This window comes from Flavobacterium hydatis, assembly GCF_000737695.1.
In the GTDB taxonomy this organism is placed as follows: Bacteria; Bacteroidota; Bacteroidia; order Flavobacteriales; family Flavobacteriaceae; genus Flavobacterium; species Flavobacterium hydatis.
The window spans coordinates 1-57,671 of sequence record NZ_JPRM01000055.1 but is presented as its reverse complement, the minus strand read 5'-3'; the positions used below and the strand labels follow the sequence as shown (position 1 = coordinate 57,671).

Genomic DNA, 57,671 nt, shown 5'->3' with positions numbered 1-57,671 from the left:
ACAATAGTGGATCACAAAATGTATTACAAAAAGTAGGATTTGAGCGATTAGATAACATAATAAGAGATGATGAAGAAATCGCTTATTTTATAACTAAAAGACCTCTAATCTAATTTTAAAAACTACTTACAAACTAGTAAATAGATATTTTTCGTAGAATACTAGTAGAACATTTTAAGTTTTTTAGCAGCATTTTTTGATGTATAGCCAGCATAATATCCCTATTGATTTGAATCGTAGGGCTATTTTTGTCGCTTATTGGTATTTGAGAAACAGTAAAATAAAAATACTTCTCTAAATTAGTTTTTAGATAAGCAAACAATTTAGGCTGTTCACTATCAAATTCAAGAATCAAAGAGCGCTCATTAATTGCCAGAACATCCAAAACTTTAGTATTAACCAATACACATAACAAATATTCTTTGGCCTCCGCATAATCTGTAAAATCATTTTCACAATCGATGGTATCAAATGAAAAATGATATAGTTGCTTTTTGTGTATGGAGTCCTTTATTTTTGCCATGAGTGATTTGGTCAAATTGTTCTTTCGAAAGTAATAAAACATGATTCTCTTTAAGGTCAATTAAATGACATAAACAGAACATTAAAAAACTAAAATAAATAGTCGTTTATATTAAATTTTCTTTCGGATTTAACTATGCTTAAAATTAAATCTACTTTTTTAAAGCCTCATGCTTTTTATATCAAGAAGTGTTTCATTTTAAAATTTGGAACGCCTTTAGCTAATATGCAACTCCTCATCAGGAATCATTAATTTTCCCCAATCGTTTAACATCCATAGAATATTCACTAGCTTCTCCCCAAGTTCCGTGAGTGAATACTCTACTCTTGGAGGAAGTTCATTAAACGAAACCTTAGTTAAAATACCATCCTGCTCCATTTCTTTTAATTGTTGGTTCAAAACTCTTCTATCAACCTTGCCAATACCTCTCAAAAATTCACTTGGACGCTTTTTACCTTCATTTATTTGCCAAACAATAGGAATTTTCCATTTTCCGCTAATAGAGTTAACTGCTACTTCTAATGGACAAATTTTACTTTCTATGCTTCTCTCCTTTGTTTTCATAATAGTGACTTTTTTATCCCCATGTGACAATAATATGCGTTATTGCACATATGAACTTTGTTTTAAACCTTTGTAAAATTAATAAACATTTTAGCAAAGCAAATGAGAAACTGTGCTAATACATCTTTATTTAAACAATAAACAAAATAAGTATGACAGAAATAAAACGAAAAGGCTCACGCTCAACAAAAGACATACCCAAAGATATTTTAGAGAAATTAAATAAAGGAGAAATCGAAACTGCCAATTTAGTCGAATGGCTCGCAATAGACCAAAAACTATTACTTAAGAACTTTCTTGAGCAAAATAACCGATTAAATTATTTAGAGCCAATCATTGCTACTATCGATACATTAAAGAAACAAACTGTCAATACTATTAATGAAGCTATTGGAACAAGTCTTTTTAAATTAGCCAAATCCGAAGGTGATATCGAGCTGTTTGCAATACTTTCAAAACATACTTCAGATTTAATTAGATGTTGGGCAACCTATACAATAGGAAAAAACACTGAAAGATCTATTGATGAAATGTTAGAAGAAATTCAGTTTTTTGCAGCCGATAAACATTTTGGTGTCAGAGAGATTTCCTGGCTAGCTGTAAGACAAACGATAGCCAGAAATCTAAATGAAAGTCTAACAATCTTGTCTAAATGGACAAAACACGCTGACGAAAACGTTAGACGATTTGCTAGTGAAGCCACAAGACCAAGAGGAGTTTGGTGTGAACATATCGAAGAATTAAAGCAAAATCCTAAATTAGGTTTAATCATCTTGGAATCTCTAAAATCGGATAAATCAAAATATGTACAAGATAGTGTTGGCAACTGGCTGAATGATGCTAGCAAAACCAATCCCGAATTTGTAATTGCTATTTGCGAAAATTGGAAAAACATTAGCCCCACAAAAGAAACTGCATACATAATAAAAAAAGCACTTCGTACTATTGAAAAGTGATCTATGCCGGAAAAGTATTCAGTCTCAGTTTCGGTTTTCAGTCTTAGTTTCTTAGTCCCTCAGAACCTTTGTCCCTTTGCAGCTATGAACCTTTGAACCTTTGTCCCTTTGCCTCTTTGAACCTTTAAAAAAAACACCTACATTAGCATTAAACAAACCAAGTAATTTACAAATAATGCTAGACGTTATCAAAAAACTAAAATTTAAGGACAAAGGAACGGTCCTTAATGCCCCAAAAGCAATAGAAGAAGAGTTTATTCAGCTTGGTATGAAAACATCTTTTGATAAAGAGATAAAAAGCACAAACACACTAATTTTCATCAATAATAACGAAGAATTTTTAAGTTACCTTAAAAATGATTTAGAAAACATCGAGTCCGATAGTGTGTTATGGTTTGCTTATCCTAAAGGAACTTCTAAGATTAAAACCGATATTAATAGAGATACCATTCATGTAACTGGCAAAGAATTTGGATTAAAGACTGTGACTGCGATTTCTATAGATGAAACTTGGAGCGCATTACGATTTAGACCCATCGAAAAGGTTGGTACGTAATATTTCTTATTCCTAAAATTTAATATCTCTACAATGTCACATCCATATATATTACATCTATCAAAAGATACTGCATTTCAAAAAGTACTTGTAAACGCAGAACATCGCGAACTTAAAACAAATACTAATCTTGCTCAGTTTTTATATACTTCAATCATTAATCAGCAATTATCAGCTAAAGTTGGTGATGTCTTTTTAAAACGTTTTCTGGATATATACAACGGATTAGAACCTAATTCATCTCAAATTCTTGAAACTCCAGATGAAACATTACAAGCAATAGGTTTATCAAAACCAAAAGTGAGCTATATAAAAAATGTAGCACAATTTGATGCTGATTTCGGGTTAGAATACAACAAATTTATCGAAATGACTGATCAGGAAATTATCGATTTAGTAACTTCTATAAAAGGTATTGGCAAATGGTCTGCACAAAACTTACTCATGTTTGCCTTAGGGCGTGAAGATGTTTTTTCGGCCGACGATTTAATAATTCGTAATAAAATGGCAATCTTGTTTAATCTAGATAAAACCGATAAGAAAAAATTTAACGAAGACATTATTCGTCTCTCGAAACCTTGGAGTCCATACAGAACATTTGCATGCCTGCATTTGTGGAGATGGAAAGAATTTTGAGTTCCAAAGGCTTTAAGAGGCAGAGGTGCAAAGGTTCTGAGGTGCTAAGAAACTGAGACTGAAAACTGAGACTGAAAACTGAGACTGAAAACTTTGCGAACCTAGCGTAAACCTTTGTGTTCTTTGCGGTTAATTTTCCATACCCCAAGCAAATTAAAACCTTTGCAGTTATTCTTTAACTCTATTTATCTAATTGAAAATAAGGGGCTAAAAGATCTTCAAAATTATACAATCCAATTGCTTTGTTTTCTATGTTTTCGGTAACAAAAATAACACCTGTTCCAAATGCTTCTCTTGATATCGATTCATGAATAAGCCGTACAGTTTGGTAAGGAAACCCAAATATTACTTCATGCTTTCCTACGATACCTCCTGCTCTAACCGAATTTATACTTTCTTTCTCTATATCTAAAGCTTCAGCAATTTTTATAGCCGTACCCGATGTTCCTTCTTTTAATTTAAAATGTTCTTCATTAACCTCAATATCTACCCAAGGAGCAATTTTCTTCAAAAATTTAGCAGCAAATAACAAATAGTTAACTCCCAGAGTAATATTAGGAGACCAAAACACAGTTGTTTTAATCGCTAATTCCTTTAATAATTTCAGCTCTTTATCTTTATAATGTGATATTGCCGATATAATCTTAATTCCTCTTTGCGCAGCAGCTTCGCCATAAGTATGAATCCCTAAACTCGAAGAAAAATCAATTATAACATCGACAGGATGTTTGTCCAGAAGCTCTTTAATAGTTGTTTTGGAACTAGAATAAATTAATCCCGGTTCATCTGAAGGAACACCAAAAAATTCAGGTACTGATCGATGTTCTAAAACTGTACTTTGTCTTAATACCCATTCTAAACAAAAATTTTTATTCTCAAGTAGTACTGAAGCAACCGACTTTCCTGTTTTTCCAAATCCTATTAGTCCTATTTTCATAATTTTAAATTTAAATGGTTTTCAGCTTATTTTTATTTCTATTTTTTTTAATTTTAGAATGTAAACAAGCTGATAATTAATACTATTTAAGTAAAAATAGGTTAAAAAAAATAAAACGGTTTTATACCCTGCCTTTATTATATTATAAGATGTCAATGTGTTAAGTAATATATTACAATTATAAAATCTCATTAACCTCGCTAATAAAAACATTAATTATGGAAACTAAAGATGGAAAGCTAGCAATCTATGCTATTACAAGAGCAGAGTGGCGAAATTGGCTAAAAGAAAATAGTCAAGCCGAAAAATCTGTTTGGTTGATACTATATCACAAAAAAAGTACTACTCAAAGTGTTAATCTCAACGATGCTACCGAGGAAGCATTATGTTATGGTTGGATAGACAGTTTATGTAAAAAACGGGACACCGAAAGTTTTTATTTGACCTTCTCTCCTCGAAACCCCAAAAAAAGTAAATGGAGCAAACCTAACAGAGAACGAGCGGAACGAATGATAGAACAAGGTTTAATGACCGAACATGGCCAGAAGCTAATTGATATTGCAAAAAGTAATGGCAAATGGGATGAAGCTATATAGGATTTAAACAGTACAACTTTAGCAAAAAAAAACCTGCTCAATATAATGAACAGGTTTTAGTCTATTTTAAAAAAAGTAAATGCTTTAATTATTGTATTTCAAAAATTACTGGAGCTGTTCTAGATACAGAATAATTTCCTCCTCCTACAAGTCTAGTTTTAATCTCAGAGATAGTAACTTGGTCTCCTCTACCTGCTTTTGAAAGTGCAGCTTTACATTGTGCATTTAATTTATCCCCAGAAACTACAACTGTAGCTTGTCCAGGAATTTTAAAATTAAATCCAACAACATCTAACCCTACTTCAAAATCAAAGTCTACCAATTTAGCTCCAATTGTAACCACTTCCAGATTCGATTTAGGTCCTTTTACAATACCCATCTCTCCTCTAATAGTTCCAACTGGTGCAGGAATACCTTTAATTCTGAAAGTTTTCTTATCAGAAACTGTAGAACCATTTGGTAAAGTACCAGTAACCGTAATTGTAGTTTCTGTTCCTGTACCTGGGCTCATATTATATTTACCTGGTTTACCTGCAGAAGATAATCCTGGAGCACTTGCTACAACTTTATTATCAGCAACTCCAGCAAATGATACCGAAATTGGGTTAACCACTCCTCTATAAACTACATTCATTTTATCAGCAGATATTGTTGCTGAATTTGGTTTAGGTACTACAACATATTTACCATCAAATTTAAGAGGAATTGTTTTTCCGTCTTCTAAGAAAGTAAATTGTCCATTAATACTTTGTTCTCCTACTCCGCCAGCAGTTATCGAAATAATTGCCTGACCATTGCTATCAATTTTACCAGGACCAGAGAATGAAGTTGGTTTTGTATTTTCGTCATAACGACCTAAAACAACTTTACCTGTAACTGTTTCTCCCTGAAAGTATGCATTTTTATCAAGAACTACAATTGCTTTATAATTGTTATAAGATGTAGTCGCAATTGCAGCTTTTCCTAAAGCAGCACTATAAACATCTGATTCTGCTTTTTGAACATCATTTTGCCAAGCAGATAATTTTGCAACTGATGCAACTGCAGGGAAACCTTTAAAATGATATGCTAAAAATTTATCTTTTAAACCTTCTTTGTTTTTAACATCCGAAATATCAAATTTACTATCAATCTCTGCTACAATTGCTTTGTACTTTTTGTCGCTTAGTAAAGCTTTCATATTGGTTTTATACTGATTGATTTTTGCTATAATTTCGTTTCCTTTTGCAGTATATCCTTCTCCAGTAAACCAATTATCAGTATTATCACCTTTCTCCATTTCTTCATAAGGTAATTTTCCTGTTGCTGCATCTTTATCAAATCCTTTTACAACATCAGCCTTTAGTGTACTTATATAGTTATAAAAATCTTTGGATATAGCCTCAACTTTATGAGCTGTTTGAGCTGCCGCTGCAAATTCTCCCTTTGCTTCTTCCGCCTTACTATCTAATGAAGCCAACATTTCTGCATTACTTTCATTAGATGATGCATTGGCACTTTCAAATTTTTCATTCATCAAGCCAAAAGCCGATAATACTTCTTTTGACATATTCATTGCTAACATCGCGATAAAAACCAGATACATTAGGTTTATCATCTTCTGCCTAGGGGTTAATTTTCCTCCTGCCATATTTTCTAAATAATTAGTTCTTAATTAATAATTGCTTTTAACTAATTATCCTTTGTTTCCCATAGCTGTAAGCATACCACCATATACATTATTTAAAGAAGCAATATTTGCAGTCATAGATTGCATTTGCTCTTTTAATTTAGTTGCATTTTCAGCGATTTCTTTATTAGCTTCTGCATTTCTTGTAGCACTTTCTAATTGAACTTTATATAAACTATTTAATGATTCCATCTGAGAAGCAGCTGTAAATAACTCTTCACTGTATTTTTTTGTAGAAGCAATTGAGTCAATTGTTGGAGAGATACTTTTTGCAGCAGATTCAAAATTCTTGATGCTGTTACCTAAACTTGACATTAACTCTCCGTCAATTTTAGCTTCTTTAAGCATTGTATCTAATTTTTGAGATAATAAACCTTGTGTTTCCGTTGGAGTTTCAACTTTAGCAATTTTTCGTTCATTTCTAGCTTTACCATCGGCTAATTCTGGATATACAATTGTCCAATCCAAATCCTTTTCAACAGGTTCAAAAGCGGAAAGAGCAAAGATTAATGCCTCTGTTACTAATCCGATTGAAAGCATCAAAGTTCCTGTTAACGGTCCGATTTCAAAGTGGGTAATTTTGAATAAAGCACCAATAATTACTACTGCTGCTCCCATACCATAAGCGAAATTCATTACTTTTTTACTTAATAATGCCATAATTTTTTTGTTTTAAATTTTATTCTAGTTTTTAAATAAAGTTGTTTTCTGCTATAATTTCTACTTTAATAAAATCAATTATTCTTCTATAGGTCCTATAAATTTCCACATAAAACAACATAAATTTTACTAAAAGAAAACATGCAAATGTCCCTATAAAACATTATTTTCTATAAACACCAAAAGCCTTTAAATAAACAGATTAAGACATATTTTGTTTACAAAGTGTTTTAACAATATAATCCGATATATAATCTTACAAATTAATACTATATGAGTAAATATGCATGGGATTAGGATAATAGACTATCTTTTAAATCCTATAATGGCTACAAATATGATTTCTTGAAAATTTATCTTTATTAAATAAACTCATTAGAGTACCGTAATTGTTAATAATATAACAATTGTTTGTTCCTAAAGTACTGAATTTCAGAAAAATGCGTTACTTTTATATTGTATAAACCCTTAAAATTGAACCACTTACTATCAAGTACAAGTAGTTTTACAAATACCACGATTAATTTTACATATAAGTATGATATTGTTTTTTTGAAGTAAAAGTATAATCGATGCTTTTTGCTTTGATACAATTATATGTAGAAGTCTATAAAAATTTAAGGAATGAAAATTTAATTTATTCTAAGAATTAAATTTAAAAGCAATTCAACAAAGTCATTCCGCTTTCACCATTATAATTATTACCTATATATAGCTCACCAGTCTGCTCATGACATGTTATAACAATTTTGTTTTTATTAACCTATCTAAATAATAAACATTCTCATTGCAAAACCTAAGCATTAATTATTATAACTGTCGACTTTATTTATATCCCCAGATTTACATAACTTAAAACAAAAGAAAATGAAACTAGAACTTTTTAAACTAAACCTACTAGAAAATGATGTTTTTCAGCTAATTGAAAAGTATCTTTCGGAAAATCAATTTATAACTCCGCCCATAATATACCTAGAAGGCGGGCATTATGACCCACGTTATGAGATTAGCGATTTCTCCTTAAACTCTCTTACACATGTTCTTAATATTTCTAACAATCTAATTGTAAAACACAAAGGGAATATTAAGATTGTTATCGGAATTTTAATAGATAATTTAGGACTTGCTTGTAGTGAAACTAGTTGTGAGATTACTGATAAAAACCTCTCTGATAAAAACATTGACACATTGCCTATTGAAATCGAAAAAGTATTAGATAGCTATATAATTGTTAAGAAAGAGAAAATCATAATATCGAATGAAAGAAATTGCAAGAATAAAACTATTTCGTTTTTGAAAAAAAACACAAAAACAAATCATGATTCTATTAGTATAGAGAACAAAAATGATATTTTATCGATACTATATCACGCTCGAGACAATCAATACATTCAGTTGGCAGAAATAAAAAATGATGTGGTATGGATTGCAAAATGTCCGTCGATTATGGCGCAACATTACACAAATATTACTGATAAAATTTTAAAACGTTTTAGTGATGCTACTGACATAACTATTATTGACTTTTCTGAAAGTGATGATATGAATAAGGTTACCAGAGGTGTAGAAGTTGCTTTTGATATGTACATCCCAACAATTCTTAATACCGAAAGAGTAAACATCCACAATGTTTTTATGACGGATTATGGAGATAACCAATACACGATAGCGAATACTTTTTCTAAATCTCATCTTCTAAATACTTAGATTATGGAGACTATTAAATCACAATTAATCTACATGGATTATAATGCTACTACGCCTTGCGATAGAGATGTAGTCGATGAAATGTTTCCTTATTTTACAGAAATGTATGGCAATGCTGCAAGTGTACATTATGATTTAGGATGGTATAGTAAAACTGCCGTAGATAATGCCAGAAAGCAAATTGCTAAATTGATAAATGCAGATCCTCTCGAAATTATATTTACATCTGGTGCCACTGAGGGAAACAATCTGGCAATTAGAGGTGTTTATGAAGCTTGCAAAGCAAAAGGAAATCATTTTATTACTTGCAAAACAGAACATAAAGCAACCTTAGATACTTTAGAATATTTACAAAGCACAGGTGCAAAAGTGACTTTTCTTGATGTAGATCATAACGGTATGATTGATCTGGATGAATTAGAAAACAAAATAACTGAAGAAACTATTTTAGTAAGCTTAATGTATGCTAACAATGAAACTGGAGTAATCCACCCTATTGCAGAAATTGGAGAATTATGCCGAAAGAACAAAATATTGTTTATGTGTGATGCAACTCAAGCTGTTGGTAAAGTGCCAATTAATGTTAAGAATGGTCCAATAGATATTTTAACTTTCTCATCTCATAAAATGTATGGTCCTAAAGGTGTTGGTGCTGTTTATATAAAAGATGGTAGTAAAACAGGTATAATGCCGCAAATAACGGGTGGTGGGCATGAAAACGGAATGAGAAGCGGAACACTAAATGTTCCTGCAATTGTAGGCTTTGGCAAAGCTGCAGAGAATGCAATGAAGGAACTAGAACTAAATACAGACTTAAAAATAGTGGCACTCCGGAACCGTTTGGAAGATTTTTTGATAGGTTTAGAAGAAGTTAAACTAAATGGAGAAAATGTAAACAGACTCCCTCATGTTACAAATATTTCCTTTTTTAATACTGATGGAAAGCGTTTATTAAAATCATTAAATAAATTCTTAGCAGTAAGTTCAGGTTCTGCATGTTCATCGGCATCGCTAGATACAAGTCATGTTTTAAAAGCGATGGGAATCGATAATGAAACGGCTCAATCTACAATACGGTTTTCAATAGGGAAATATACAACCAAAGACGATATTGATTTTGCAATTAATAAAGTTGAAGAAATTTTAAACTCCTTACGTCCTGTAAAATTGAACTAAGTAAACTGGCGATATTGAAGTAAATAATAAGTGTTATAAAAAAAATAAGGAAGCCGAAGCTTCCTTAATCTTGAAAAGAACTTATTTAAAAAATTACTTGTCTTTATGGAAAAGACAAATGAAAAATCTAAAGCAAATATCCCCTTATTCTGAAAGTAATTAAGCCTCAAAACGTCATTTAACTCACATAATAAGACAAAAAGTAATTTAAAAATTATGATTCTAGTTTATAATGCACATCAGACTGCTCTCTTAAAGTTGCAGCGCTTCTCTCTGGTGTGATATCTCGTTGAGATTCGCCTAACATTTCGTAACCTACCATAAATTTCTTTACTGATGCTGATCGTAATAAAGGTGGGTAAAAATGCATGTGGAAATGCCATTCTGGATGCTCATTACCATCTGTAGGAGCCTGATGGATTCCGGATGAGTAAGGAAAAGATGTTTTAAAAAGATTATCGTATTTTGTTGTTAACTGTTTTAAAATTTTAGAAAAAGCAGTATCTTCTTCATCCGTAAAATCAGTTATTCTACCAAAATGTCTTTTGCTTATAATCATCGTTTCATAAGGCCATATTGCCCAAAACGGAACCAAAGCTACAAAGTGGTCGTTTTCGATAACGATGCGTTCATCTTTTCTTAGTTCGGCCTGAAGATAATCTTGTAAAAGAGTAGCCTTATATTTATCAAAATAATTCTTTAAACTATTTTGAGTTTTTTCAACTTGTGTTGGTAACGAGGATTGTGCCCAAATTTGTCCGTGAGGATGTGGATTGCTACATCCCATTACACTTCCTTTATTTTCAAAAATCTGAACGTGGTTTATATATTTAATAGCACCTAAATCAGCATATTCTCTTTGCCATGTTTTTACGATATTTTTAATATCCTTTACTTCCATTTCTGGTAATGTAAGATCATGTCTTGGCGAAAAACAAACAACTCGTGAGATTCCTCTTTCTGGTTTAGCTAGAAAAAAGGTGTATTTAATATCTTCTTCATAAATGATTTCATCCTGTTTCATGGCAGCAAAATCATTTTCGAAAACAAAACTGTCTTCGTATCTGGGATTGCTCATCCCGTTAGCCCTTACGTTATCTGGACACAAATAACAAGTTGGGTCATATTTAGGTAAAGGTTCGGTAGTAACTAACTCATTTTGTCCCTGCCACGGACGTTTTGCTCTATGAGGTGAAACCAAAACCCATTCGTTAAGTAATGGATTATAACGTCTGTGTGGGTCTTCGCTAATATTAAAATTTCTCATTTAATTCTATAAGTTGTAAAGTGATGTTCCATTCGCTATTTTTACGTCGTAAAATTTTAATTCAATCCCAAATATATCTAAATAAAGGGACGAAAACTTATTTTTTACTTCATTTTCTTCTCCTTTTTTAATTAAATTAATAGTACAGCCTCCAAAACCGCCACCCATCAATCGAGAACCTATTATAGAATCATCCTCTTTTGCAATAGCAACAAGCATATCTAGTTCTGGACAACTCACTTCATATTCTTTAGACAAGCCATCATGAGTTTCAAAAAGTAATTGTCCTAAAAGCTCAATATTACCTTTATCAAGAGCATTACAAGCCTGTGCAACACGACTAATCTCTTTTATAACATAGTGCACTCTTTTAAAAACAGTTGCATCCATTTTATCCTGAATGCTTAATAACTGATCTTCTGTACAATCTCTAAAGCTTTTTACTTCAGGGAAATAATTTTTAATTATCGATAAACCCGTCCCGCATTCTTCACGACGCGTATTATATTCTGATGTAAATAAGGAATGTTTTACATTGCTATCAAATAAAACTAAAACATAATCGCTAAAATTAGCATCATGATATTCAAACTCCAATGTTTTACAATCTAATTTGATTACTTTATTTTCCAAGCCATGTACACTGGAGAACTGATCCATTATACCGCAATTAATCCCAACCCAATGCTCCGCTTTTTGTCCTAATAAAGCAATATCAACTTTATTAATAGTAAGATTAAAAAGTGCTGCAATCCCAAAAAGCATCCCACATTCTAATGCTGCCGAAGAAGACAATCCAGAACCAACTGGAATATTACTGCTAAAAACACAATTAAATCCCTCAAAAGAAAAACCATTATCCTGAAGTTGTTTTATAACTCCTAGGATATAATTTGTCCATACGACATTACTTAATTGAATCTCTTTTGTTAAATCAACTTCAAACTCGTCATTCAAATCTATTGCAAAAATTCTTGATTTTTTAGAATTGTTTTTTTCAAAAGCAAAACAAATAATCTTATCTATAGCAGCAGGCAAAACATAACCATCATTATAATCAATATGTTCGCCAATAATATTAATTCTTCCTGGCGAAAGGACAACTTTTTGTGGTTCGTTACCAAATTTTTCTTTAAAAAAAAGGGTCGTGTTTTGTATTAAAATATCATTCATTATTATTTACTAATTAAATAGTTGATGGGTTAACTTATTCAAACTTTTCAAATATTTACAAAATCCAACAAAAAGAAACTTATAAGGTAAAGAAAAACAACTTTTATTAAATTATTTGCAATTATACAGAAATTCAAAAATAAATACTAAAATAAAATAATCCTACTAGTACCTACTAGTTTTAAAAACATCTAGATTTAATTTACTAAAATTAGAACTTTGTCTAAATAATGTTTATTAATAATTTCATCATATCAATACCTCGTTACATCAATAAACACAGACATAATACCTTAGATTATCTAAAAAATAAATCCATAAAAAAACCATTTTTCTAAAAATGGCTTTAAGTTAATTTCATTCTTTTTAGCTACAAACTGGTATAGTTTTGTACTATTTTTTTTAGTCATACATCAAAATACCAATCTGGTCGTTGTTTTTCTTCACGCCAAAATAAGGCACCTTGCCCCCATACATCACCATTACTATTTTGTAATTGCCAGACTATAGTATCATGAATAGTAAAACTGTTTTCGAACTTATCGACTCGTTCTCCTTTATAATTATATACAATACCCTCAATTGCTACTTTATTAAATAGCAAATCACGCTCATGTCTGTTTTCTATAGCAGCACTAAATCTGGATGGTATGGATAAGATTTCTTCTTTCGAATATTTAAAACAAGATAAAGCATATTTATTTGCGTAAATAAAATAAGAATCAACATTGGCATTTTGTGCCAATATACTATAAGGTGCATTTTCATGTAACCATTGGTAACGGTCTGAAATATTGGGCGGAGATGGAAGTTTTTTTCCATTTAAAGCTAAAAAACAATCGTCAATTTGTTTCAGCAGAATGTGTTCATTTTTTAAAGACATAGTATTTTTTTTATAGGTTCTTAAGACGGGGATTACTTCCTAACAATTGCATAGAATCGATAGTAATTTCTATAAGCAAAGATTGAGGCGGTTTATTTTTTATCATCATACTATCTAACAGATCATCTAGATTAGATAAATCGGTATTTAATATTTCGGCATTCCAACCACATGCCCTCGCAATACTGCAATAATCAAGAGATTTTAATCGGGCATGATAACGCTCATTATCAACATCTGGCATAATTTTGCCCAATCCTTGTTCGACAATTCCTAATGTTTCATTATTTAATAAAAATAAAACCAAACCAAGATCATGAACCTCTCCCATGCTACCAGAAAATAGGCGAAAGCAGCCATCTCCTGTAAATAAAAAAACAGAGCGATCAGGACTAGCTAGTTTTGCCCCCACAGCAACACCAAATGCGCCACCCATAGCCGAGCCTCGATAAAGTGAATAAAATTGAATATTATTATTAGGACGTTGAGTTACATATTGGCGGTCTTTATAGGCTTGACAGACATCATCAATCCCTATAGAGCGTGCAGGCCACCAATTATCAAGCCTTTGATATAAAGTGACCATATCTACATAATTATCACGGGCAAAGGCAAATGGCAGATTATTTAAATCTTTTGGTGCAGACTCAAATGGGAGGTTCTCGAAAGGCAAAAAATGAGCAGCGTCAATTATTTTTTGAATTACTAAATCTAAAGGAGCATAAACATGATCATATTTACTTTCTACAATATGTTCTAAACTATTATCAACCAGTCCGTATGCATCGGGAATATTGCCAATAAAAAAGGTATGAGCAACAGGGAATTTATTAAAATTAACCGTGTATTCATCTGGACATGCACCAAGTATCATTAAAACATCATTTTTATTCAGAGAGTTTATTAATGATAAGGCTTTATCATTTCCGCCAAACGATACATATCCGTAACCATAAGGATTATCACGATTTACAGCATTTGCGCCATTAATGCTCCAAATAACTGCTGGGCATAAAAGTTTACTTAACTCAGATGTATAATGTATTGCATCTGGATAACGTGCCATCTCTTCGCCTACAAGTAGCACTAATCGTTTACCTTTTATTGTTGCCTTAAAACTAGTTATAAAACTATCTAAGTTTGTATTCTTAAAAACATTTGACTGATTCAGATATGGAGATTTGCACTCTGTATAAGTACTATTCAATCCTTCGTTATCAAGAACTAAAACAACTGGTTTAAAACGATCTAATTGACTTTTTGCATGAGCTAAAGTTTCTTTTAATGTAGCTTGACTATTTAATATAAAAACAGAATCTGGCAATTCGGCTTTTAATTGCTCCACAATATTGCTACCATATTGTGTGGAGTCCTGCAAAGGAGAAAAACCTACTGTACTATTCCCTGAAACAGGTACAATATATACAGCTGGAATATCATGTAATTTTGCATCGCTCAGGCCACAACTAATAAGTTTTGTAGCAGCTCCTGTGGTTGCCACTGTTGCTGCTATCCTACCTGTACTTAAATAATAACCCAACGGAACAAAACCTGCGCTATACTCCCCAAAAGTTAAAAACTCTGTTGCATTAAAAGAGTCTCTTTTATAAGGATTGAGGTATTTAAGAAAATGAATAACACCACCGCCAGTAACACCGGTATATAGTGATATTCCCCAACTTTCGAGAGTATTTACTATTAACTGATTGCTATCCATATAGTTTTGAAACTTTTAATTATTAAATAATAATAAAAAGCTTATTGAATAAAGTAACTCTAAGTATCTTTTTAATTAAGAGTTTATAATACCCAATTAAGCATCACAAACTTTTCAATGCAACAAACAACCTAATTGTATTAATATGATAATTCGTTTCATAATGATAAGATTTGGGTCTTATAAAGATATAAACAAATTCCCGTATAAGAACAAGTAAATCATCACAAACAAAACAACAATTACCTGAATTACAACATCTTAAATTAAAATAAAATAATTTTAAAGTTTGCATAATTATTATAGTCTGAAAATAAATAATTGCAAAAAATACCTACTCAAGAAATTGATTTTATATATCACAATTATTCATTTCTTTATTTAATATCTTTATAATTCATTTTGTTTGTTATAACTGTACATTCATTTCAATTAAGATTTAATATGATTTTATTCTGGAAATACCTTAAACCGTATAGTTGGCTTATTGTACTTGTTTTATTCTTTGCTGGTATATCGCAGATACTCTCCCTTTATGACCCAATTATTTTTGGAAAAATTATCGATGATTACGCATTAAACAATAAACAAGGCAACGGTAGCAAAGAAGAAGGTGTTATTAAACTATTGATAATAGCTGTAATTGTTGCCCTTGCTGCTCGTTTATTCCTTTCGCTTAAAGATTATGTATTACGAATGATTGTACAAAAATTTGGTATGCAAATTTTTAATGATGGTTTGCGACAAACATTAAGATTACCTTTTCAGGAATTTGAGGATCAAAGTAGCGGAGAAATCTTATCTGTATTACAAAAAGTACGTACAGATACAGAGAAGTTTATTTCGTCTTTTATAAATATCTTATTTACTTCGGTAGTTGGTATCGGTTTTTTGATGTGGTATGCTGTTACCAAACATTGGGCGCTTATTCCTGTATTTTTTATTGGTGTAGTTGTCCTTGGCGGATTAACAAGTATTTTAAGTCGCTCGATAAAAACATTACAGCGCTCATTAATTAGGCAAAACCGCCAAATGAGCGGTACTATAACCGAAAGTTTGCGTAACATAGAACTTGTAAAAAGTTTAGGTCTTACATATCCCGAAATTCGACGCCTAAAAGTTCATACGCAGGAAATATATGATCTGGAAATGGAAAAGGTCAAGAAAATGCGAACTCTTACTTTTCTTCAGGGTAGTATTTTGATATTTTTAAAACAATCCATACTATTCATCTTGTTATGGCTTATTTTTAAAAACGTTTTATCTCCTGGCGAACTAATTTCTATGCAATTTATATCGTCTGGAATTATAAGTCCATTACAAGATCTTGGGAGCATAATTATATCGTACCGCGAAGCCGAAACTGCTTTGTTTCTTTTTAATGAGCTAATGCAAAAACAACCAGAATATAGTCCCGAAGATCCTGTAGAAGTTGGTGCAATTAGTCAATTACATTTTAATGATGTGGTTTTCAGACATAAAAATGCCAGTTATAATGCCATTCAGAATATTTCATTTAAAGCAAAACTTGGTGATAATATTGCATTTGTAGGGCCATCTGGTTCAGGAAAATCTACTCTTGTAAAACTATTGGTGGGTTTATACCGTCCTGTAGAAGGCGATATTCTTTATGATGATATATCGATTAAAGATTTGCGATACAATCGTGTTCGCAGACAAATGGGGTTTGTAACTCAAGATACACAACTATTCTCAGGATCTATTCGTGAAAATCTGCTTTTTGTTAAACCCGATGCAACAGACGAAGAAATGCTTTCGGCAATAGAGAAAGCTTCTGCAACTCCTATTATAATCAATTCAGGGAAAGGTCTTGATACTGTTCTTGGCGAAGGAGGCAAAAAACTTTCGGGTGGCGAGAAACAACGCCTTTCAATAGCCAGAGCTTTATTGCGTAAACCAAAGATATTGATATTTGATGAAGCTACTTCGGCATTAGATTCTCTTACAGAATCTCAAATTACAGAAACTGTTAGAGAAATATCTGCAGATAAACAGCAAATTACTATTCTCATTGCGCATAGATTATCGACCATAATGCATGCCGATATCATATTTGTACTAGAACGCGGAAAAATTATTGAACAAGGAAATCATAACGAACTTGTAGACAAAAAAGGATTGTATTATGCCATGTGGAGACAACAAATAGGGGAACGTAAAGACGATTTACCTTCTTCTAAAAAACATAATAAAACCAATTGATTTTTTAAACCATATAAGTATTATAAGAAAATATAAGTCTAAAACTTAAATGAACTTACCTTACTTATATGGTTTATTTTTTGATTGCAATCGCAACTTTATAAAATATAATTACTAAAGTTTACTTCAAATAAAATACAGATAATATGTCTCTTATCTAGCCTTATATACATCAAAACTATAAGGACCAGCTCCAAAGAAAGAAATCATTAATGCAGCCCCAATAATTGATAGGTTTCTCATAAAAGTCATAAGAACCAATTGATGTTTAACAGGGTCATCAATATTCCAAAAATCATGCATTATAAATGTTACTGGTAACATAATAAGAATTATTAACCATGCCCCCCATTTGGCCATGAATCCCGTTAAAATACTTAATCCTGCTAATAATTCTAAAATTCCGACAAATGGAACTATAACGCAAGAATATGGTATTCCTTTGGCTGTCGCTTCGTAAACAAAATAATCTGAAAAATTTGCGATAGAAGAATACATGAAAATTGTACTAAATAGGATTCTGCCGATTAAAGGGATATAATTCATAGTAAAAAGTATTAATTGAGTTAATAATAATTTTATTTTTGAAATAAATCTTTAAATTTTAAAGATTACTTAAATTTAGTGAATTAAAATTAAAGTGCAAAGACTTTATTATATCCATAATAGGTCTGACTTAATTTTTTTTTAATACAATTGTATTATTATTTATACAAAAAATATTCATTTGTAATGCTTACTTTTGAGTGTTTCAATGAATTAAAAAAAGTACTATGTGGTGGGTATATGCAGTGTTATCGGCAATTTTTGCAGCTTTGACTGCTATTTTTGCCAAAGTCGGAATGGCAAATGTAAATTCAAACCTTGCAACTGCTATAAGAACTGTGGTGGTACTTATCATGATATGGAGTATCGTCTTGTTTCGCTCTGAAGCAAAAGGAATACTAACTTTATCAAAACAGAATATCATTTTTCTTGTTATCTCAGGAGTAGCAACAGGATTGTCTTGGATGTTTTATTTTAAAGCGCTAAAAATGGCCGATGTATCTCAGGTAGCTCCTATCGATAAATTAAGTCTTGCATTAACAATTATTCTTTCAGTTACTTTTCTAGGCGAAAGTTTAACCCTAAAAACTGCCATTGGAGCACTATTAATTATCGGAGGTACTGTAGTGTTAATTTGGAAGTAGAAACCAAATAATATAAATAAAGGCCGCCTCATAACGAGACGACCTCTATCAAAAAAACTAAATGTAATTGTTTAGAGTGTTAGAATTTAGCATTAACTAATTTCAATTACTCTTGGAGATTTACTTTCCTTTGCTTCTTCTTTTTTAGGAATAACAAGGTGTAAAAGTCCATTATCATAATGTGCTTTTATTTTTTCTTCATCAACAACATTGTTTGGTAATTCAAAACTTCGTTGAAATGATTGATAACTAAATTCTTTTCGAGTATAATTATCTTCAACGGTTTCTTTTTCATTCTCCTTAACAGAAGATATCGTTAATAAATTATCATTAAGAGTAATATTAAAATCTTTTTTATCCATCCCTGGAGCAGCTACTTCTACTTCAAAATTTTCATCTGTTTCTTTAACATTTATTGATGGTATAGTTGTGCTTGTAGATGAAAAATTGCTGTTTTCCCAGTTAAAAAGTTCACGTCCAAAAAAATCGTCTAATAATGATGGGAATGACTGTGCATTGTTTCCGTTTTTTCTGATACTTAACATGATGATTTACTTTTAATAGTTATACAAATAATTTAATAATCATTAAAAATGTTGATCAACACCATGCATATAACAAAACAAATACCAAAGCACAAAAACTGTCATTTTTTCATAAATAACTGAATTATTGACATAAAAACTCAAAACAAAAGCCTTATATTCTAACAAAATGACAGTAATCAGCCTTTTTATCCCTATTGCTTTTTTATAAAAAAACTTAAAATATTTCCTTACTAAAATTTAGAACCAGTCTAACCGACTAACAAAGGCCTTTGCCATTTTTTAATATTAATTTTATCTTTTAATTATAAAATTATTGCCATGAGTACTATTGAAAATGAAACCTTGTTGAGGAGGGAACTTTCAGTGATAGACAAGAAATTAAATAAGCTTAATGATGAAAAAATCAAGCTTTTTTTCAATGCAATAGGTCTTAACGCCCGCCAAGATATCCCAAAAGATTACCTACAATGGGAAACAATTCTTATTGTTGTACCAAACCGACAAGTATCGCATGAACTTAAACCATATAAATATTCAATATCCAGAATCACTTTTGTTACAAATGTTTACGCCAAAGAAATACATATCTACGACTTTAATGATTGGAAAAAAGCTTTTGGTAACAAGACACATTTACAAATAAAAAATGCTCTAAAAGATAGTTTTGGAGGTGTTCAGAAAGTTCAGGAAGAATACATTAAAACTATCCCGAAAAACAACTAAATTTTATGGAAGCAGAACATCATTATATAAACAGAAGTGGATGGTTACGAGCAGCAGTTCTTGGTGCTAATGATGGTATTTTATCAACTACAAGTTTAGCCATTGGTATTGCTGCAGCTAGCACCACTCGTGAACCTATAATTCTGGCTACTATTGCTGGTTTAGTTGCTGGTGCTTTGTCTATGGCTGCCGGCGAATATGTTTCTGTAAGTTCTCAGTCTGATATAGAAACTGCAGATCTGGAAAGAGAACTCATAGCGCTAAAAACTATGCCTGAAGTAGAATTAGAAGAACTAGCAGAAATCTATGAAAATAGAGGTTTAACTCCTGAACTTGCCAAAGAAGTTGCTATACAATTAACCGCTCACGATGCTCTGGAAACTCATGCCAGAGATGAATTAGGCATTAACGAAATTACTCAGGCAAAACCATTACAAGCTGCTTTTGCATCGGCTGCATCATTTATTGCTGGAGGAATTTTACCTCTCTTTGTTTCTATTTTTGCTCCCCTAAAAGAAATTGTACTATGTCAATATACTTTTGCAATAATCTTCCTTGCTCTTTCTGGAGCATTAGCCGCCAAAGCTGGAGGTTCTAGTACTATTACAGCCATATTAAGGATTACTATATGGGGCACTTTTGCAATGGGAATATCAGCATTAGTTGGTTACCTTTTTGGAGTTAACGTTTAATTCTTAATTCCCTTTTTTAGTTTTTTAAGCAACGGATTATCCGAAAGTTTAATTTGTTCTATTGCTAATTTTGCAATTTCAGTTGCGCCTAATAATGAAAGGTGCGTATCATCAACCTTACCTTCTGGATAATAAGCAATCTCCCCTGCCTTATAATGCAAATGCAATATTTTCGATTTTTCAGGACCATAAGATTGTTCTAATATTTCTGTGTAATATTCTAAATCTATAAATGGTACATTCAGTTCCTTAGCAACCAATCTGGCTTCTAGAGGATAATCTCCATGTGAACTTATAAGGACACCTTGCTCGTTAAATTTTCTTCTGGCAATAGACGAAAATAAAATCGGAATCGCTCCTTTGGCTCTGCTTTCGGTTACAAAACGAATCAGATTATAACGATATGCAGTATGCGGATTTGTATATCGAAGTGAATCGGTTACTTTTCCATCATTATGTCCAAACTGAATAAAAACATAATCTCCTTTTTTAAGTGATTTATATACCGAATCCCAAAGCTTAGTCGCTATAAAACTTTTTGTACTTCGTCCGTTTACAGCCTTATTTGCTACAATAACACTTTCTCCAAAAAATGGCTGTAATACCTGACACCAACCATGCTCAGGGTTTTTATCCGGATCTATTTTATTCGCCATAGTTGAGTCTCCAATACAATACAAAGTAGTTTTTTGTGCCGAGACATTAAGGGTAATCAGTAATATAATTAATAGATAATATTTCATTTTTTTAGATTTCTTTTTTTAGACTTCTTTTTTTAGACTTCTTGTTATTTTTAGACTGCTTAGATTTTTATTATGTGTAATCCTCATATTGTGTAGACGCACTGCGGTGCGTCTCTACGGAATACCTTTGTGTCTTTGTTCCTTTGTTCCTCTGAATCTTTGTCCTCTTCTCCACAGTCTTGTCACCCTGAGCCGAGTCGAAGGGCGTACGGGGCTTCGACTCCGCTCAGCCTGACATATGATTACATTATAATAAACCCATATTACGTAGACGCACTGCGGTGCGTCTCTACAGAAAACCTTTGCCCCTTTGTTCCTTTCTTTGTTCTTTTTCTTCTTTCCTCCCTACTTTTTAGACAAACCCATATTACGTAGACGCACTGCGGTGCGTCTCTACAGAAAACCTTTGCCTCTTTGAATCTCTGTCCCTTTGAACATTTGTTCCTTTAACCCTTCGAAACCGCCGTAGGAACTGTTGCTTTTTCACCAATATAAACCTCATTTATAGTAACATTTTCAGCATTACTATTCGAAATTGCATTCTTAGCCGATTTGATTTCAATGTTATCCAATGTAATATTCCTAACTTTTTTCTCAGGGAATCCCTGAATCACAATTCCTGTTCCCGTTACTTTATTAGACGAAATATTAGAGAATGAAATATTTGATATTTCAGATGGAAAACCGCTTCCCTCACCATGATAATTGGCAGTAATATACAAGCAATCTTCTACTTCGTCTAATTGGATATTTCGAACAAAAACATTTTTTATATAACCTCCTCTATCTGCATTTGTCTTTAAATAAATTCCTCTTTTTAAGTAACCAACCGTTTTGCAATTCTCCACATATACATTTTTAATTCCAGCCGACATTTCGCTTCCTAAAACGACACCATGTAGTCCTTTAAAATTGCAATTTCTAATTACAATGTTCTCGCTGGGTGTGTCCGAGTTGGCTCTTCCTTCATGATCTCTACCTGCTTTAATAGCAATATTATCATCCCCATTATTAAATGTAATCCGCTCTATCAAAACATCTTTGGCGTACTCTGGGTCGATTCCGTCATTGTTATGATTTAAAGATTTATAACTTACATCTCTAACGGTTATACTTTCTGATTTTAATAAATGTAAGCACCAAAATGGGGAGTTTTCGATTCGGATTTTCTCAACCAAAATATTTTTGCAATTGAAAAACTGAATCATTTGTGGTCTTAAAAAATATCCCTTTCCGAATTTTCTATCTTTCAACGGAATATTATTATGATTCATTTCGCGGCTTAATTTTTTACCCGCATTTTCTTTTGCTTTAAAACTACGCCAAGTATTTCCTCCTTCGCCATCAATTGTTCCTTCACCTGTAATAGCAATATCTGTACATCCGTACGCATATATAAGCGGACTATAATTGTAAAGCATTGTTCCCTCCCAACTTGTAAGTACCAATGGTAAATAATGATCGGGATTATCGCTAAATTTAATTTTAGCATCTTTTTCTATTACTAGCTTTACATTGCTAACAAAATGTATTGGTCCGTTGAGTTTGTAAATTCCTCTCGGAACGACAATTGTTCCGCCTTTATTTTTCTTGCATAATGCCATCGCTTTATCAAAAGCTGGCTTGCTATCGCTCACAGAATCTCCTTTCGCGCCAAGCGTAACAACATTTATTTGATATGAAGGAATTACGGGTAACTTGATTCTACTTACAATAGAATCGACTTTCGTTGTTGGAAAATCAACCGTTTGTGCAAAACAATTCAATGATAATAATAGAAAGAAAAGAAAACTGTATTTCATTTTTTAGATTGCTTAGAATTTTAGACTACTTAGATTTTTAGACTGCTTAGAATGTTAGATTTCTTAGACTTGATGACTACTGGTATTATATCTAAGACGCACTGCGGTGCGTCTCTACGGAAAACCTTTGTGCTCAATTTTGTCACCCTGAGCGGAGTCGAAGGGCATACGGGCTTCGACTCCGCTCAGCCTGACATGGATTACTTTATGTATAAAATAGAGTAAATACTCTATAATTAGAACCTATTACCTCTCAGAACCTTTGTTCTTAAGAGAAACCTATATTGCGTAGACGCACTGCGCTGCGTCTCTACAGAAAACCTTTGTGGCTCCAAACCTTTGTTCCTTTTCTCCCCAATCTTGTCACCCTGAGGAACGAAGGGTCTCCACAAGAAACTAACACAAACTTGTCCTAAATTGTCGAGCTACTCACGGAGATTCTTCCTGCGTCAGAAAGACAAGTTTGGGGTTACATCATGGGTAAACCTATATTACGTAGACGCACTGCGGTGCGTCTCTACAGAAAACCTTTGAACCTTTGTTTCTTTGAACCTTAAAAAAGAACCTTTGTCCCTTAAAAAAAAACATTCCCAACCGTATATTTTTTAACCTCTTTTTTACTTAATTGATGCGACCATGTAACTCTATCTTTTGGTTTGTATCCTTCACCACTGCAATTATATTCGGCATAAAAAGCAGTTTTTTCGGCTTCGGGTTTAGACCAATTTTCCCAGCCCTGTGGTACAATATGATTTCCCATTTTACACTCTATAAAAACGGTTTTGGCATAAATACGCCACGGTCTTCCTAGGTAAACTTGTGTTGCATTTTTATCAGCGGTTAGATTACAATTTTTAAACACAAACCCAAACGCTATTCCTTCGGGTGTTGATGCTGCTGTTATATATGAATTCTTAAGGCTATGAATTTGGCAATTCTCGAAAAATACTGTGGCTTTCCCAAAAATAAAATCGGTTGTTCCTTCGATATAACAATCTTTAAAATATTGCCTTGAGTTGTTTCCCGATGCGTATAATGTATCTTGGTTTCCTAATATATTACAATTAAAAACATACGCTCTGTCGCCCATAATCGATAAAGCAACTGCTTGTCCTATATCGCCAGATGAATTTTGAATCGTTAAATTTGATGCCGAAAAATCATTTCCTTCTACCAACATTGTGTAGGTGTAAAAAGTGCTGTTTCTGCCTAAATTCATTTTCCCAAAATAATCATCGTAGGTAATGATTGTCTTTTCTTTGCTCTCGCCAATTAACGAAATGTTGTTATTAAATTCAGGAATCCTTATTTTTTCATAATACGTTCCGTTTTTAATATGAATCGTTACTTTCTCATAGGGAAAAGCTTTGGTCGCATTTATCGCTTCCTGAATTAACTTAAAATCACCAGATCCATCTTGGGCTACGGTAATTACGTTTTCGGATTCAGCTTTTTTTTTTCGCTTTTTTCAAAAGCGTATTTTTTCTCCCAACTTGGGTATTTTTTTAAAGGTTCTTTTGGCTCATCGGTGTACCAAGCGTATCCGTTTTTTCGTTCTGCTCCTATCTCATCCAGAGATTTCTTTTTGACTCCATCTCTATCACAAAAAAATGGTTCGTTAGTGTCTAGCTCCATAAACCTTGCCCAAATTGGTGAAGCATTTGTAGCTGGAATCATTTTTTTATCGATAATTTTCCCCGCATCATTTAGAATTCGTTTTTCTTCGAGATTTGTAATCTTCGTTTTTTCAAACCATGCACAAGCACTTTTTACAGCTGTAATTACTTCTGGTGATGGTTTATCGATAGACATTAGCAACAATACTATTTTAGCCGATTCTTTCCCGCTTAAAGATGGTAATTCGTAAGCTCTTGCTTTGGCTGGAGCCAAAGTATTTTCGTCATGTTGCGCACACCAAGCCGTTAAAACTCCGTTTTGTTTGTATTGTGTTTTTATGATGCAGGTTATTCCTTTATCAAAAGCTGTTTTGGCTTTGGTAACATAATCTTGCGATATAGGAATACCGTTATAATCAGAGGTTTCTGCTACTTGTTTTAGTATCGATAGGATATGAAACATCGAATCGTCATTGTACGTTATGTGGGTATAATATCCTTTTTTTAAGGGATAAAATTGTGGCCATCCTCCATTGTCATATTGTGCTTCTAGCAAATAATCCAGTCCTAAAAGAAATGCTTTTTTATATCTTTCGTCTGGTTTTTGCTTGTACATTTTTGCCAGAAAAAGCATTTCCTGACAGGTCGCTCCATTATCAGTTGTGATATCATGTAGGTCACTTTTTAGTGCGATTAGACTTTGTTTTTCAGTATCAGATAGTGGTTTCTGCATTTCGATATTCTTTGGCCATCCACCAATGTTGCGTTGGTACAATAACACGTTCTCGGCTATGGCTTGAGCTTCGGGCGTTGCAAACCAAGCCGCATCGCTTTTGCGAATAATATCACTCCAGTTTTTATAATTATTTTGAGCTTGCACCATTACGCTACAGCCCAATACTATTACTAGATTTAATACTATGAATTTAATATGTTTCATTTCAAATTATCTATTTAATTCTAATGCTGCCAAGATAAATGGACCTGTTGCTTTAGGATCGTTGTCTTTTTTTCTTTCGTTTATATAATACTCATACGAACCGTCTCTGTATGGTTTTCCTCCTAATCCTGCAACTGCGCAAGCATTAGTAATTGTAATCTCCCCATTGGCATCGACTTTAATCAATTGTTTCGTTAATCCGTCAAAAGATTTGTTTGCAATGTCTTTATATTTTTTTGGCAGATATCCTTTGTTTGCTCCTTTTGCAAAAGCATAAATAAACATTGATGATCCTGATGATTCTAGATAGTTTCCTTCTTTATTACCCTTATCCGTTACTTGATACCAAAGCCCTGTTTTCTTATCTTGAAATTTTACCAAAGTTTCTGCAAGTTGGTTTAAATACACAACCAGTTCTTTTTGTTTCGGGTGATCTTTAGGAAAATAATCTAATACATCTACCAATGCCATTGCGTACCAACCTAATGAACGTGACCAGAAATTTGGTGATGTTCCTGTTTCTGGATTTGCCCAAGGCATTTTTTTACTTTCGTCCCAAGCATGAAAAAGCAATCCTGTTTTTTTATCCAAATCGTTTTTCTGAATTAATTCAAACTGTTTGGCGATATCATTAAGTTCTGCTCCTTTTTCAAACTGGGTTGTATATTGTGCATAAAATGGTTCTCCCATATACAATCCGTCTAGCCACATTTGGTCTGGATATATTTTTTTATGCCAGAATCCGCCACTTGCTGTTCTTGGTTGCTCTTTTATTTGTTTTCTTAAAAGCTCTAATGCTTTTAAATATTTTTGATCTTTTGTTGTGTCGTATAAATTAAATAACAAACGACCAGCCGTAACCATGTCTATATTATAGGTTTCAAATTTATAGCTTTTAATGCTACCATCTTCTTGCACTAAATCGTCTACATACTTTTTTATGTAATTGTAATATTTAACATCGCTTGTCTTTTTATACAATTCTTCAAATGATGTAAGTACCAATCCGTGTACATAATCCCATTTTGGTTCTTTTAAATCATCAATCATATAAGCTTCGGGATGGCGTTTCATGATTGATAAAGCCATTCTTTCTGACCATTTTAGGTCTTTAGAAATCGCTACAGTAGTTTTTGCTGGTTCTTGAGAAATAATTTTACAACTCATTAATGTCATTACACAAACTAATGCTATCGACCCCAAATAATTTCGTTTTATAATATGCTTCATTTTAAAATATGCTTTATATTTTTATTTATCCAACTCTATCGCGCTCAACATAAATGCTGTTAAAGCAATCGAACTGTTATCTTTCTTTTTTCCTTTAACGTAATATTCATTTGTCCCATCTCTAAACGGATTTCCTCCTAATCCTACATTTGGCGAGACATTAATTATGTTTAATTCTTGATTATCTCCAAATCTAACAAACTCTTTTATAAATCCATCAAATGATTTTTCGGCTATCGTTTTATACTCCGAAGATAAATACCCTTTATTTACTCCTTTTGCAAAAGCATAAATAAACATTGCCGATCCCGATGGTTCTAGATAATTGTCTTTTAGCATTGGTTTATCCGTAACCTGAAACCATAATCCCGACTTGTCTTTATAGGTAAGCAAGGCTTTCGCTAATTGATTTAAATACCCAACTAATACTTTTCTTTTCGGGTGATTTTTTGGATAATAATCCAATGCATCTACCAGAGCCATCATGTACCAACCCATTCCTCTTGACCAGATTGTTGGTGATGTTCCACTCTCAGGATTTGCCCAAGCTATTTGTTTGCTTTCATCCCAAGCGTGATATAACAATCCTGTTTTTTTATCGACAAAATGATTCTGTACCAACTCAAATTGTTTAGCAATATCATCTAAACCTTTACCTTTTTCAAACTCAACTGTATATCGTGCATAAAAAGGTTCTGCCATATACAAGCCATCTAACCACATTTGATTGGGATAAATTTGCTTGTGCCAAAATCCTCCGCTTGCATTCCTGCGCTGGTTTTCTATTTGATTTCTCAAAAGAACCAATGCTTTACGATAGCGCTCTTCTTTGGTTAAATCATACAAATCAAAAAGGATTTTCCCCGGATTTATATAATCGATATTATATTCCCTCGCATCGTAACCTGTAATGTTTCCAGAACTATCTATCAATTCATTTGTGTATTCTTTTACATAATCCAGATACTTTGGATTTTTGGTCTTTTGATATAATTTTTCAAAAGAAAGCAATGCAAATCCTATTTTATAATCCCATTTTGGTTTTTCGGCTCCATCAATTTGCCATGCTTTTGGGTATTTGTTTATGATTGAAAGCGCTGTTTTTTCAGACCATTTGCCTTGAGCATTCGCTTTACAACAAAATAACACCAATACGATAATTACCAGTTTATGAAAATGCAATTTGTTAGAATTAGTTTGAATCATTAATAATTATATTTTTAATACTTTAATGTATAGTATTTTTTCTTGCACGCAGATTTTAAAAAAATTTAAGCTGATCTACGCAGATAATTATCCATTATTGATTTTTAAAATTAAATCTGCTACAATCTGCAGAATCTGCGTGAAACAAAACTCTTTTAATCTGTGGCTATTAAACGAAAACTACATTTTACCTTTTTTATTCAATACTTCTAATCTTTCGTCAAGGTATTTTATAAATTCTTCTTTGTTTTTAATACCATCTTTTTCTTGTTCCCAAGCGCCTAAGAAATAAAACGATGTTGGTTTTGTGGTTGGTTTAAAAACCAATAAATAATCTAAATCTGTATCAGCTACATTTTCGATTGTGCCGGTTTCATAAAAAATTGCCATTCCTAATTTATCTGGAACTAATGATTGTGTTCCGTATGTTGCAAGGTATGCCCACTTTTTATTTTTGCTTTCTTTTTTAAGCAATTCAGCGTTTTTCTGTTTTACAATTCCTGTACAAATTCCTTGAATTTCTTTAGAAGCTTTAATTGTATGTTGTGTATATAATTGGTCTGGCTTAATAGTTAACTCCGATGTAAAATCAATTTTATCCGAAGCTGTTTTCCATCCAAAATAATTCACTTTTACCCTAGATTCATTTACCTTATTCTCTACATACGCCAATGTTGAATCAACTTCATAAAAATGCAATTTTTTATTATCTAAATAACGGTCTATAGAACCGATTCCGATTCCTTTTCCTGCTTTTAAAATATCTGCTCCCCAATCGCTCATTTCATGATACGAGTCAAAATTGTCCTGCCCTACCAGAGGTAAAATCATTTCTGATGTTTTTTTTCCAAAAATATCAATAGCATTTCTCCAGTCTAAATACAAACGATATCCTATTCTGTTGCTTTCCCAGCCTGGGCCTTCGTAACGAATATCAAATGAATGATCGGTATGCTCTGGTGCTAATTTTAGTTTGTCCACATTTTTAAATACAGTTCCTCCTATGTACTTGCGTCCTTCCCATTTTCCGTCTGTTTTTACCGATATCTCGGCATAGGTTTTGGCTGTTTTTATATCGTATTTCTTTTGTGCTTTACAACTAGAAAGTCCTAAAATTAATGCTGTCGATACTGTTATTATTGTTTTCATTTTATTCTAATTTATTTAAATATTGTAGCTAAAAATTGTGTTGTGTATTCTACTGTTTTATCAAACCATGGATTAAAGAACCAAAACGAATGTGGTGAATTTTCGATTGTTTTTACCTCGTTATATATCTTATTTTGGTTCAAAATGGCAATCATATCGTCTCTTCCTGCATGAAACCTGTCCAGACTGCTATTTATAAACAATGTTGGCGGTGTGTTTTTATTGGTATGCGTTAATGCCGAAGCTTTTTCCCAATTCTCAGGATTTTCCTGATAGGAACCATTTAACCATAAAGCTGCCATTTCTCCTTCTTCGGATTCTGGATGTTTAAAAGCTAAAATTCCATCTATATCGATAATTGCATTTACTGTTTCCGATGATTTACTTTTATACAAAGCGTCTTCATAAGCTGCATCCTTATTTGTTGTACCAATCAAGGCAGCCATTTGACCTCCCGAAGAACATCCTAAAATAGCTATTTTGTTTGGATCCACTCGGAATCTTTTGGCATTATCTTTTATAAACTTAATCGCATTTTTCACATCATAAATTGCCTGAGGATATTTCGCTTCAAGCGATAATCTGTACTCTATTGTAAAACAAGAATACCCTTTCTGAGCTATTTCTTGCCCTAAAACCTGCATCTGATTTTTATTACCTGATTTCCATCCTCCGCCATGTATCATGATTACAGCTGGATTTAATTTTTGTTTTTTATTGATAAAAGCATCCAAATGCAATGGTCTGATTTTCTCTTGATTGTAAACTATGTTATGTATCTCATTAATATCTTTATTCTTTTGTGCCTGAGCAATTGTTATAGACGGATATCGCTTAATTAATTTGGCGTATGTGCTTTTTATAGTATATGATGTATCAATGCTATACTGACTTTGTACAACAATAGCTTTGAAAAAAAACAAACAAAAAAGCAATATTCTTATCATCTATAAAAAAATAATTTTTAGTTAAGAAAGGAGTCCGATATATAATCAAACTCCTTTTTAACTAACTCAAAAAACTAATAATTTAAAAAAATTATGGAATTACTAATTACTAACTCTTCTTAATATGCTGGATTTTGAGGGAAATCTTTATTTCTGTTCAAATCTAATGCTGATTGTGGTATTGGTCTTAAGATTTTTTGCTGACCATTTGCCCCAAGAAAAGCATTAGTAGTTGTAACTTTAGGATTGTACAAAACAGTTCTATCTACCAATGTTCCTGTACGTTTTAAGTCGAACCAACGGTGATATTCTCCTAATAATTCTCTTCCTCTTTCATCTAATATTGTATTGATATCAACTGTTGTTACTACCGGAATTGCTCCCACTACGCCACCACCAGCTCTTCTTCTTACTTCGTTTATACGTGCTAAAGCTGTTGGTGAATTTCCTGCTTTAAAATAAGCTTCGGCTGCAATTAAATACGTTTCTCCAAGTCTAGCTACTATAAAATCACGTGTACTACTTCTGTTTGTTGCAGCTGTAATAGGTGTTGTATTGTAATTGGCACTTGTTGCTCCACTATACGGAGCATTAGGATCATCAAATTTACGCACAGGAATTAAATTATAATCTCCACCTGAAGGAGCTGATGAAGAATAAGATCCCCAAACATGATAACCTGCAGGCGTTGTTGCCGGAGCAGTGATTTTACCCAAATTGGTATGCGAAGCCAAATACGCGGCTCTATCTGCTGGAGTAAACCACTTTGGCTCGTAAAAATGACTTACTTTCGAAGCTGATTTATCTGCTGTAGCTGTATAGTAATCATAATATCGTGCAAAAATTTCTGTCATAAAAGTGCTTTCCCAGCGTTTATCTCCTTTTTCATATAATGATAATGCATAAACAGTAGGACAAAGTGTATAACTTCTGTTAGGATAAGGATTTCCTGCAGCTGCAGCACCTAAGTAAGGACCAAACCAATAATTTTGGGAGTTTCCAAGAGAAGTTGTTCCAGTTGCATTAGAGGCTATAGAAAACTGAACTGAAAATAATGTTTCAGCATTCATTTCATTACCCGGTTTTACAACATCTTCAAAAGAAATATTTAATCCCTGACCCGCAATAACCTGATCTGCCAGAGCTGCTGCCGTTGTAAAATCTGTTGGTGTTCCAAAAGTTTCGTATCCTTTAGTTAGATACACTTTTGCTAATAAATCCTGTACGGCTCTTTTATTAACTCTTCCTGTGTAAGCGCCTGCAGCAACTACGGGAAGAGCTTCATTAAGATCTTTAAAAATTTGAGCATATACTTGTTCTGCTGTATTTCTGTCAAAAGAAGTTACGGCACTGTTGAAATTTTCTAATACAACTGGTACGCCTCCGTATGTCTGAACTAAAAGAAAATAGGCATTAGCTCTTAAAAATTTAAGTTCACCTACTCTTGTATCTAACGTACTTGTTTTTTCTGTAATAGTAGAATAATAAATTCCCTTATTCGCTTGTTGAATAGCCATGTAACAAGTTCTGTACAATAAATCAACTCCCGCAGATGATGACGATAAAGTTAAATATTTAGCTAATCCTTCTGGTTCCTGATTTCTTCCTTCAGAATACATATCTGTTCCCGCTTCAAATAACCACGGGTCACCACCATAAATATCTTTTAAGGCTGCATAATTTGTATTTATCAATGACTCAAACCCTGGAGCTGTAAGAAAATATTCTTCTGCTGAACCAAAAGCAAGATTTTCTTCTTCAATAAAATCTGAACATGAATTAAGTGTCGTTGCCAGAATTGCTATAATTATTATTAATTTTTTCATTTTTCTTTAATTTAAAATTTTAAACTTAATCCCATCTGAACAGTCATTGTAGACACGCGGTTAACTGCAAGTGCCGCAGTTGCCCATTCTGGGTCGTATCCTTCATAATCTGTAAATACAAACGGATTAAGGACATTTACATAAAGACGTAAGCTTTTAAGTTTTAATGTATTTAGTAATTCATCGTTAAAACTATATCCTAAAGCAATGTTTTGAACTTTTACGAATGAAGCGTCTTTGTAAAAAGCTACATTATTAGTATCGTAATAAACTCCTGCTCCTCGCGGTAACGGGTTTGTATTAGAATATTGAGCAGGAAGACCAGCTCCATTTGCAGGAACATACCAATCACCAAGATCTAATTTTTGACGACCTCTATCGGTAACATCTGCAAAATTATCGTGGAATCCGCTAAAGACTGTCATTCCCTGATTTGTGATTAAAGACAATGAAAAATCAAATTGTTTGACTTTTAATGTTGTAGAAAAACTTCCTGACCATTTAGGGTCATAATTTCCTAAAATAGCTCTATCGTTATTAGCATCTATTTTACCATCATTATTTAAATCTTTTACTCTTGCTTCTCCTGGTTTCTGTCCATAAGAAAGTGCTTGAGCAGCTTCACTTTCTTGCCAAACTCCATCAAAAACAAAGTTGTAGTAAGAGTGAACATTTTCGCCAATAAATAAGTTGTTACCAACATCGTCTACTTTATCTTGACCATAAATAGACTCTAATTTATTTACGTTTTTAGTAAATGTAAAACTGGTTTCCCAAGACACATTTTTTGTCTGAATATTTTTAGTTACTAATCCTACCTCGACACCTTTATTTCTAATAGAACCTACATTTGAAGTAATAGTAGGAACTCCAATTTCTAATGGTAAAGCTTGTTGAAACAATAAATCTTTAGATAAACGATTGTACACATCTACACTACCTGAAATTCTATTATTAATAAATCCGAAATCTAAACCTAAGTTCACCTCTTTTGTTTTTTCCCAACCTAAATTTGGATTTCCTAAACTAGCCGCTGTATAACCATTTGCTACTGTAGATCCATATTCATAATACGTTGGTGTTTTTAAAAGGCTTAAACTTGAATAAGGATTAACATTATCATTTCCTGTATAACCAATACTTCCTCTAAGTTTAAAATTTGAAACAAAAGCTATTTTTTGCATGAATGTTTCCTGATGAAGATTCCATCCTAAAGCGACTGAAGGGAAAGCTGTCCATTTATTTCCATCAGCCAAAACTGATGATCCATCATATCTTACTGAAGCTGTCAATAAATAACGACCTTTGTAAGCATAATTAAAACGGCCTGCATAAGATTCTAAAGTGTTTTTAGAATATGGAGTAAATACACCAGAAGGAATTAAAGCGATATTCCCGCTTCCTGGTGTCAAAGTATAAGAAGACTGTGCTCCTGATCCTAAATTATAAAAACTGGTTTCGAAAGGGTTTTCTCTTGATGCCGCAAAATAAGTTTCTGTAGTATTAGAGTAAAAACTCTGAAGTCCTAAGAAACTAAATACGTGATCATTTTTAAGCGTATAGTTGATATTAAATTGGTTATCCCAAGTATAATTAAAGTTTTGTACGTTAGTTACATCACCAGATGGTAAGCTCTTGTTTTTAAGTCCAAAATCTGTTTGTGCTCCAAACGATCTTCCTTCTCTGGCATCCATTTTTCCTGCTGAAAAAGTAGATTTAAATGATAACCAACTATTAACTTTATATTCTGCAAATACATTCCCAATTGTAGTAAATCTGTTTATTTCGTCAGCAGAATTAGCAATTTCTAAAAATGGGTTATAAGATCCTGTTTTATTAATTGCAGACGTTCCGTTTGGATATTTTAATGTACCTGGTTGTTGTGCATAAGTGCCTACGATTTCGTTTCCGGCTGCATCAATTGCCCAAGGTGAAGTAAATGGATTTTGTCTAAAAGCCTCCTGCATTGCTGTCGGACTTCCTAACTGCTCTTTTGTTTTTGATATGGTTAGATTTACACCAAATGAAATCTTATCATTTACTTTATGATTTAAACCTGCTTTAAAATTGTACTTATCGATACCTTCATTATCAATAACTCCCGTTTCTTTTTGTTCTCCCAAACCAATATTATAAGATAATCCGTTATCGGCACGACCAGAAACATTTAAATAATTATTTTGGGTCATTCCGCCTTTAAGGATATTATCCTGCCAATTATAACTTTGATTTTTTGCAACTCTCTGAAATAAAACAGGATTAGAATTTGACTGACCTACTGCCGCGCTTAATTCTGCTGCATCGATATCATTATATGTTGGATTTGTTGCTGAAATTGTAGTAGCTAAAAATGCCGATTGATGGTAATACCACCACTTTTCAGGGCTCATTAATTTTGGTAATCTTACTGCTTGTTTGTTACCGTAAGAAGTATCGAATGAAACTGTAACCCCTGCTTTTGCATTTGTTCCGCTTTTAGTGGTAACGATGATAACCCCGCTTCCACCTCTTGAACCGTAAATTGCTGCAGAAGAAGCGTCTTTCAATACATCCATTCTGGCAATATCCTGCGGATTCAAAAAGTCGATGTTATCAGTTGGTACGCCATCAACGACAAACAGTGGTTTAGACCCATCTTTATTGATAGAGTTTGTTCCTCTAATAATTACGTTAAAACCATCTCCTATACGTCCAGAATTTGAGGTTACCTGAACCCCTGCAATACTTCCCTGAATTGCTTCCATAGGATTGGTAACATTTCTTTCGGTTATTTTGGCAGACGATAATGTGTTTACTGCTCCTGTAAGATCAGCTTTCTTAACCGTTCCGTATCCTACAACAACTACCTCTTTTAGAGAATTTGTGTCTTCGCTAAGACTTATATTAATTTTTGTTTTTCCTGCAACACTCACTTCTTGGGTCTGGAAACCTAAGTAGCTAAATACTAAAATGGCTTTACTGTTTGATACATTTATTTTAAAACTTCCCTCAAAATCTGTAGAAGTTCCGTTTTTAGTTCCTTTTTCTTGAATATTCACTCCTGGCAGAGATAATCCAGCGGCATCGGTAATTTTTCCTTCTATTACAGTTGATTGAGCATTTATTGTATTGCTCAACAGGAAATTCAGGAAAAATAAAAATACAAGATTGTATTTTATTTTTTTCTTTAATAATGGTTTAATGTTCATAGTTTGGTTTTAATGGTTTGGTTAATTGATAGTATTTTAATTCATAATTGATTCTACTTTTTTATCATTTATATAGATAGATATTAATAAAATTTATGCTTTTAATATTCTTTAGTAAATAAACCTAATCTGCCTTTTTTGCTATTAATCCCTCTTTTTCCATCGTTTGGCTTCAGAAACATTACGAACTTATTTTCCTACATGAAAAACTAACATTATAATCACATTAAAGACTGCAACTATTCACGATGTTATAAACTTGCTTACAATCATCTACATCAATTATTATCATTATTCTTGGCAAAAAACAACTTTTATGTAATCGATTACACGAAAGTATTAAATTAGTTTGAACGAGCCAAATTAAATTAAATAAAAATTATATATTTAATTCATATATAGTATTAAAATTACAATAAGTGTAAAAAAAGTGATAATTTGTTAGTATAATAGTTTATATAAGATTCTAATATTACATTAAAGTAATCGATAACATAACAATAAGTAGCAGTATTCAGAGGCAGTTTACAGTCTTGGTGTTATAAATATTCAGTTTTTAGCCATAGCTCACGGTTTCAACCGTTTGAAACAGATTATGATAATAGATTGCGCTCCAAAGGTTGAAACCGTTGGCAATGTTTGCAGTGTGATATTTGTATTTTTAATAAATTGAATAGATGGTAGTTTGATTTATATCAGCCATAGCACACGGTTTCAACCGTGTGATACAGATTACGACAATAGATTGCGCTCCAACGGTTGAAACCGTTGGCAATGTTTATAGCGTATTATTTTCGGTTTTAATTAGTTGTCTAGATGGTATTTTATTTATACGAGCCATAACTAACAGTTTCAACCGTGTAATACATGCGGAGATCCCTCCTACGTAGGGAAGACAAGTTTGAGAAAGATGAGAATCTGAAATGCAATTACTAAATCACTCAATTATAAAACCTGAATACTGCAACTGAGACTGGTACTAAAAACTGGTACTAAAAACTGGCACTGAAAACTGAGACTGTAAACGGGTACTAAAAAATGAAACAAAAAAAGGCATGCAATAAATTGCACGCCTCTTTTAGCCTAATTGTATAATAATCTTATTTAAACCAGCGAGGGTCGCCTATATTATTATCTTTTATTGTTTGATTTCCAACTGTAAAATCACCATTTGCAGCATTCGCAAAATTAGGATCTAATGTGGTGTAATTTCCAGAGTTATCAAATTTTATAGGAGTTGCTGCTGTCGCGAAAAGTGCTCCTGAATTATAATAATTATTGTTTGCAAACGTAGGAAGAACTGTAACCGCTTGATTTGCATAGATCGCTGCCGTTTGTCCGAACAATGTGTTACGAATAGTCGTTGTATTACTAACAAAACGTATATACAAAATTCTATTAGAAGCTGTCATAGCCTTGTTGTAAATCGTACAACCATCGATTAATATATTAGTACTTAAACCTGTTCCCGTTAAGTCTTTTGCATTATCGATACGGATAAAATCACGCCCTAATGCACAATTATTAAACGTACTGTTTTTAAGTGTTATTTGCCCGATATGAGCAATTCTAAAATCGATAAAATCACCATTATTCGTTAATACATTTGTTACAATAGAGTTTTCTACTATTGTAGATGTAACTTTTGTATTTGCCTGACTTGAAGATATCAATGCTTTTGCAAAATCATGAATATTACAACCACTTATTAAAAGCGGACCGTAAGTTGCATTGCCTTCATTGTATTTAACAACATCGGTAAGCGTTGTATCTCCATTTAAATCTAAATCTATCAAATTAAGGAATGAAGATCCGTTATTAAGTGAGAAGCTTACGTGTAATAATGGCTTTTTATAATTATACAATCCTCTAATTGTGATTGATTTATTCAAACTTATTGAACCTTTAAAAACGGTATAATCTCCCGGCATTAATACTAATGTAGCTCCTGGTGCAGCTTCATTTATTTTGGCTTGCAAATCATCTTCTGGTTTTACCAAAATTCCGGTTCCAATATCAATTCCTGTAGTAAAAGCTACCAATCCTCTTTTTTTACTGCCATTAAACAACTCAGCCGTATATGGAGTTTCGCTTTTTAAATCAGTTATTGTAGCAAATCCGTTAACTTTTTCTTCTGCAGTAATCGTATGAGTAATCGAACCCGGATTAACAACAATTTGTGTTACATTACTATTAGCTAGCCATCTTAAGGTAACTTGTTTTGCTGCTACATCTTCATCTTTAATAGGCAAGAAAATTTGCTCCGATAATGTTGTTGCTTTAGTTTCAGTCCATTTAGAATCTTCTAATCCTGTTGTGCTTACAGCTTTTATTCGTATTGAGTAAACTGTTTCACCTTCTAATTGTACTCTGATTGGCAACTCTTTTGGACTTACCTGAATGGTTTTGTAAATAGTTGTAAATTTAGGATCATCTGCACTGAACTCTACTGTATAATGATCTGTATTTTCATTTACTGTCCAGTTTAAATCGACAGCGGTTTGATTTCTAACTACTGCTGTAAGTCCTATAGGAGAAAACTCTCTCGTAGCTCCTATTCCGTCTAGCAATCCTTCATTATAACTTTCGCAGCCAGAAACTGTAAGCATGAGTAATAATGTGGCTATTAATCCTTTTAGTATATATTTTATTTTCATAAACTTAATAATTTATAATTAGTTTTAAGTTAGATATTAATAGCCATAATCATTAAACAATTTCCCATTGCTTCCTTCAATAAGCTTTTGCCATATTGGCCAGAACTGTCTTGTATCAGGATCTATCCCAATCTTGTATATAGAATTTATCTTACTATCGGTAAGTGTACTCCAAGCAAAAGAGGTATAATCTGCTCCTGGGTTTGTATTTTCTCCACGATTTAATCCGTAAATATCAAGTGTAACATTATCTGCTTTATATTTATAATACAACGTAGTTGGCACATCAACATATTCATCTTTGTGCTGTTGTAAACTGAACATTTTTCGCTTGGCTTCGTCTAATTTTACTTTAAGTAAATTCCAACGAATAAGTGCTTGCTTACGTTCCATTTCTCCTGTAAATTCAAATTTATTTTCATTTACAATAGCATCAAACATAGCCGATTTACTGCTTAAATTATTTATATAAATATCTACTTTTAGACTTTGATCTGTAGCAGTAGCAAATGCTCTTCGGCGTACTTCTTTTAAATAAGGTGCAGCAGCAGCAGGGCCTTCTAATTCGTTAGCCGCTTCTGCAGCAATTAAAAGTACCTCCGCATAACGCATATAAATTTTATTTACTCCATCATCATTTGTAGATGTTACAAAACGAGTCATCCATTCGTAACGGTATTTACCAAAACACCATTTATTTAATGCTCCCAATTCTTGCTTTGCAATTCCGTTTACAGGTCTGCCGTATATGTAAGGAACACAAGTAACATCACGACGACTATCTGACTTATCGTAGTCATAATACATAAAAGGAAGTGGTCCTGCAGAACCGCCACGATTAGATCCATTGGCATGAAACTGATCGCTATCGGTATGCTTTACAGCAAAACTATATAACATTCTTCCTCTACCATCGGCAAAAGGAATTTCCCAAAGAGATTCTCCTCCTGCTGCAGTGTTTTCTTGGTTGTATTTTCTCCAGAATGTTTCAAATGAAGGCTCTAATCTAGCTTTTCCGCTCTGAATTACTGAACGAGATTCGTCTAATGCTAATTTATACATTTTATCTGCCGAAAGTTCTGCGTCATTGCTTCTGCGAACTCCGTCAGGATATTGCTGAAATCCACTTGCAACTAATGCTAATCGGGCACGTAAACCTTTTACAAAAGCTTTATTAACTCGTTCTACACTTGTGGTAGCAGAGCTTTCGTTAGGCCAAGGCACCAATGTTGCTGCTTCTCCTAAATCCTGAATAATTTGCTTATAAATTACATCACGACTAGATTTTGCTAAATAAATTGTTTCGGTAGTAACAGGCTCAAAACGAGCTGGCACATCTCCATGCGCTTTAACTAAATCTGCATAAAATACAGCACGTAGTGTTAAAGCTTCTCCTAACAAATAACCAAACTCGGTTCCTGGTTTTGGGTTACCATATTTACGAATTCCATTGATACAAATATTCGCGCGTTCGATTCCTGTATACATTGATGTCCATGGGTTACCACCACCTCCATCGGTTACTTCAACATTCATCTGACTATTGGTAGGTTTAGCATCATAAATACTTAAACCAGCTTTATCATCCGAAACTGATTCTGAAGCATTATACCATTCTACATCAGTATTAAAGCCATAAAAAGGAAGGAAACGACCTCTGTGTCCATTAGTTTCTGCAAATGCAACTTTAATTCCATCAACTGCGCCTTTAGTTAAACCTTCATTAGAGAAAATTTGTTCTTGATCTAATGTTGATTTTCCGGGAGCGTCTAAATAATCTTCTGAAAACTCTTGGCAAGCACTAAATAGGCTTGCTAATACTAGTCCTGCTATTATTATTTTATGTTTCATCTTTGATACGTGTTAAATTAAAAATTAAGGTTTAAACCAAAAACCAATTGTCTGCTACGCGGATATGCAGAATAATCTACACCCGGAGTTAGTGGTGTTTTTCTTCTTGTAGAAACCTCTGGATCTGGTCCCGAATAGTTTGTAAGAAGGAAAACATTAGTAGCAGTAAGGTAAAATCTTAATTTAGAAACTCCCAATGCAGAAATAAGTGAATTTGGAGATGTATATCCTAATGTTAGCGTGTTAAGTCTTAAAAAAGAACCATCTTCGACAGCCCAATCACTAAATACATAACGATTCATATAAGGCGACCACATTGTAGTGTTTGCATTAAGCGCTGTTAGTGCAGCAGGATCTGTTACTAATTGTCCTGAAGCTGGATCAAGATTTGTCCATCTGTTTCCATCGGCCATATCTGTACTTAAATTTCTATATTGTCCGTTTGGCGTAGATGTAGTAAATTCAACTTTATTAGCATTATAAACGTCATTACCAATACTATAGTTAAAAGAAGCCGAAAGATCGAATCCATAAGCGTTTCCATTAATTACAAATCCTCCGCTATATTTTGGATTAGAATCTCCAATTATTGCACGATCATCTACAGTTACAACACCATCACCATTTAAATCTTTTAGTTTCATACTACCTGGCTGCACAGCCCCAACAATACCTGAGCTGTTTGCAATTCCTGGTTTTAAAGTATACTTCGTTCCATCAAAATCAAAATCAGATACTTCGTAACGACCATCATTTTTAAAGCCGTACATCACACCTATAGGCTGACCTACTTTTACCTGATAATCTCCATCTATTGCAGAGTTCCAAGTGCTCGAAGGATTAAATCCATTCATAACCCCAAGTGAGTTAATACGGTTTTTATTTATACCTACGTTAAAAGAGAAATTCAAACCATAATTCTGTTTTTGTATCGCCACAACATTTAATGTTGCCTCAAAACCTGTGTTCTGAGTTTCTCCCATATTTCTATATTGGCTAGAATAACCTGATCCTGCAATAAGGAAATTTATCAAAAGATCTTTTGTTACATTTTTATACATTTCAAAAGATCCATTTACGCGACTTTTGAAGAAATCAAAATCTAATCCTAAGTTTTGCGTTACAGTAGTTTCCCATTTTAGGTCTGGATTATATAAAATATTTGGTGCAGCCCAATAATTCTCAGTGCCATCTATCCAAGCGGATGGAGTTGATTCTAAAATTTTAACTGTTTGTCCAGTTGGGATATTATTATTTCCTGCCTCTCCATAACTTAATCTTACTTTAAGTGAGTTTATCCAAGAAACTTCTTTCAGGAAACTTTCTTCAGATATTTTCCATGCTGCTGCTGCTGCTGGAAAATATCCCCATTTGTTACCATCGGCAAACTTGCTCGAACCATCGGCACGATATGTTGCTGTAAAAATATAGCGATCTTTATAATCGTAGTTTATACGTCCAAAGAACGAAAGTAATTTATCATCAGCAAAATAATAATTATCTACAGAGATCGGTTTTCCTTGTGATGTCAGTTTTTTTGCTTGGTCAAAATCAAAAAACTTAGGGAATCCTTGTAAAGTTGTATTTACATCATTTCTTTGAGAATTAATAGATTCTTCTCCCACAAGTATTTTTAAATTATGATTATCTCCTAATGATTTTTTAAAATCATAATTAAGAGTATTTGCATTTCTAAAACGAACATCTTTACGATCACTCATAATAAGCGCTGGCATTCCTTGTAATGTAGCTGCAGGTTTATTAGCAACATAATAAGTAGAACGTCCGTAAAAACGAGAATCTAAATAGTTATAATTATCAAGTCCTAAATCTGTTTTAAAAACCAGTTTATCAGTAATTTTCCAAGAAAAACTACCTAACATATTAAAGTTTTTTCTAAACTGCTGACGGTCGTTATCGGCTACAGCCACAAAAGGATTTACAAGATATCCCGATACTGCCTCATCTGTATCATCTGTTGTTAATCCTGGCATTGGTATTGGCGAATAACCCACAGCGTGTTTTAAACGAGAATCGTTTGATGAAACTTCATTTTGCTCATTAGCTCCTCCTCCATTTATCTCTGCATTAGAATAACGCATCGTAAAGGTAAGATCAACTTTTTCACTCGCCTTGCTTTTTAGCGCAAGCGATAAGTTATCTCTTTTAAAATCTGAACCTTGCATAATGGCAGTTTCGTCATAATGAGCATAATTAAAATTGAAATTAATTTTATCCGAACCTCCACGTATGGCTAAATCACGGCTTTGTACTTCGCCAGTACGACCATAAATTTGTTTTTGCCAATTATCTCCTTTTACCCCTTTGTACATGTCATAATCTTGCCATGATCCAAAATATTTTTCATAAGAATCTGCATTTCCTTTTGCTAATAAAGCATATTCATATTGCCATTTTACAAAATCATCTGGCGCAAGAACATCAATTTCATTAGCCATCTTTTTCATTCCGTAGAACATATTAAAGTTCACCGAAATTTTACCATCTTTACCACTTTTGGTCGTAATAATAATTACTCCATTTGCACCTCTGGAACCATAAATAGCTGTAGAAGCAGCATCTTTTAAAGTAGTAATCGTTTCAATATCAGATGGAGAAATATCACTCATGCTATTTACAGGAAATCCATCTACTATTATTAAAGGAGAGCTATCTTGTGTTAAAGATCCTCCACCACGAATTCTGATTTTAACTTCTGAATCTGGCGATCCTTCTGAAGATATTACCTGAACCCCTGCTATACGTCCTGTTAATGCTTCGGCTACGTTTGCAATTGGCGTCTTTCTTACATCATTACCAGATAAAGTAGAAACAGCACCAGTTACATCCCCTTTTTTTACAGATCCGTATCCGATAACAACCACCTCGTTTAATGTATTAGCATCTTCGCTTAATACAATATCTATTTTAGTTTTTCCTCCAGCAGCAATCTCTTTAGTTTTAAACCCTATAAAGGAGAAAGTTAATACTGAATTCGAATTTGTGAGCTTGATTTTATAATGTCCGTCAAAGTCGGTAGAAACACCATTGCTCGACCCTTTTTCTAATACATTTACACCGGGTAAGGTTAAACCCGAGCCGTCTTTAATGACACCTTCTACTGTTACACTCTGAGCAAATATTTGATTGCTCAGGAGAAATACCAGAAAAAAAGTCCAGACAAAATAACTTCTTGCCCCTTTTTTTAATATATGGTTATTGTTCATAAATTTAGTTTTAATAGTTAAGGTTTGTTTGTTTTAAGTTGTTTATTCTATGTTTTTCATTTTATGTTTTTCATTTTAACCCCATTGATGTAGGTATTATTAAATTTTATATTCTTTACATGTTTTAGCGAGTACGGCTCACCTACTTTGTCTATTACAACATTTGTAAACGTGATGTTTTCTATAGGCGATTCTTTATATCCATCTGCCAGGATACCATATTTCCCTCCGTTTTTAACTTTAATATTTTCTAGATTAATATTTCGTATTGCAGGGATAAAATCTCCTACTTGGCTACCGTAGATGTCGTAAAACATAGTAACTCTCAAAACACTTTCGGCAACAGTTCCTACTTCAATGTTTCTTACGTAAACATTCTCAGTAAGCCCACCTCGTTTTGAGTTGGTTTTAATTCGTATAGCTCTATCAAGATTTGGACTATCCATGATGCAATTTTCAACAAAAACGTTGCTTACACCCGCAGATATCTCACTTCCCATTACAACTCCTCCGTGACCATCTATCATTTTACAATTCTGAACAATGATATTTTTACTCGGGATTCCTACTCTTCTTCCATCACCATCACGTCCAGATTTTATGGCAATACAATCATCTCCTGTATTAAAAGTGCAGTTTCTGATAATTACATTCTGAGAATATTCTGGATCACAACCGTCGTTATTAGGTCCATGACTTATTATTGTAACTCCATCTACAATTACATCTCTAGATTTCATAGGATGAATAACCCACGAAGGCACATCGATAATTTTTACATCTTTTACTAATACTGTATTACACTCGAAGAATTCTAAGAAATTCGGACGTATATAATGTCCTTCTCCAAAAACTCTTTCTGCTACTGGTGTTCCTATTTCTCCCATTTCTACCAATGTTGGTCTATTTAACGGATCATTCTGGCTTGGCATTCCTTTTTCCCAACCATAGCCCTTACCAGCCCAAGTCCACCAGTTTTTGGTACTCGATTGTCCGTTAAGTGTACCTTTTCCAGTTACTGCAACATTTGTTTTTTTGTAAGCATATATAAAAGGAGAATAATTCATCATTTCTGTTCCTTCAAAAGAGGTATGAACTATAGGATAATCTTTAGGATTTGTACTAAATAAAATCTCAGCGTTATCATTAAGATATAAATTCACATTATCATCTAAATGTATTGCGCCAGTTAAATATTTTCCGTCAGGAACAACTACCTTTCCACCGCCACCTGCAACACAAGCTTCAATAGCTTTTTTAAATGCCTGTGTATTATCGGTAACTCCATCAGAGATTGCTCCGTACTCGTTTATGTTAAAGTTTTTATCGGGAAATTTTGTGGTAGGAATTTTTTTGATAATTTCTTCCATTTCCTTCCAGGGATTTTTTTGAGCTTGTAATTTTGAAGACGAAATACATGATAAAAATAAAGCTGTAATTACTACATAAATATATTTAGTATTCGCAAGTATTGGTTTATTTATAAGCATTGTGGTATAGTTTTTAGAATTCGGTTTGTAACAACTACGTAATTAATGTAATCGATTACACGAAAATATATAATTACTTTGAATGCGCCAAATATATTTAGATAAAAATTAGATATTTAATTTTTAATCACAAATAAAATTATATTTAGTTCAAAAAAAGCAACAATTTATTACCATAATGCAGTATTAAAAGTCTTAACACAGAAATAAAGTAATCGATAACAGCAACCATTAGATAATGTTAAAAAAATTCTTATTTTTGTAACTTACTAATAAAAAGACGACTGCTGCATGAGCGAAAAAATAACTATTTATGATATTGCCGAAAGACTAAATATCACAGCTGCTACTGTATCTAGAGCATTAAATAATAATCCTAAGATTAAAGAAAGTACGCGTAAGTTAGTTATGGAAACTGCAGCTTCGATGAACTATAAACAAAACAGACTTGCTCTTGCATTACAAAGCGGAAGAAGCAATAATGTAGGTGTTATTGTTCCTCGTATCGATAGTAATTTTTTTGCCTCAGTAATTAGAGGTATCGAAGAAGAATTACATCCTCATGGCTTTCATGTAATTATTTGTCAAACACACGAGAATCCTAAAAGGGAAAACGAAAATCTACATACATTACTTGATGCTCAGGTAGATGGGATTTTGATGTCGGTTACCGATGTTACAAATGAAAATGACGGAGCATTTATGAATATCGTTAATAACAACGTTCCTCTAATATTTTTTGACAGAAAAAAAGATATCAACGGAGTTAGTTCTGTAACTATTGATGACTTTAAGGGCGGATACGAAACTACTAAACATCTAATAAATCAAGGATGTAAATGTATTGCACATTTTTCTGGAGATCAATCGCTTGAAATTTTCAAAAATAGGTTTCTTGGTTACAAACAAGCCTTGCTAGATAGCGGAATTCAGTTTGACGAAAAATATGTTATTCAATCCAAAAGTAGCGTAGATGCAGGTAAAGCAGCATTAGATGTTTTGATGCAATACGATACGCCACCAGATGCTATATTTTCTTCGAGTGATTTTGCTGCTTTAGGAGCAATTCAGGAATTAAGAGCCCGAGATATTACTATTCCAGCCGATTTTTGTGTTGCTGGTTTTAGTAACGAACCTTTTACTAAATTCATGGAATTATCTATAACTTCTGTAGATCAGTCTCCATTAGAAATGGGCAAAATGGCGGCTCGTGTTTTCTTAGAACAAATGGAGAAAACTGATAAGATCATGATAGAAAAAAAGGTAGTCCTGAAACCTGAATTACACATTCGTAAATCATCTGCAAGAACTACTCATTAAGTTTTTTCTTTTACCATTAAGAGATTAAGAGAAATTAAGTTTTATAAGCGCTTCGCTTAAATGAACTTATATCACTTAAATGGTTACCTTTTTGTAGCAAATCGTTTTGAACCATATAAGTCATTTAAGGAAATATAAGTTTTATAAACACTTCGCATAAATGAACTTATATCGCTTATATGGTCAAAAAAATTTGAAACATATAAGTCATTTAAGAAAATATAAGTTTCATAAAGAAGCAAATTGTAAAGCTTATTATTTTAAGTAAAACAACCACAAACTTGTCACCCTGAGGAACGAAGGGTCTCCGCAAGAAACTAACACAAAGTTTTTTTTAGATTGTCGAGCTACTCATGGAAACCCTTCGTTCCTCAGGGTGACAAGACTGAATGGGAATTAAACAAAAAAAGACCATCATTTCTGATAGCCTTTTACTTAATTTTTCTTAATCCCTTAATGGTTCAAATCTTCACGCTCTTTGCGTAAATCTTTGCTTTCTTTGCGGTTAAATTTTTAACCACGAACCAAGTCTAAAGTGAAACCCCTCTTTTCCAAGGAATAAAATCGTTTTGATTTAGAATTGCAGCTTTGGTTTTTATCTTTCCACTTGCTACATTTATTATAAATTCAAGCATTTCGTCACCCATTTCTTCAATAGTTTTTTCTCCTGTGATGATTCCACCAGTATCAATATCGATAATATCGGACATTTTTGCAGCCAACTCAGAGTTTGATGAAATTTTTACAACTGGTGCGATTGGGTTTCCTGTTGGAGTTCCTAAACCTGTTGTAAACAAAACCATATTTGCTCCAGAACCAACCATTGCTGTAGTACATTCTACATCATTTCCTGGTGTACAAAGTAAGGTTAATCCCGGTTTCGAAATGTATTCTCCATAATCAAAAACACCTGTAATAGGCGAAGTTCCTCCTTTTTTGGCAGCTCCAGCCGATTTCATTGCATCAGTAATTAAACCGTCTTTTATGTTTCCTGGTGATGGGTTCATGTCAAATCCCGAACCTGCATCGACAACTGTTTTTTCGTACCATTTCATCAATTCCAAGAAACGTTTTCCGCTCTCATCTTCCACGCAACGGTTTACCAACTCCTGCTCTACTCCACATAATTCTGGAAATTCCGATAGAATTGTAGTTCCGCCCAAAGCGGCCAATAAATCAGATGTTATACCTAATGTTGGGTTAGCCGAAATTCCTGAGAATCCATCAGAGCCACCACATTCCAATCCAATTTTCAATTTAGATAACGGAGCTGGTGTACGTTGTAATTCATTTGCCTTTTTTATCGCTTCAAATGTATCTTTTACAACACTACTAAGCATTGCCTCGATAGTTCCTATTTGTTGCTGATCGTAAATTAAAACTGGCTTTGTACTATTAGGATTTATCTCGTCTAAGGCATCTTTAAATATCTGAATCTGCAAGTTCTGACAACCCAAACTCAATACTGTTGCTCCTGCAACGTTAGGATTATTTACATAACCAGCCAACAGTTTGGCCAAACTATGCGAATCCTGACGAATACCACCACAACCGCCTTGATGCGTGATAAATTTTACTTCGATATTATTGAATAAATTTGAATCATTAGAAGCCGCTTCATTACTCGCGCCGCCACTTTCTGATTTTACCAAAGAGCGCAATAACAACTGATAATCATTCTCTTTAGGCTTCATTAATTCTTTCTCAAAAATATCTTTTAATATTTCGATATTTCTGTTTTCACAAAAAACCAATGGAAAAAACAACCAAACATTCTCAGTTCCTACTTGTCCATCTTCTCTATGATATCCATTAAAAGTTCTGTCTTTCCATTTATCAACATTAGGAACAGTCCAACCTATCGATTCTGTTTTTTCGAATACTTTGGCGCTTTCATGTTTTACATTATTTATGGTAAGTACATCGCCTTTTACAATAGTCTGGCTTGCTCTTCCGACCAAAACACCGTACATAATAATTTTTTCGCCTGACGCAAAATCAGACAAAGCAATTTTATGTTTCGATTTAGTATCAGAAACTATTGTAATAGTTTCTCCCTCAAACTGAATAGTTTCTCCAGCAACTAGATTTACTAACGCTACCGCTACATTATCGGTAGGATGAACTTTTATTAATTTTTTTTGCATCGTAAAAATGTATGAGGTTATTATTTTAATTTCTTTTCATAATTGATAAAACCTTGCTCAATTCCGTTTACATCAATTTCTTCTAATGCTATTGCAATAACTTCTGTTAAACCAGAAATCAACGTTAAATCTTCATCCCAGAAACTTTTATTCTGTAAAGTAAGTCGTGCTATTTTGGTATAATCATCAGACTTCCAAAGTCCATTAAAGAAAGTAACAATATCTTCACTATCATTAATTGGTAAAGTCTGATTTTGCCAAGTGCCTTTATAAAAACGGATCAAACAAGCAAAAGCAAACGTTAAATGAATTGGAAGCTTGTTGTGAATTGCTACATATTCGACTAAACTTGGCAAAACACGAACTTTAAATTTCGAAATAGAGTTTAATGCAATGCTAGATAATAAATGCTTGATAAATGGGTTTCTAAAACGATCCAAAACTTCATCTGAGAAGCTTATTAGTTCGTCCTTATCCATGTTTAATGTTTCGTTTATTTCATCAAAAACGGCTTTATTTACAAAACTTCCTGTAAATGGATTATCAACTGTTTCTTTTACCGTTTCATTTCCATAAAGGATAGAAAACGGAACCATTGCAGTATGTGCACCGTTTAAAATTCGAACCTTACGAGTTCTGTACGGTTGCATATCAGCAACAATCTTCACGTCGAGATTTGTTTTCTCAAACGGAAGTTTAGCTTTCAATTTATCATCGCCTTCTATAACCCATAAAAAGAATGTTTCGGCACTTACAATCAAATTATCGGAATAATCCAACTGTTTGTTATATTCTTCGATTTCATCTTTTGGATACCCGGGAACAATACGATCTACAAGTGTATTATGAAAAGTACAATGATTTAAAAGCCATAATGTAAAATCTACTTCCAGACTCCAATCAGTACAATATTTTAGTATAATTTCTTTTAAAGTGTCCGAGTTATAATTGATTAATTCGCAAGGAATAATAGTTAATCCTTTAGATTTATCACCATTAAAATGCTTGAATCTTTCATGTAAAAGCACCGTTAATTTAGCCGGAAATGAAACTGGTGGTTGCATTGTAGGTTTATCACCAGCAATGTATTCTATGCCTGCTTCGGTTGTATTAGAAATGATAAAAGCTAATTCTTCTTCTTTGGCTAAAGCCAAAAACTCATTAAAAGAAGCGTAAGGATCTATTGCTTTTACAATATTGGTAATCAATTCTTTTTCTTGAATTTCTTCTCCTTTTTTTATCCCTTTCATGAATAAGGTGTACAAACCGTCTTGGTCATTTATCATGTTTACCAACCCTTTATCGATAGGTTGTACAACAGCAATTCCCGCATTAAAATTGGCATCTTGATTCAGTTTCTGAAAAGCAAATTCTACAAATGCTCTCAAAAAATTTCCTTCTCCAAATTGAACAATTTTTATTGGAAGTTTGTCGGATAATCCTATATTTTCTCTATTTAGTTTTTTCATTATTATAACTTAAAGTGTTGCACATAATTGAATTAAATACTTTGTACCTTCAGTTGTAAAAGAAGCATTATGCCTGTTACAAACAAAACTTGTTGTGAGGACTGGCAGGTTTTATTCTGCAAGAATAATGCTCTATTACAACTTAAAAATCAAAAAAACATTTAAAAACAATCTTTAGGAATCGCTCTTCCCTATTTTATTTTCTAATTTTCTTTATAATCTCAAGAACTTCACTGACTTTGTTTTTTAATCCTTCAAAATCATTCTTATCTAATATTTCTTTTGAAATTAATTGCGAACCAAGTCCAACGCAAGTAGCCCCTGCATTAAGCCAAGATGACAAACTTTCTTCGGTAGGAAAAACTCCGCCCGTAGGCATAATACTCGTCCAGGGCGATGGTCCTTTTATTCCTTTTATAAATTCTGGTCCGTACGTATCTGCAGGAAATAATTTTACGATTTCGCAGCCTAATTCTTCGGCTCTGGCAATCTCTGTAAGCGTACCACAACCTGGCGACCATAATACTTTACGACGATTACAAGCTATTGCAATATCTTCTCTAAGCACTGGCGTTACAATAAAATTGGCTCCCAATTGCATGTATAAAGAAGCCGCTGCAGCATCGGTTACTGATCCTACACCCAGAATCATTCCGGGTAATTCAGCCAAAGCATATTTATTTAAAGCTCCAAATACTTCAAAAGCAAAATCGCCTCGACTCGTAAATTCCATTAATCGAGAACCTCCGTCGTAACAAGCTTTTAATACTTTCTTGCTTAGTTCTATATCCGAATGAAAAAACAGCGGAATCATACCGTTTTCTTTCATTGTTGTAGCTACTTCTATTCTTGAATATTTTGCCATTTTTATATTTTTTATCTTGATACTAATCCTGCCGAATTACCATCTAGCATATTTTCAACTTCTTTTAACGTAACCAAATTATAATCGCCTGCAATGGTATGTTTTAAGCAACAAGCCGCAACTGCAAAATCTAATGCTCTTTGGTTATTATTTGGGTATTCCAACAATCCGTAAATTAATCCGCCCATAAAAGCATCACCACTACCTACACGATCTACAACGGGTGTTACCTCTTGTACTGCGGCATGGTAAATTGTTTTTCCGTTAAACAAAACACCGCCAATTCTTTGGTGAGATGCACTTACAGAATACCGTAATGTTGTTGCTACAGTTTTTAAATTCGGAATTAATTCGAATAACTTGCTGTACAAAACAGGAAGTGATTTCTCGTCCTGATAATTAGGATTTACTTTAGGGATTCCGAGCATAAAATAAGCCGTATCAATATCTCCTAAAATAACATTGCTATATTGTAACATCTCTGGCATAACATCACTCGGAGCTTTGCCATATTGCCATAATTTTGATCTATAATTTAAATCACATGAAATAGGAATTCCCATTTTATGAGCTATTTTAATAGCTTCAAGACAAGCTTCGGCAGCGCTTTGCGAAATCGCTGGAGTAATTCCGCTCCAATGAAACCAATTTGCACCTTCCAAAACTTTCTCCCAATCGATTAATCCTTTTTCAATAGTTGCCATCGAGCTATGAGCACGGTCATAAACCACATTACTTCCTCGTGTTCCTGCGCCTGTTTCCAGAAAATAAATCCCTAAACGTTCTCCTCCATAAATTACATTTTGGGATGCCACGTTCATTTTTCGCATTTCTTTTACTGCCGAAGCACCGATTTCATTTTCGGGTAATCTGGTAACAAACTCAGCATTTAAACCATAATTAGCCAAAGACACACAAACATTAAATTCGCCTCCGCCATAATTGGATCCAAATGTTTTAGCTTGAGAAAAACGAAGATGCCTCTCTGTCGAAAGACGCAACATAATTTCACCGAATGCAATTATTTTATTCATATTGTTTTTATTTACCAGTAATTTTTTACCATTAAGATAATTTAACCGCAGAGAGCGCAAAGATTTACACAAAGTCCGCAAAGTTTGGAACCATTAAAACATTAAGAAAAATTAAGATTTACACAAAATCACTATAATTTTTGTCTTTTCGACGAAGGAGAAATCTCCATGAGTAGCTCGACAATTTAAGAAAAACTATCAGTTAGTTTCTTGCGGAGATTTCTCCTTCGTCGAAAAGACAATATTGGGAAAACTTTGCGAACTTTGTGTAAACCTTTGCTTCCTTTGCGGTTAATTTTCCCTTTAAAATTTAAAATATTCTTTTGCGTTATTATAAGAGATATCCTGAACCATTTTTCCTATCCATTCCATATCGTTAGGAAGTTCTCCGCGTTTTATTTCATCACCTAAAAGATTACAAAGAATACGTCGGAAATATTCGTGTCTTGGGAACGATAAAAAGCTTCTGGAATCGGTTAACATTCCTATGAAACAACTAATTAATCCCATGTTCGAAAGGGCGTTTAATTGTTTGGTCATTCCGTCTTTTTGGTCTAGAAACCACCATCCTGATCCAAACTGCACTTTCCCTTTTATACTACCATCATTAAAATTTCCTATCATCGTTGCCATAACTTCATTATCAGCAGGATTCAGGTTATAAATAATAGTTTTGGTTAATTTGTCTTTACTATCTAAGGCATTTAAAAATGAAGATAGTTTTTGTGCTTGCGGATAATCTCCTATAGAATCCCAACCTGTATCTGGTCCTAAAATTCTGTGCATTCTCGCATTATTATTTCGCAATGCTCCTAAGTGAAATTGCTGTACCCAACCAAACTCATGATAGGTTTCGGACAAGAATAACAATATAGCACTTTGGAATTTTAAGGCTTCATCGGGTGTAATTGCTTGATTTTCTCTTTTCTTTTTGAAGATGGAATTAATCTCGTTTTCAGTGAAATTTTCAAAGTAAATTTGATCTAATCCATGATCACTAAGTTTGCAACCATTTTGAGCAAAATATTCAATTCTGTTTTTTAAAGCACTGCATAAATCAGTATAAGAACTTATTGTAATTCCTGCAACTTCTCCCAGTGTATCAATGTATTGATTGTAGCCATCGTTAGAAATTAAGATTGCTTTATCTGGTCGAAAAGCAGTGCTCATCTTAGTTCCTATAGGATTCTTGGCTAGTTTTTGATGATATTCTAAATTATCAATCGGATCTTCGGTTGTACAAACCACTTCGGCATTTACTTTTTTAAGCAAGTTTTGAGTGCTATAGGCTTCTGAATTTATTTTCTCCGACGTTTCGATATATATTCTCTCCGCCGATTTCTCATTCAATAAATCATAAATATCAAAATAACGTGCCAACTCTAAGTGTGTCCAATGATACAAAGGATTACGCATCGTGTACGGAACTGTTTTTGCCCAGTTCATGAATTTATCTTTATCAGAGCCGTTTCCTGTTATAAATTGCTCATTAATACCCAATGTACGCATAGCACGCCATTTGTAATGATCGCCATTTATCCAAACCTGAGTTATGTTTTCAAAAATTTTATTCTCAGCAATAAATTGCGGATTCAGGTGATTATGGTAATCTATTATCGGTTGATTCTTAGAGTAATTATGATATAATTCTTCGGCGAATTTATTTTCGAGTAAAAAATTATCGTTTATAAAAGGTTGAGTAGCGCTCATACTAGTAATTTAAAAAGTGATTATTCGTTTGATGGTTTTCCGATTGTGGCTAAGATTCCACCATCAACATATATGATTTGACCGTTTACAAATCGGCTAGCTTCAGAAGCCAAGAAAACTGCTGTTCCGGCTAAATCTTCAGGATCTCCCCAACGTCCCGCAGGCGTTCGGCTTATAATAAATTCATTAAATGGATTTCCGTCTACGCGAATAGGTTCCGTTTGCGAAGTAGCAAAATAACCCGGCCCGATTCCGTTAACCTGAATATTGTGTTTAGCCCACTCGGTAGCTAAGTTTTTGGTAAGCATTTTTAAACCTCCTTTTGCGGCAGCGTAAGCAGAAACACTATTTCGTCCTAACTCACTCATCATCGAGCAAATATTAATGATTTTGCCTTCGTTACGCTCAATCATTTTTCGTCCAACTAATTGCGACATGATAAAAGCTCCAACTAAATCAACATCTATAACGCGACGAAAATCTTCAATTGACATACTTACCGCAGGTTCTCTCTTGATGATTCCTGCGTTGTTTACCAAAATATGAATTGGTCCTTGATTCTTCTCGATTGCTTCGATTTGTTCTGCGGCAATTTTTTCATCAGTTACATCAAAAATATATCCTGATGCTTTGTATCCTTTGCTTTTGTAATACGCAAGTGCTTCTTCTAATTTGCTTGGCGTTGTGCTGCTAATTACAAGTTCTGCTCCTGCTTGTGCTAAACCTTCGGCCATAGCCATGCCCAAACCATGTGTTCCTCCGGTTATTAAGGCTCTTTTATTGCTTAAATCAAATAACTTCATGATGCTTTATTTTAGTTCGTTTGGTGCAACGATGTCCATATCTCCGTAATCTAAATTTTCTCCCGCCATTCCCCATATAAAAGAATAGTTAGATGTTCCTGCTCCAGAGTGAATAGACCATTCTGGTGATAAAACTGCCTGATGATTTTGCATGAAAATATGGCGTGTATTTTGTGTTTCTCCAAGGAAATGACAAATCGTTTGTGGCGCTTCCAAATCAAAATAGAAATACGCTTCCATCCTTCTGTCATGTGTGTGAGCTGGCATTGTGTTCCAAACATTTCCTGGTAATAACTCTGTTAATCCCATTTGTAATTGGCATGTCTGAACAATGCTGTTTACGATCAATTTATTTAAAACCCTGCGATTGGCTGTCTTTTCTTCTCCTAACTGAATTACTTCGGCATTTTCTTTCCCTACTTTTTTATTTGGAAATTTTGCATGAGCAGGAGCTGAGTTGATATAAAACAAAGCTTGTTCTCCAGTGGCACTTGCAAATAAAACTTCTTTGCAACCCTGACCTACATATAAAGCTTCTTTTTTATCTAATTCGAATACTTCTCCATCAACGGTTACAGTTCCTTTTCCGCCAACATTTATAATTCCTAATTCTCTTCTGTCAAGAAAATTCTCTGATTTTAAATATGGAATCGTTTCTAATTTCAACACTTTTCCTACTGGCATAATTCCACCAACAATATATCTATCATACATAGAATATGTAAGCTGAATTTGGTTTTCGATGAATAGTTTTTCAATTAAAAACTGTTCTCTTAATTCATCAGTGCCATACTTTTTAAAATCTGTTGGGTTTGTTGCGTATCTAAATTCAAAGTTTGTCATAATTTCTATTTAAAAATGTAATCGATTACAAAAATACATAATATATTCTAATTAGTTATAATCTGTAGAGCGTAAATTCAAAATATTTCTTCTCTACCACATAGAAACATAGGTTGTATATGCAAAAAGAACCCAAAAAAGAAACTCATTTCTTTTACATAATAATCTTTGTGTTTGTAAATAAGTGAAACCGCCTTATTTAATATCAAAGAAATCTATGCTCCTATGTGTTGAGATATTACTCTAAGAACAATAATTTATTATTTATAAATCGGTGATAGGGGCATATTTTGGTACTAAAAGCTTCATTACTGTCCAACCTGTTAGGTAACAAATGGCGCAAATAGAGAAAATGATAAAATACCCAGCTTCAATTCCGCGAAAGCCCATAAAAGACATATTGGTTTCTTTACTATAATCAAACAATAATCCTGATCCTTTGTTAATTAATGTAGAGCCAACACCTCCTGCTAATCCGCCAATTCCAGTAATGGTTGCGATTGCTTTTTTAGGAAACATATCCCCCACTGTTGTAAATATATTAGCCGACCAAGATTGGTGTGCTGCTCCCGAAATACCAATGATAATTACGGGTAACCAATAACTTATATATCCTAATGGCTGAGCAATTAAAGCTAATAACGGGAAGAATGCAAAAATCAACATAGCTTTCATTCTGCCTTCGTACGGATTCATTCCTTTCTTTTCGACAAAATAAGTTGGCAACCAACCGCCAATAATCGAAAGTAACGTAATCATATATAAAACAAATAATGGTAGAGCTGCTTGGGTAGAATCCATTCCGTAAACTGAACTTAAATAAGCTGGTGTCCAGAATAAGAAAAACCACCAAACACCATCGGTCATAAACTTTCCGAAAGCAAACGCCCATGTTTGTTTGTATTTAAAACAATCTACAAAAGATACTTTAGTACTTGTTTCTGGTACATAACCTTCTAGTTTACTATCGGCAATATCGTCTTGCTGAATATATTCTAACTCTGCGGCAGAAACTTTAGGATGTTTTTCGGGCTTATCATACATAAAAACCCAAAATCCCATCCATACAAAACCTAGCGCACCTATAATAATAAATGCCATTTCCCAACCAAAAGACTTGGCTATAAAAGGAATCGATATTGGTGCTGCCAATGCTCCAACGGTTGCGCCAGCATTAAATATACTTGTAGAGAAGGCTCTGTCTTTTTTAGGAAAATATTCGGCTGTAGTTTTTATCGCTGCAGGAAAATTTCCCGCCTCTCCTATTGCTAAAATAAAACGGGCAAAAATAAACAACGTTACACTCACATTAATGACCATTCCTGTATCGTTTATAGAACTGATAATTTCTTTTGAACCTTCAAATCCTACAAACCAATTACCTGTTATAATCCCTGAAGTTGCAATACCGCAAAACGCGTGCAAACAAGCTCCTAATGACCAAATTCCGATTGCCCAAAGAAATCCTTTTTTGGTATCTAACCAATCTACAAATCTTCCTGCAAACAATAAAGAAACGGCATAAAATATAGAAAATAAAGCAGTAATGTTTCCGTAATCGTTATTTGTCCAATGAAACTCTGGGGCGATATAATCACTCCATGTCAATGAAAGAACTTGTCTGTCTAAATAATTGATTGTCGTGGCAAAAAATAACAATGCACATATACTCCAGCGATACTTTCCAGTGGATTTTGTGGTTTGGTTCATGGTTTTGGTTTATTATGGATAGTTAAAAAATTATTCTCTTTATTTATGCTGATAAATTTCAAAATTAAGGCAGAAATAAATTTTAATGTAATCGATTGCACAAATATAGTTTTTAATACTAACTTAGCAAATAATTTAAATATTTTTTTGAATAATCTATTTAAATAAACACATCACATAAAAAAACAGAGCAATAAACACGTATTAACTAATATATATGTTAAATGGAAAAATATAGAAAAATAGCCAAATTATGCAAAAACTAAACGCTAGATATCATAAAAAAATGATCTAGAATTTAGTACTTAAAATTAAATTCAAGACATAGAAACATAGTATTTATTCTGTCAAAAATGGTTTTGAGAAGACTTTTTCTTTTATATAAACTAATTTGTTTTTAGAAAAAGCGAAATGCCTTTATGAAAACTTTAAAAACTACGTTTCTTTGTAATTAAAACATTCAACAATATAAAACTTAGAATATGATTATAGATTCATTAAACAATGCAGCAAAATATTATAGTTTACATCCTAATTTTAAAAAAGCATTTGATTATGTAAATGAAAATGACATTAGCAATCTTCCTGAAGGCGCATTTGAAATTGCCGAAGGCTTGAAAGTTATAGTTATTGTAGGCGAAGGAAGCTCTAAAGAAGAAAGCATAAAAGGATTTGAATGCCATGATAAGAATATCGATATACAAATCTCTATAAAAGGACCGGAAACTTTTGCATGGAAACCTAGAGAAAATTGCACGAGTCCAAACGGAGAGTATAGTGATGAGAAAGATGTGCGCTTTTTTTATGATGCTCCCGATATGTTTTTTCAATTACAAGAAAAACAGTTTGCAATATTATTTCCCGAAGATGTTCACGCTGCAATGATTGGTGACGGAATACTAAAAAAAATCGTGATTAAAGTTAAAATATAAGTAAGTCAAAAGGGCTAATAATTAATTAAGGGATTCTTCCGCTTTATTTTAATGCCGATGGATCTATTGGTTTAGAAACGCTAAGAAATGGGACGCGGATGACGCAGATTCGCTAAGCGAAAACGCAGATAAAAACGGATTTTGTTCTTATCTATCTGTCTTTAAAATCTGTTTTTATCTGCGCCTTTACTGTTTAATCCGCGTCCGAATTTTAGACAAACTAATTAACATATTAAGAGATTCTTCTGCTTTACTTTTATGCCGATAGATCTATTGGTTTAGAAACGCTAAGAAATGGAACGCGGATGACGCAGATTCGCTAAGGCGAAAACGCAGATAAAAATGGATTTTTTTCTTATCAATCTGTTTTTTAAAATCTGTTTTTATCCGCGTCTTTACTTTAGTAAATCCGTTTAATCCGCGTCCGAATTTTAGACAAACTAATTAACATATTAAGAGATTCTTCTGCTTTATTTTAATGCTGATAAATCTATTGATTTAGAAACGCTAAGAAATGGGACGCGGATGACGCAGATTCGCTAAGGCGAAAACGCAGATAAAAACGGATTT

46 protein-coding genes (1 of these 46 running past the window's edge) are annotated in these 57,671 nt (G+C 33.2%); 13 read left to right on the top strand and 33 right to left on the bottom strand.

From position 1 onward, the window contains the following. A protein-coding gene (locus tag IW20_RS23645; protein ID WP_035628471.1) for a GNAT family N-acetyltransferase crosses the window boundary here: on the top strand, window positions 1-113 show its 3' portion. The gene continues 394 nt to the left of window position 1, outside the view; 113 of the gene's 507 nt are visible here — the last part of the coding sequence; its start codon lies beyond the left edge, outside the window; it ends in the stop codon at window positions 111-113. Between the two features lie 20 nt (window positions 114-133). Here IW20_RS23645 and IW20_RS23640 read toward each other — a convergent pair whose 3' ends face one another. Continuing rightward, a complete protein-coding gene (locus IW20_RS23640; RefSeq protein WP_035628468.1) occupies window positions 134-523 on the bottom strand; it encodes a hypothetical protein in 390 nt (129 codons plus the stop codon). Window positions 524-739: 216 nt separating this feature from the next. Then, window positions 740-1,087 carry a winged helix-turn-helix transcriptional regulator gene (locus tag IW20_RS23635; protein WP_035628482.1) on the bottom strand — a complete coding sequence of 116 codons (348 nt, stop codon included), beginning with the start codon at window positions 1,085-1,087 and terminating at the stop codon, window positions 740-742. A 152-nt stretch (window positions 1,088-1,239) separates the two neighbouring features. Here IW20_RS23635 and IW20_RS23630 point away from each other — a divergent pair, with 152 nt between their 5' ends. The 3 genes from IW20_RS23630 to IW20_RS23620 all read left to right on the top strand — a co-directional run bounded on the left by IW20_RS23630 (window position 1,240) and on the right by IW20_RS23620 (window position 3,235). Beyond that, window positions 1,240-2,043 carry a DNA alkylation repair protein gene (locus IW20_RS23630; protein WP_035628465.1) on the top strand — a complete coding sequence of 268 codons (804 nt, stop codon included), beginning with the start codon at window positions 1,240-1,242 and terminating at the stop codon, window positions 2,041-2,043. A gap of 175 nt (window positions 2,044-2,218) precedes the next feature. Continuing rightward, complete coding sequence (locus IW20_RS23625; protein ID WP_123869571.1) at window positions 2,219-2,599, top strand: hypothetical protein; 381 nt, start codon at window positions 2,219-2,221, stop codon at window positions 2,597-2,599. Between the two features lie 33 nt (window positions 2,600-2,632). Beyond that, window positions 2,633-3,235 carry a DNA-3-methyladenine glycosylase family protein gene (locus IW20_RS23620; RefSeq protein ID WP_035628460.1) on the top strand — a complete coding sequence of 201 codons (603 nt, stop codon included), beginning with the start codon at window positions 2,633-2,635 and terminating at the stop codon, window positions 3,233-3,235. A 181-nt stretch (window positions 3,236-3,416) separates the two neighbouring features. Here IW20_RS23620 and IW20_RS23615 read toward each other — a convergent pair whose 3' ends face one another. Next, window positions 3,417-4,172 (bottom strand): 4-hydroxy-tetrahydrodipicolinate reductase, encoded by a 756-nt coding sequence (locus tag IW20_RS23615; protein WP_035628459.1) that lies wholly within the window; start codon window positions 4,170-4,172, stop codon window positions 3,417-3,419. Window positions 4,173-4,390: 218 nt separating this feature from the next. Here IW20_RS23615 and IW20_RS23610 point away from each other — a divergent pair, with 218 nt between their 5' ends. Continuing rightward, entirely contained in the window at window positions 4,391-4,768 is a 378-nt protein-coding gene (locus IW20_RS23610; protein ID WP_035628457.1) for a YdeI/OmpD-associated family protein, read from the top strand. A gap of 88 nt (window positions 4,769-4,856) precedes the next feature. Here IW20_RS23610 and porM read toward each other — a convergent pair whose 3' ends face one another. Further along, window positions 4,857-6,398, bottom strand: a complete 1,542-nt coding sequence (gene porM / locus IW20_RS23605) for a type IX secretion system motor protein PorM/GldM (protein ID WP_035628455.1) — start codon at window positions 6,396-6,398, stop codon at window positions 4,857-4,859. Window positions 6,399-6,443: 45 nt separating this feature from the next. Next, window positions 6,444-7,097 carry a type IX secretion system motor protein PorL/GldL gene (porL, locus tag IW20_RS23600; protein ID WP_035628453.1) on the bottom strand — a complete coding sequence of 218 codons (654 nt, stop codon included), beginning with the start codon at window positions 7,095-7,097 and terminating at the stop codon, window positions 6,444-6,446. 867 nt (window positions 7,098-7,964) lie between these two features. Here porL and IW20_RS23595 point away from each other — a divergent pair. Next, window positions 7,965-8,804: a hypothetical protein gene (locus tag IW20_RS23595; protein ID WP_035628451.1), complete on the top strand. Its 840-nt coding sequence runs from the start codon at window positions 7,965-7,967 to the stop codon at window positions 8,802-8,804. Between the two features lie 3 nt (window positions 8,805-8,807). Continuing rightward, entirely contained in the window at window positions 8,808-9,980 is a 1,173-nt protein-coding gene (locus IW20_RS23590) for a cysteine desulfurase family protein (protein ID WP_035628449.1), read from the top strand. Between the two features lie 214 nt (window positions 9,981-10,194). On the opposite strand, the gene IW20_RS23585 is transcribed toward IW20_RS23590, so the two are convergent. From IW20_RS23585 to IW20_RS23570, 4 genes are all read right to left on the bottom strand, one after another. After that, window positions 10,195-11,247: a UDP-glucose--hexose-1-phosphate uridylyltransferase gene (locus IW20_RS23585; RefSeq protein WP_035628447.1), complete on the bottom strand. Its 1,053-nt coding sequence runs from the start codon at window positions 11,245-11,247 to the stop codon at window positions 10,195-10,197. Between the two features lie 6 nt (window positions 11,248-11,253). Next, window positions 11,254-12,420 (bottom strand): galactokinase, encoded by a 1,167-nt coding sequence (gene galK / locus IW20_RS23580; RefSeq protein WP_035628446.1) that lies wholly within the window; start codon window positions 12,418-12,420, stop codon window positions 11,254-11,256. Window positions 12,421-12,826: 406 nt separating this feature from the next. Continuing rightward, window positions 12,827-13,303 (bottom strand): MEKHLA domain-containing protein, encoded by a 477-nt coding sequence (locus tag IW20_RS23575; protein WP_035628444.1) that lies wholly within the window; start codon window positions 13,301-13,303, stop codon window positions 12,827-12,829. Between the two features lie 10 nt (window positions 13,304-13,313). Beyond that, window positions 13,314-15,020, bottom strand: coding sequence for a thiamine pyrophosphate-dependent enzyme (locus IW20_RS23570; protein WP_035628442.1), 1,707 nt, complete (start codon window positions 15,018-15,020; stop codon window positions 13,314-13,316). A gap of 444 nt (window positions 15,021-15,464) precedes the next feature. Between IW20_RS23570 and IW20_RS23565 the strand changes: the two genes are divergently transcribed. Next, entirely contained in the window at window positions 15,465-17,243 is a 1,779-nt protein-coding gene (locus IW20_RS23565; protein WP_035628440.1) for an ABC transporter ATP-binding protein, read from the top strand. Between the two features lie 153 nt (window positions 17,244-17,396). On the opposite strand, the gene IW20_RS23560 is transcribed toward IW20_RS23565, so the two are convergent. Then, complete coding sequence (locus IW20_RS23560; RefSeq protein WP_035628438.1) at window positions 17,397-17,789, bottom strand: DoxX family protein; 393 nt, start codon at window positions 17,787-17,789, stop codon at window positions 17,397-17,399. A 227-nt stretch (window positions 17,790-18,016) separates the two neighbouring features. Here IW20_RS23560 and IW20_RS23555 point away from each other — a divergent pair, with 227 nt between their 5' ends. Then, window positions 18,017-18,433, top strand: a complete 417-nt coding sequence (locus IW20_RS23555; protein ID WP_035628435.1) for an EamA family transporter — start codon at window positions 18,017-18,019, stop codon at window positions 18,431-18,433. A gap of 92 nt (window positions 18,434-18,525) precedes the next feature. Here IW20_RS23555 and IW20_RS23550 read toward each other — a convergent pair whose 3' ends face one another. Next, window positions 18,526-18,978: an Hsp20/alpha crystallin family protein gene (locus tag IW20_RS23550; RefSeq protein ID WP_035628433.1), complete on the bottom strand. Its 453-nt coding sequence runs from the start codon at window positions 18,976-18,978 to the stop codon at window positions 18,526-18,528. 321 nt (window positions 18,979-19,299) lie between these two features. Here IW20_RS23550 and IW20_RS23545 point away from each other — a divergent pair, with 321 nt between their 5' ends. Both IW20_RS23545 and IW20_RS23540 read left to right on the top strand, forming a co-directional pair. Next, window positions 19,300-19,704, top strand: coding sequence for a hypothetical protein (locus tag IW20_RS23545; RefSeq protein ID WP_035628431.1), 405 nt, complete (start codon window positions 19,300-19,302; stop codon window positions 19,702-19,704). Window positions 19,705-19,709: 5 nt separating this feature from the next. Next, window positions 19,710-20,396, top strand: coding sequence for a VIT1/CCC1 transporter family protein (locus IW20_RS23540; protein WP_035628429.1), 687 nt, complete (start codon window positions 19,710-19,712; stop codon window positions 20,394-20,396). Here the strand turns inward: IW20_RS23540 and IW20_RS23535 are convergent. From IW20_RS23535 to IW20_RS23470, 14 genes are all read right to left on the bottom strand, one after another. Further along, entirely contained in the window at window positions 20,393-21,139 is a 747-nt protein-coding gene (locus tag IW20_RS23535) for a rhamnogalacturonan acetylesterase (protein ID WP_035628427.1), read from the bottom strand. The genes IW20_RS23540 and IW20_RS23535 overlap by 4 nt on opposite strands. Before the next feature lie 446 nt (window positions 21,140-21,585). After that, entirely contained in the window at window positions 21,586-22,941 is a 1,356-nt protein-coding gene (locus IW20_RS23530; RefSeq protein ID WP_035628425.1) for a glycoside hydrolase family 28 protein, read from the bottom strand. 574 nt (window positions 22,942-23,515) lie between these two features. Next, window positions 23,516-24,322, bottom strand: coding sequence for a pectinesterase family protein (locus IW20_RS26815; RefSeq protein WP_240478532.1), 807 nt, complete (start codon window positions 24,320-24,322; stop codon window positions 23,516-23,518). 50 nt (window positions 24,323-24,372) lie between these two features. Beyond that, window positions 24,373-25,497 carry a pectate lyase gene (pelA, locus tag IW20_RS26810; RefSeq protein ID WP_035628421.1) on the bottom strand — a complete coding sequence of 375 codons (1,125 nt, stop codon included), beginning with the start codon at window positions 25,495-25,497 and terminating at the stop codon, window positions 24,373-24,375. A 6-nt stretch (window positions 25,498-25,503) separates the two neighbouring features. Further along, window positions 25,504-26,727 carry a glycoside hydrolase family 88/105 protein gene (locus IW20_RS23515; protein ID WP_035628419.1) on the bottom strand — a complete coding sequence of 408 codons (1,224 nt, stop codon included), beginning with the start codon at window positions 26,725-26,727 and terminating at the stop codon, window positions 25,504-25,506. Window positions 26,728-26,748: 21 nt separating this feature from the next. Beyond that, the gene (locus IW20_RS23510; protein WP_035628417.1) at window positions 26,749-27,933 is read right to left on the bottom strand and encodes a glycoside hydrolase family 88/105 protein; all 1,185 of its coding nucleotides are present in this window, start codon (window positions 27,931-27,933) and stop codon (window positions 26,749-26,751) included. A gap of 180 nt (window positions 27,934-28,113) precedes the next feature. Then, complete coding sequence (locus tag IW20_RS23505; RefSeq protein ID WP_035628415.1) at window positions 28,114-29,082, bottom strand: DUF4861 family protein; 969 nt, start codon at window positions 29,080-29,082, stop codon at window positions 28,114-28,116. Window positions 29,083-29,093: 11 nt separating this feature from the next. Continuing rightward, entirely contained in the window at window positions 29,094-30,029 is a 936-nt protein-coding gene (locus IW20_RS23500; protein WP_035628413.1) for an alpha/beta hydrolase, read from the bottom strand. 119 nt (window positions 30,030-30,148) lie between these two features. Further along, a complete protein-coding gene (locus IW20_RS23495; protein ID WP_035628411.1) occupies window positions 30,149-31,855 on the bottom strand; it encodes a RagB/SusD family nutrient uptake outer membrane protein in 1,707 nt (568 codons plus the stop codon). A gap of 11 nt (window positions 31,856-31,866) precedes the next feature. Then, window positions 31,867-35,043, bottom strand: coding sequence for a SusC/RagA family TonB-linked outer membrane protein (locus tag IW20_RS23490; protein WP_035628410.1), 3,177 nt, complete (start codon window positions 35,041-35,043; stop codon window positions 31,867-31,869). Between the two features lie 1,100 nt (window positions 35,044-36,143). Next, a complete protein-coding gene (locus tag IW20_RS23485; RefSeq protein ID WP_035628408.1) occupies window positions 36,144-37,700 on the bottom strand; it encodes a DUF5123 domain-containing protein in 1,557 nt (518 codons plus the stop codon). Window positions 37,701-37,736: 36 nt separating this feature from the next. Then, window positions 37,737-39,551, bottom strand: coding sequence for a RagB/SusD family nutrient uptake outer membrane protein (locus IW20_RS23480; RefSeq protein WP_035628406.1), 1,815 nt, complete (start codon window positions 39,549-39,551; stop codon window positions 37,737-37,739). 17 nt (window positions 39,552-39,568) lie between these two features. Next, window positions 39,569-42,778, bottom strand: coding sequence for a SusC/RagA family TonB-linked outer membrane protein (locus IW20_RS23475; RefSeq protein ID WP_035628404.1), 3,210 nt, complete (start codon window positions 42,776-42,778; stop codon window positions 39,569-39,571). Between the two features lie 56 nt (window positions 42,779-42,834). Further along, entirely contained in the window at window positions 42,835-44,268 is a 1,434-nt protein-coding gene (locus IW20_RS23470; protein WP_035628400.1) for a glycoside hydrolase family 28 protein, read from the bottom strand. Between the two features lie 291 nt (window positions 44,269-44,559). Between IW20_RS23470 and IW20_RS23465 the strand changes: the two genes are divergently transcribed. Next, a complete protein-coding gene (locus IW20_RS23465; protein WP_035628398.1) occupies window positions 44,560-45,588 on the top strand; it encodes a LacI family DNA-binding transcriptional regulator in 1,029 nt (342 codons plus the stop codon). 530 nt (window positions 45,589-46,118) lie between these two features. Here the strand turns inward: IW20_RS23465 and IW20_RS23460 are convergent. From IW20_RS23460 to IW20_RS23425, 8 genes are all read right to left on the bottom strand, one after another. Next, entirely contained in the window at window positions 46,119-47,735 is a 1,617-nt protein-coding gene (locus IW20_RS23460; protein WP_035628397.1) for a UxaA family hydrolase, read from the bottom strand. Between the two features lie 20 nt (window positions 47,736-47,755). Beyond that, window positions 47,756-49,204, bottom strand: coding sequence for a tagaturonate reductase (locus tag IW20_RS23455; RefSeq protein WP_035628395.1), 1,449 nt, complete (start codon window positions 49,202-49,204; stop codon window positions 47,756-47,758). A gap of 196 nt (window positions 49,205-49,400) precedes the next feature. Next, window positions 49,401-50,069 (bottom strand): bifunctional 4-hydroxy-2-oxoglutarate aldolase/2-dehydro-3-deoxy-phosphogluconate aldolase, encoded by a 669-nt coding sequence (locus tag IW20_RS23450; protein ID WP_035628393.1) that lies wholly within the window; start codon window positions 50,067-50,069, stop codon window positions 49,401-49,403. An 11-nt stretch (window positions 50,070-50,080) separates the two neighbouring features. After that, window positions 50,081-51,103, bottom strand: coding sequence for a sugar kinase (locus tag IW20_RS23445; protein WP_035628480.1), 1,023 nt, complete (start codon window positions 51,101-51,103; stop codon window positions 50,081-50,083). Window positions 51,104-51,406: 303 nt separating this feature from the next. Continuing rightward, window positions 51,407-52,813, bottom strand: coding sequence for a glucuronate isomerase (gene uxaC, locus IW20_RS23440; RefSeq protein WP_035628391.1), 1,407 nt, complete (start codon window positions 52,811-52,813; stop codon window positions 51,407-51,409). A 20-nt stretch (window positions 52,814-52,833) separates the two neighbouring features. Further along, the gene (locus tag IW20_RS23435) at window positions 52,834-53,616 is read right to left on the bottom strand and encodes a gluconate 5-dehydrogenase (RefSeq protein WP_035628389.1); all 783 of its coding nucleotides are present in this window, start codon (window positions 53,614-53,616) and stop codon (window positions 52,834-52,836) included. A 6-nt stretch (window positions 53,617-53,622) separates the two neighbouring features. After that, window positions 53,623-54,459, bottom strand: coding sequence for a 5-dehydro-4-deoxy-D-glucuronate isomerase (kduI, locus tag IW20_RS23430; protein WP_035628387.1), 837 nt, complete (start codon window positions 54,457-54,459; stop codon window positions 53,623-53,625). A 264-nt stretch (window positions 54,460-54,723) separates the two neighbouring features. Next, window positions 54,724-56,169, bottom strand: a complete 1,446-nt coding sequence (locus IW20_RS23425) for an MFS transporter (RefSeq protein WP_035628384.1) — start codon at window positions 56,167-56,169, stop codon at window positions 54,724-54,726. Between the two features lie 482 nt (window positions 56,170-56,651). On the opposite strand from IW20_RS23425, the gene IW20_RS23420 reads away from it, so the two are divergent. Beyond that, the gene (locus tag IW20_RS23420; RefSeq protein WP_035628381.1) at window positions 56,652-57,101 is read left to right on the top strand and encodes a YhcH/YjgK/YiaL family protein; all 450 of its coding nucleotides are present in this window, start codon (window positions 56,652-56,654) and stop codon (window positions 57,099-57,101) included. Window positions 57,102-57,671 lie beyond the last annotated feature (570 nt).

Bases quoted from the DNA above. Each gene is read 5' to 3' on its own strand.
- IW20_RS23615 (WP_035628459.1), bottom strand. From the start codon at position 4,172: ATGAAAATAGGACTAATAGGATTTGGAAAAACAGGAAAGTCGGTTGCT.
- IW20_RS23480 (WP_035628406.1), bottom strand. From the start codon at position 39,551: ATGAAACATAAAATAATAATAGCAGGACTAGTATTAGCAAGCCTATTT.
- IW20_RS23470 (WP_035628400.1), bottom strand. From the start codon at position 44,268: ATGCTTATAAATAAACCAATACTTGCGAATACTAAATATATTTATGTA.
- IW20_RS23495 (WP_035628411.1), bottom strand. From the start codon at position 31,855: ATGAAAAAATTAATAATAATTATAGCAATTCTGGCAACGACACTTAAT.
- uxaC (WP_035628391.1), bottom strand. From the start codon at position 52,813: ATGAGCGCTACTCAACCTTTTATAAACGATAATTTTTTACTCGAAAAT.
- IW20_RS23635 (WP_035628482.1), bottom strand. From the start codon at position 1,087: ATGAAAACAAAGGAGAGAAGCATAGAAAGTAAAATTTGTCCATTAGAA.
- porM (WP_035628455.1), bottom strand. From the start codon at position 6,398: ATGGCAGGAGGAAAATTAACCCCTAGGCAGAAGATGATAAACCTAATG.
- IW20_RS23560 (WP_035628438.1), bottom strand. From the start codon at position 17,789: ATGAATTATATCCCTTTAATCGGCAGAATCCTATTTAGTACAATTTTC.
- IW20_RS23465 (WP_035628398.1), top strand. From the start codon at position 44,560: ATGAGCGAAAAAATAACTATTTATGATATTGCCGAAAGACTAAATATC.
- IW20_RS23540 (WP_035628429.1), top strand. From the start codon at position 19,710: ATGGAAGCAGAACATCATTATATAAACAGAAGTGGATGGTTACGAGCA.
- IW20_RS23620 (WP_035628460.1), top strand. From the start codon at position 2,633: ATGTCACATCCATATATATTACATCTATCAAAAGATACTGCATTTCAA.
- IW20_RS23595 (WP_035628451.1), top strand. From the start codon at position 7,965: ATGAAACTAGAACTTTTTAAACTAAACCTACTAGAAAATGATGTTTTT.
- IW20_RS23530 (WP_035628425.1), bottom strand. From the start codon at position 22,941: ATGAAATACAGTTTTCTTTTCTTTCTATTATTATCATTGAATTGTTTT.
- IW20_RS23510 (WP_035628417.1), bottom strand. From the start codon at position 27,933: ATGATTCAAACTAATTCTAACAAATTGCATTTTCATAAACTGGTAATT.
- IW20_RS23630 (WP_035628465.1), top strand. From the start codon at position 1,240: ATGACAGAAATAAAACGAAAAGGCTCACGCTCAACAAAAGACATACCC.
- IW20_RS23610 (WP_035628457.1), top strand. From the start codon at position 4,391: ATGGAAACTAAAGATGGAAAGCTAGCAATCTATGCTATTACAAGAGCA.
- IW20_RS23585 (WP_035628447.1), bottom strand. From the start codon at position 11,247: ATGAGAAATTTTAATATTAGCGAAGACCCACACAGACGTTATAATCCA.
- IW20_RS23455 (WP_035628395.1), bottom strand. From the start codon at position 49,204: ATGAAAAAACTAAATAGAGAAAATATAGGATTATCCGACAAACTTCCA.
- IW20_RS23460 (WP_035628397.1), bottom strand. From the start codon at position 47,735: ATGCAAAAAAAATTAATAAAAGTTCATCCTACCGATAATGTAGCGGTA.
- IW20_RS23515 (WP_035628419.1), bottom strand. From the start codon at position 26,727: ATGAAGCATATTATAAAACGAAATTATTTGGGGTCGATAGCATTAGTT.
- IW20_RS23535 (WP_035628427.1), bottom strand. From the start codon at position 21,139: ATGAAATATTATCTATTAATTATATTACTGATTACCCTTAATGTCTCG.
- IW20_RS23500 (WP_035628413.1), bottom strand. From the start codon at position 30,029: ATGATAAGAATATTGCTTTTTTGTTTGTTTTTTTTCAAAGCTATTGTT.
- porL (WP_035628453.1), bottom strand. From the start codon at position 7,097: ATGGCATTATTAAGTAAAAAAGTAATGAATTTCGCTTATGGTATGGGA.
- IW20_RS23545 (WP_035628431.1), top strand. From the start codon at position 19,300: ATGAGTACTATTGAAAATGAAACCTTGTTGAGGAGGGAACTTTCAGTG.
- IW20_RS23490 (WP_035628410.1), bottom strand. From the start codon at position 35,043: ATGAACATTAAACCATTATTAAAGAAAAAAATAAAATACAATCTTGTA.
- IW20_RS23505 (WP_035628415.1), bottom strand. From the start codon at position 29,082: ATGAAAACAATAATAACAGTATCGACAGCATTAATTTTAGGACTTTCT.
- IW20_RS23445 (WP_035628480.1), bottom strand. From the start codon at position 51,103: ATGAATAAAATAATTGCATTCGGTGAAATTATGTTGCGTCTTTCGACA.
- IW20_RS23640 (WP_035628468.1), bottom strand. From the start codon at position 523: ATGGCAAAAATAAAGGACTCCATACACAAAAAGCAACTATATCATTTT.
- IW20_RS23435 (WP_035628389.1), bottom strand. From the start codon at position 53,616: ATGAAGTTATTTGATTTAAGCAATAAAAGAGCCTTAATAACCGGAGGA.
- IW20_RS23555 (WP_035628435.1), top strand. From the start codon at position 18,017: ATGTGGTGGGTATATGCAGTGTTATCGGCAATTTTTGCAGCTTTGACT.
- IW20_RS23475 (WP_035628404.1), bottom strand. From the start codon at position 42,778: ATGAACAATAACCATATATTAAAAAAAGGGGCAAGAAGTTATTTTGTC.
- IW20_RS23485 (WP_035628408.1), bottom strand. From the start codon at position 37,700: ATGAAAATAAAATATATACTAAAAGGATTAATAGCCACATTATTACTC.
- IW20_RS23590 (WP_035628449.1), top strand. From the start codon at position 8,808: ATGGAGACTATTAAATCACAATTAATCTACATGGATTATAATGCTACT.
- IW20_RS23565 (WP_035628440.1), top strand. From the start codon at position 15,465: ATGATTTTATTCTGGAAATACCTTAAACCGTATAGTTGGCTTATTGTA.
- kduI (WP_035628387.1), bottom strand. From the start codon at position 54,459: ATGACAAACTTTGAATTTAGATACGCAACAAACCCAACAGATTTTAAA.
- IW20_RS23575 (WP_035628444.1), bottom strand. From the start codon at position 13,303: ATGTCTTTAAAAAATGAACACATTCTGCTGAAACAAATTGACGATTGT.
- IW20_RS23450 (WP_035628393.1), bottom strand. From the start codon at position 50,069: ATGGCAAAATATTCAAGAATAGAAGTAGCTACAACAATGAAAGAAAAC.
- IW20_RS23625 (WP_123869571.1), top strand. From the start codon at position 2,219: ATGCTAGACGTTATCAAAAAACTAAAATTTAAGGACAAAGGAACGGTC.
- galK (WP_035628446.1), bottom strand. From the start codon at position 12,420: ATGAATGATATTTTAATACAAAACACGACCCTTTTTTTTAAAGAAAAA.
- IW20_RS23570 (WP_035628442.1), bottom strand. From the start codon at position 15,020: ATGGATAGCAATCAGTTAATAGTAAATACTCTCGAAAGTTGGGGAATA.
- pelA (WP_035628421.1), bottom strand. From the start codon at position 25,497: ATGAAACATATTAAATTCATAGTATTAAATCTAGTAATAGTATTGGGC.
- IW20_RS23420 (WP_035628381.1), top strand. From the start codon at position 56,652: ATGATTATAGATTCATTAAACAATGCAGCAAAATATTATAGTTTACAT.
- IW20_RS23425 (WP_035628384.1), bottom strand. From the start codon at position 56,169: ATGAACCAAACCACAAAATCCACTGGAAAGTATCGCTGGAGTATATGT.
- IW20_RS23550 (WP_035628433.1), bottom strand. From the start codon at position 18,978: ATGTTAAGTATCAGAAAAAACGGAAACAATGCACAGTCATTCCCATCA.